Annotated in this window: 39 protein-coding genes and 3 tRNA genes (1 of these 42 only partly in view); 20 read left to right on the top strand and 22 right to left on the bottom strand. The window is 52.3% G+C overall.

Annotated features, from left to right (window positions below):
- The first annotated feature begins 117 nt into the window (after nt 1–117).
- The 3 genes from IPI29_08870 to IPI29_08880 are packed head-to-tail and all read left to right on the top strand — an operon-like array spanning nt 118 to nt 1510.
- Complete coding sequence (locus IPI29_08870) at nt 118–990, top strand: hypothetical protein (protein ID MBK7412651.1); 873 nt, start codon at nt 118–120, stop codon at nt 988–990.
- Complete coding sequence (locus IPI29_08875; protein ID MBK7412652.1) at nt 987–1316, top strand: STAS-like domain-containing protein; 330 nt, start codon at nt 987–989, stop codon at nt 1314–1316. Before IPI29_08870 ends, IPI29_08875 begins: the two co-directional genes overlap by 4 nt.
- Before the next feature lie 14 nt (nt 1317–1330).
- The gene (locus IPI29_08880; protein ID MBK7412653.1) at nt 1331–1510 is read left to right on the top strand and encodes a hypothetical protein; all 180 of its coding nucleotides are present in this window, start codon (nt 1331–1333) and stop codon (nt 1508–1510) included.
- Between the two features lie 611 nt (nt 1511–2121).
- On the opposite strand, the gene IPI29_08885 is transcribed toward IPI29_08880, so the two are convergent.
- Entirely contained in the window at nt 2122–3144 is a 1023-nt protein-coding gene (locus tag IPI29_08885) for a choice-of-anchor D domain-containing protein (GenBank protein ID MBK7412654.1), read from the bottom strand.
- Nucleotides 3145–3201: 57 nt separating this feature from the next.
- Nucleotides 3202–4662: a hypothetical protein gene (locus tag IPI29_08890; protein MBK7412655.1), complete on the bottom strand. Its 1461-nt coding sequence runs from the start codon at nt 4660–4662 to the stop codon at nt 3202–3204.
- Between the two features lie 146 nt (nt 4663–4808).
- On the opposite strand from IPI29_08890, the gene IPI29_08895 reads away from it, so the two are divergent.
- Nucleotides 4809–4881, top strand: a tRNA-Thr gene (locus IPI29_08895).
- Between the two features lie 49 nt (nt 4882–4930).
- On the opposite strand, the gene IPI29_08900 is transcribed toward IPI29_08895, so the two are convergent.
- Nucleotides 4931–7666 (bottom strand): hypothetical protein, encoded by a 2736-nt coding sequence (locus IPI29_08900; protein MBK7412656.1) that lies wholly within the window; start codon nt 7664–7666, stop codon nt 4931–4933.
- Nucleotides 7667–7809: 143 nt separating this feature from the next.
- Entirely contained in the window at nt 7810–8112 is a 303-nt protein-coding gene (locus tag IPI29_08905; GenBank protein ID MBK7412657.1) for a hypothetical protein, read from the bottom strand.
- A 78-nt stretch (nt 8113–8190) separates the two neighbouring features.
- Here IPI29_08905 and IPI29_08910 point away from each other — a divergent pair, with 78 nt between their 5' ends.
- The gene (locus IPI29_08910) at nt 8191–9366 is read left to right on the top strand and encodes a class I SAM-dependent rRNA methyltransferase (protein MBK7412658.1); all 1176 of its coding nucleotides are present in this window, start codon (nt 8191–8193) and stop codon (nt 9364–9366) included.
- Nucleotides 9367–9397: 31 nt separating this feature from the next.
- Here the strand turns inward: IPI29_08910 and IPI29_08915 are convergent, their stop codons facing one another.
- From IPI29_08915 to IPI29_08930, 4 genes are read right to left on the bottom strand one after another with little or no spacing between them, the layout of a single operon-like run.
- Entirely contained in the window at nt 9398–13021 is a 3624-nt protein-coding gene (locus IPI29_08915; GenBank protein MBK7412659.1) for a choice-of-anchor D domain-containing protein, read from the bottom strand.
- Nucleotides 13018–15045, bottom strand: a complete 2028-nt coding sequence (locus IPI29_08920) for an OmpA family protein (GenBank protein MBK7412660.1) — start codon at nt 15043–15045, stop codon at nt 13018–13020. The genes IPI29_08915 and IPI29_08920 overlap by 4 nt, the downstream gene beginning before the upstream one ends.
- Entirely contained in the window at nt 15042–18074 is a 3033-nt protein-coding gene (locus IPI29_08925; protein ID MBK7412661.1) for a choice-of-anchor D domain-containing protein, read from the bottom strand. The genes IPI29_08920 and IPI29_08925 overlap by 4 nt, the downstream gene beginning before the upstream one ends.
- Nucleotides 18074–21505 (bottom strand): T9SS type A sorting domain-containing protein, encoded by a 3432-nt coding sequence (locus IPI29_08930; protein MBK7412662.1) that lies wholly within the window; start codon nt 21503–21505, stop codon nt 18074–18076. The genes IPI29_08925 and IPI29_08930 overlap by 1 nt, the downstream gene beginning before the upstream one ends.
- Nucleotides 21506–21665: 160 nt before the next feature.
- Here IPI29_08930 and IPI29_08935 point away from each other — a divergent pair, with 160 nt between their 5' ends.
- The 3 genes from IPI29_08935 (at nt 21666) to IPI29_08945 (ending at nt 25089) form a co-directional block, all read left to right on the top strand.
- Complete coding sequence (locus IPI29_08935; protein ID MBK7412663.1) at nt 21666–23105, top strand: hypothetical protein; 1440 nt, start codon at nt 21666–21668, stop codon at nt 23103–23105.
- Nucleotides 23106–23221: 116 nt separating this feature from the next.
- Entirely contained in the window at nt 23222–24658 is a 1437-nt protein-coding gene (locus IPI29_08940) for a tetratricopeptide repeat protein (GenBank protein MBK7412664.1), read from the top strand.
- Nucleotides 24655–25089 carry a BrxA/BrxB family bacilliredoxin gene (locus IPI29_08945; GenBank protein MBK7412665.1) on the top strand — a complete coding sequence of 145 codons (435 nt, stop codon included), beginning with the start codon at nt 24655–24657 and terminating at the stop codon, nt 25087–25089. The genes IPI29_08940 and IPI29_08945 overlap by 4 nt, the downstream gene beginning before the upstream one ends.
- Here the strand turns inward: IPI29_08945 and IPI29_08950 are convergent.
- Complete coding sequence (locus IPI29_08950) at nt 25005–25694, bottom strand: M48 family metallopeptidase (protein MBK7412666.1); 690 nt, start codon at nt 25692–25694, stop codon at nt 25005–25007. The two genes, IPI29_08945 and IPI29_08950, sit on opposite strands and share 85 nt — an antisense overlap.
- Before the next feature lie 84 nt (nt 25695–25778).
- On the opposite strand from IPI29_08950, the gene IPI29_08955 reads away from it, so the two are divergent.
- The 4 genes from IPI29_08955 to IPI29_08970 all read left to right on the top strand — a co-directional run bounded on the left by IPI29_08955 (nt 25779) and on the right by IPI29_08970 (nt 30553).
- Nucleotides 25779–26342 carry an RNA polymerase sigma factor gene (locus IPI29_08955; GenBank protein MBK7412667.1) on the top strand — a complete coding sequence of 188 codons (564 nt, stop codon included), beginning with the start codon at nt 25779–25781 and terminating at the stop codon, nt 26340–26342.
- A gap of 3 nt (nt 26343–26345) precedes the next feature.
- Nucleotides 26346–27560 carry a hypothetical protein gene (locus tag IPI29_08960; protein MBK7412668.1) on the top strand — a complete coding sequence of 405 codons (1215 nt, stop codon included), beginning with the start codon at nt 26346–26348 and terminating at the stop codon, nt 27558–27560.
- An 8-nt stretch (nt 27561–27568) separates the two neighbouring features.
- Nucleotides 27569–28153, top strand: coding sequence for a hypothetical protein (locus IPI29_08965; GenBank protein ID MBK7412669.1), 585 nt, complete (start codon nt 27569–27571; stop codon nt 28151–28153).
- 81 nt (nt 28154–28234) lie between these two features.
- Nucleotides 28235–30553 carry a T9SS type A sorting domain-containing protein gene (locus IPI29_08970; GenBank protein MBK7412670.1) on the top strand — a complete coding sequence of 773 codons (2319 nt, stop codon included), beginning with the start codon at nt 28235–28237 and terminating at the stop codon, nt 30551–30553.
- 428 nt (nt 30554–30981) lie between these two features.
- Here IPI29_08970 and IPI29_08975 read toward each other — a convergent pair whose 3' ends face one another.
- Both IPI29_08975 and IPI29_08980 read right to left on the bottom strand, forming a co-directional pair.
- Nucleotides 30982–31359, bottom strand: coding sequence for an endonuclease domain-containing protein (locus IPI29_08975; protein MBK7412671.1), 378 nt, complete (start codon nt 31357–31359; stop codon nt 30982–30984).
- A 310-nt stretch (nt 31360–31669) separates the two neighbouring features.
- The gene (locus IPI29_08980; GenBank protein ID MBK7412672.1) at nt 31670–32698 is read right to left on the bottom strand and encodes an IS110 family transposase; all 1029 of its coding nucleotides are present in this window, start codon (nt 32696–32698) and stop codon (nt 31670–31672) included.
- A gap of 338 nt (nt 32699–33036) precedes the next feature.
- Between IPI29_08980 and IPI29_08985 the strand changes: the two genes are divergently transcribed.
- On the top strand, nt 33037–34968 hold the full coding sequence (locus IPI29_08985; protein ID MBK7412673.1) for a hypothetical protein: 1932 nt from the start codon (nt 33037–33039) through the stop codon (nt 34966–34968).
- On the opposite strand, the gene IPI29_08990 is transcribed toward IPI29_08985, so the two are convergent.
- Nucleotides 34952–36268 (bottom strand): ABC transporter permease, encoded by a 1317-nt coding sequence (locus IPI29_08990; GenBank protein MBK7412674.1) that lies wholly within the window; start codon nt 36266–36268, stop codon nt 34952–34954. The two genes, IPI29_08985 and IPI29_08990, sit on opposite strands and share 17 nt — an antisense overlap.
- 95 nt (nt 36269–36363) lie before the next feature.
- Here IPI29_08990 and IPI29_08995 point away from each other — a divergent pair, with 95 nt between their 5' ends.
- On the top strand, nt 36364–37629 hold the full coding sequence (locus IPI29_08995; protein ID MBK7412675.1) for a citrate (Si)-synthase: 1266 nt from the start codon (nt 36364–36366) through the stop codon (nt 37627–37629).
- Between the two features lie 560 nt (nt 37630–38189).
- On the opposite strand, the gene IPI29_09000 is transcribed toward IPI29_08995, so the two are convergent.
- Together IPI29_09000 and IPI29_09005 are read right to left on the bottom strand one after the other, a co-directional pair.
- Nucleotides 38190–38648, bottom strand: a complete 459-nt coding sequence (locus tag IPI29_09000; GenBank protein MBK7412676.1) for a DUF1569 domain-containing protein — start codon at nt 38646–38648, stop codon at nt 38190–38192.
- Between the two features lie 74 nt (nt 38649–38722).
- A tRNA-Val gene (locus tag IPI29_09005) sits at nt 38723–38796 on the bottom strand.
- A gap of 62 nt (nt 38797–38858) precedes the next feature.
- Between IPI29_09005 and IPI29_09010 the strand changes: the two genes are divergently transcribed.
- Together IPI29_09010 and IPI29_09015 are read left to right on the top strand one after the other, a co-directional pair.
- On the top strand, nt 38859–40991 hold the full coding sequence (locus tag IPI29_09010; GenBank protein ID MBK7412677.1) for a V-type H(+)-translocating pyrophosphatase: 2133 nt from the start codon (nt 38859–38861) through the stop codon (nt 40989–40991).
- 130 nt (nt 40992–41121) lie between these two features.
- Nucleotides 41122–41198, top strand: a tRNA-Lys gene (locus IPI29_09015).
- Between the two features lie 466 nt (nt 41199–41664).
- On the opposite strand, the gene IPI29_09020 is transcribed toward IPI29_09015, so the two are convergent.
- The 3 genes from IPI29_09020 to IPI29_09030 are packed head-to-tail and all read right to left on the bottom strand — an operon-like array spanning nt 41665 to nt 44992.
- A complete protein-coding gene (locus tag IPI29_09020; protein MBK7412678.1) occupies nt 41665–43770 on the bottom strand; it encodes a T9SS type A sorting domain-containing protein in 2106 nt (701 codons plus the stop codon).
- The gene (locus IPI29_09025) at nt 43770–44846 is read right to left on the bottom strand and encodes a hypothetical protein (GenBank protein ID MBK7412679.1); all 1077 of its coding nucleotides are present in this window, start codon (nt 44844–44846) and stop codon (nt 43770–43772) included. The genes IPI29_09020 and IPI29_09025 overlap by 1 nt, the downstream gene beginning before the upstream one ends.
- A 2-nt stretch (nt 44847–44848) precedes the next feature.
- The gene (locus IPI29_09030) at nt 44849–44992 is read right to left on the bottom strand and encodes a hypothetical protein (protein MBK7412680.1); all 144 of its coding nucleotides are present in this window, start codon (nt 44990–44992) and stop codon (nt 44849–44851) included.
- 962 nt (nt 44993–45954) lie between these two features.
- Here IPI29_09030 and IPI29_09035 point away from each other — a divergent pair.
- Both IPI29_09035 and IPI29_09040 read left to right on the top strand, forming a co-directional pair.
- On the top strand, nt 45955–46362 hold the full coding sequence (locus IPI29_09035; protein MBK7412681.1) for a GNAT family N-acetyltransferase: 408 nt from the start codon (nt 45955–45957) through the stop codon (nt 46360–46362).
- 495 nt (nt 46363–46857) lie between these two features.
- On the top strand, nt 46858–48420 hold the full coding sequence (locus IPI29_09040; protein MBK7412682.1) for a M28 family peptidase: 1563 nt from the start codon (nt 46858–46860) through the stop codon (nt 48418–48420).
- 114 nt (nt 48421–48534) lie between these two features.
- On the opposite strand, the gene IPI29_09045 is transcribed toward IPI29_09040, so the two are convergent.
- On the bottom strand, nt 48535–48906 hold the full coding sequence (locus tag IPI29_09045) for a hypothetical protein (GenBank protein MBK7412683.1): 372 nt from the start codon (nt 48904–48906) through the stop codon (nt 48535–48537).
- A 194-nt stretch (nt 48907–49100) separates the two neighbouring features.
- On the opposite strand from IPI29_09045, the gene IPI29_09050 reads away from it, so the two are divergent.
- Both IPI29_09050 and IPI29_09055 read left to right on the top strand, forming a co-directional pair.
- Entirely contained in the window at nt 49101–51179 is a 2079-nt protein-coding gene (locus IPI29_09050) for a hypothetical protein (protein ID MBK7412684.1), read from the top strand.
- Between the two features lie 417 nt (nt 51180–51596).
- Complete coding sequence (locus IPI29_09055; GenBank protein ID MBK7412685.1) at nt 51597–52940, top strand: hypothetical protein; 1344 nt, start codon at nt 51597–51599, stop codon at nt 52938–52940.
- Nucleotides 52941–53046: 106 nt separating this feature from the next.
- Here IPI29_09055 and IPI29_09060 read toward each other — a convergent pair whose 3' ends face one another.
- The 4 genes from IPI29_09060 to IPI29_09075 all read right to left on the bottom strand — a co-directional run.
- Nucleotides 53047–53724 (bottom strand): hypothetical protein, encoded by a 678-nt coding sequence (locus IPI29_09060; GenBank protein MBK7412686.1) that lies wholly within the window; start codon nt 53722–53724, stop codon nt 53047–53049.
- Nucleotides 53725–53834: 110 nt separating this feature from the next.
- Entirely contained in the window at nt 53835–54533 is a 699-nt protein-coding gene (locus IPI29_09065; protein MBK7412687.1) for a hypothetical protein, read from the bottom strand.
- Nucleotides 54534–54588: 55 nt separating this feature from the next.
- Nucleotides 54589–55527 carry a hypothetical protein gene (locus IPI29_09070; GenBank protein MBK7412688.1) on the bottom strand — a complete coding sequence of 313 codons (939 nt, stop codon included), beginning with the start codon at nt 55525–55527 and terminating at the stop codon, nt 54589–54591.
- Between the two features lie 5 nt (nt 55528–55532).
- Nucleotides 55533–57671, bottom strand: the 3' portion of a protein-coding gene (locus IPI29_09075; GenBank protein ID MBK7412689.1) for a T9SS type A sorting domain-containing protein. It continues 1365 nt past the right edge of the window; 2139 of the gene's 3504 nt are visible here — the last part of the coding sequence; the start codon falls outside the window, past its right edge — the gene reads right to left on this strand; its stop codon occupies nt 55533–55535.

A 57671-nucleotide genomic window follows, 5' to 3' on the forward strand; every position in this document is an offset into this window, starting at 1 on the left:
AAGAAAACGAGGCACCGCGACAGGCGCCAGCGATTAGCAAAGAGGCGGTTTAATCGAACGAGCAATGCGATTAATACCAAGAGGAGGACTGCGCGCGTTCGCGGTAAGACTCACAAAGTGCGTGTATCAGCTCCTTCAAGTTTCGACATATCAAGACATCCTCAAGAAGTTGCCTCTTTTATCCACGATCTAGCGGCAGCCTACGCCAGGTCCTCAAATGTCGTTGTTGATCTTAAGTCAGTTGAATCACTTACGCCAGAGTCGTTGTTTGTATTACAGTCCTTCCTTCTCAATAGAGACTTCTACCATGGTGCTAATCGGAAAGGAACATTTCCATCAAATCTTGAAGTTAATACTCTGATGAAAGAGAGTGGCTTTGTCGGCATGCTTACAGATGATACTGACGCCTATACTTCATCAGATCAATCAAGTCGCATCATTTTCACACAAGACACAAAGGCAGATGGCGAGCTAGTTGCCAAGATTATACGTGATGCTCACAGCAGACTTCAGATAGGTGAGATAGACGAATTGGACTATGAATCATCATATGCGATCCTGATGGAACTAATTGGCAATGTCACTGAGCATGCGGGCGGTGAGGAACGTCTAAGCCAGAAGTGGTATTTGTTTAGTCATTCAAATCCTAAAACACGTTCTGTTTCTTTCACATTTCTTGATCACGGAATTGGCGTGTTTGCCAGTTTGAAGCCGAAGGTTTCTCGACAATTGTGGCATTTACTGATCAAGAAAAATCGAGTGACTCTACTGAGGCGAATGTTTGAAGGGACTGCCAAAGAAACTCATTCCGGTCTTGCTTTTCGCGGTAAGGGTCTGCCGAAGATCTACAATAAGTATCGAAAGGCTGACAATGTGACGAACTTGATGGTTCTTACCCAGGATGTTTTTATCGACTTCAAAGTGAGCAATTCACTACATTTGAAAACGTCTTTTCCGGGAACTGCGATTTTCTGGAGTCAAAGCTGGTGAAACATCAAATAGTTAAAGTTGCCGACTGGTCTATTAATCCTGGTTTGAGGTACCGCTGGCAAAGCACATACTCTGGTCAAGAGTTTTTTGAGGATGTTCTTCGTCAGATTGCAGATGAATGCAAGTCGATTGGTGATCGCTTGATCGTTGATCTGGCTGGAACACGCGGCTATTCATCATCATTCATCGATGAAATCTTTGGGCAGCTTGTCGTTGAGTTTGGCTATGAATGGGTCATTGGCAATGTCGAGACATTGACACAATCCAGACCATGGCTTGCTGAAGAGGCAGTGGCCGCCATGAAAGATCGTCGGGTAAGCAAGTAGGCCGAACTAAGTGGATGCGCCAACTGGGGGATATCATTCAGGCGGCAACAACAATTGCTGTTGCTGCAATTTTTGGCCATCTCATTGTTCGCCGCCTTCAACAACAGGATGCGTTTCATTCAAAACTAGAAAACGAGCTATCTAGAATTGTGGAATCTGCGCGTGATACTGAGACAAGAGTAGCTGAACTCTAGACGAATTATGAACGACACATTGTTTTTTCTGAGAACCAGGATATTATCTATACAGCAGACAACCTAAAGCGTACGTATGAGATAGTTAGAAACGTCATGACCCCAAAAATGGACGATTTACAGCTCACTCAGTTTACTGAGTTCGACCAGGCATTCAATCGATACTTTTCAGTGGTTCGCAGTCTGGACACCTACTTCGACAAAAATGGATTGATTCCTTCATTAAACGCAACTTTGGACCTAAGAGAGCCAACGCACAGGATGTTTGAATCTCTGACTCGAATAATTGTAAAAGTCTAGGATAGGTAGCACGAACCATAACTTTGATTTCGACGTATCTCGACATACATGATACGACCAAACGTGATTTGATTATCTAACGCTACTGGCAGGCCTCTGTTAGTGGGGACTCGGCACCGCAAAGTTGTTTCTAGCTTCCGTACCTCGGTCTATAGGCGTATCGTGGGATTCGACTAGCTCGTAAAGATCGTTGCCGATACGCCCCCATGATTTACTGACATGGGTGGCACCGACCAACACGCACCACCCTGACAGGCATGTTCATTGACACAAAGCAACGATAGATCTTGAATCAAAAGCCGTTGTCAATGTCAATATATAAGTCCTTCTGAGACTCTTGCACCATCTGCTGCATCGCCGTTCCATTGCGTAAGGGATGCCCCCTGAAGATCTTGAACCACTGCACCCAGCATTGTTCGAACAACGATGCGGATAACGGGTTGTTGTGCACGGATGTTGACAGAGCCTGACGTTGGGTTCGGATAAACAAGTATGGAGGTTGAGCCTGCGTTTTCTGAAACGGGCGAAACATTGTCGCCTGTACCGCGGACGATGAAACGACCGAGCACTCCTTCAAACGACTGAACAACAACACCGATACTCTGTTCTGTTGCCGTTGTTGGTTGAAACCTCACACACACATCGAATGAACTGCCTGGTTCAAGCGTGATCGGCATGGAGGCAGTTACGCTGATGTCGGACGGACGGCTGCCGGTCACTGCTTGTACGGCGATCGGGAACGGCGACGTGTTGGTGATGGACAGGCATGAGTCGCGAACCTCATTCAGTGGCACGGTTCCGAGCTCTACTGTCTCCGGATGATCAATAGCTGATGCAACAGTTCCAACGAACGAGATACGCGCTGTATCAGTGATGCCGGTGTTGACGAAGGAGACAACGCTGTGATAGGCGCCGAGCTCCGATGGAACGAGTCGCGCCACCACGTCACCCTCAGCTTGCGGTTGAAGCACTCTTGGGAAGGAGCTTGGAGATTGAATGCGAAGATCGGATGTGGCGGTTACCGACGTGATGCTCAACGGGGCATTACCAACGTTCTTCAACAGTCCGATGAGGTTTTCTTCGTGACTAACTCCAAGGTAGACCGTACCAAGATCGATCCGTGGAGTAGCGAATTCAAGGTTGCCGAACATTGGGGCGGTGGACGATACAAGTACACGCACGTTGCGTGACACGATCGATCCGCAGGAGTTTGTTACCACCACTGAGTAGGAGCCGCTGTGAGCAATGGTTGCATTGTCAACACGGTACTCTGCGGACGTAGCACCATTGATCGGCTGCGAATTTTTTGTGCCATTGATATGACGCTTGTCCATCCGCCACAACATTGAGTGTGAATGGTTGACCCTCTACGGAGGACGTTTCTCGGCTGCTCAATGATGACTGGTTTCTTTACAACCGAGCGTGACTTCTTGGCCTTGAGCGACAAGTCCGCAGAGTCCGCGTACATGTACAGAATACCGTCCGGCATCGGAGGCTGAAACGTTCTTTACTGTAAGGACGTTCGATGCCGTGCGTGCGATCACTGCTCCGTCCTTGTACCATGTGCAGCCATTCACAGCGCCCGTTGCCTCTACAATGAGGTCTACAGAAGCCCCTTCACAGATCTCACGTCCGGTGATATCACGAATGATCAATGGTGCGCCATACATGCTCACAACGGCATCACGCGAGTATTGTTCGCGAACACACTCTTCGGGACGTCCGTCATCAGTTAAGACAATCGCGCTGTAGCGTCCGATCGTTTGAGTATTCAGGGATTCGATCGACAGAGTAGCAGCAGTTTCACCGGGCATCAGGACGTTATTGTGATACCATTGCACACGGAACGGTGCATAGTCTGCATTGATCGATAGCTCAACCGACTCACCTTCGCAGGCAACGGTATCGCGCGGTTGTTGTGTTATACGTGCGATCGGCAGTACGCGAACGGTAGACGGACGAGATACTGCTACTACGCCACACATATTCGTCACCGATACGTGGTAGCGTCCGGCACGAGCCAACGTTGCGGGTTCAAGGACCAGTTGCGGCAGGGTTGCATCGACGATCGGTTCATCATTGAAGTACCATTGGTACATCAATCCGTCACCCTCAGCTTGCGCTTCCAAAACCGCTGAACGCATTTCACAGATCGTGAGCTCTTCCGTTGGTTCAGTTACAAACTGCGGCTCTCGTGCACGTCTGATCGATGCTTGTTCCGAGAACGATTCCAATCCGCACTTCTTGCGGACTACAACCACATAGTCACCAAACAGTTCGCGCGTGAGTTCCGGGATCTCCAGCGTTGGCACATCCGTTTCGGCGATCACATTGTTGTTGACCATCCACATGTACGTCACGTATTTCGCCGTTGTCTCTACAGAAAGAGTAAGGGGCTGACCAATACACATTGTTTGTGAGGTGAGCTCTGAGATAAACGTGGTCTTCATGCAGCCTTCGAAGACCTCGAATCGACCGCTGAGTGCCGGTGATTGGATCTGTCCCGCGCCATTATCCATTTCGCTGAGTCGGAGTCGGTATTGTTCCGACGGTTTTGACGAAAGATCGATCGGCAGCACGAATTCCTGCACATCCGTCGTTATATCCGTGCGCAGTGTGATCCAATGTTGCCCGTCATCCGGTGAGATCTCTATGACCAATAGTGTCCGGCGCGCCTGCAGATCTCGCAGGTCCGAAGACTCCCAATGTACCAGGATATCGGTTCCGGATTCGATCACCGCCCCTTGAGACGGCGAAAGGATCGACAGTTGACCTTGTGCAAAGGCCATTGTTGAGGAGAGAACAGAGAAGAAGAGCAGGAGGAAAACCGCCCGTATGGTATAGTGTCGCATAGAAACCTCATATAGGTGATGGATGTGAATGGCTGCTTGAACGCCCACACCCTACCCGGTTGCGACAACATTTCGGCTATTCTCCCACGTCAGACTTGCCTGAAATCTCCCTTTTTGTATCTTTGTGGCCCTGTCAGCGACGATACGCCAACTTAGCTCAGCTGGTAGAGCAGCTGATTTGTAATCAGCAGGTCGCCGGTTCAAGTCCGGCAGTTGGCTCAGAAAACAAGAAGCCCCTTACCGATCTGGTAGGGGCTTTTTTGTTTGTTCAATGATGTCTGCTCATCCCCACAAACGAACGTATTCCGTTCGCTGTCCGCAACTGCACAACATACACACCTTGGGCTAGCTCGTTCGTTCGTAGATGGACCTGACCGGACGTTGGCGATTGGACAGTGCGGGTCCAGAACTCCGACGAAACAAGTGTGCCTTCCGACGTGTAGATCTCGATGCTGTGTAGCCCTACAGACGCACTGCTCCAGGACACCGTAGCTCCATTGGCTCGTGAACTACTCCACGTGCACTGCTCGCTGAATGGCATTGGCGTTACGTTGATCATGAAGGGGGCTTGTTGACCGATCTGCACCGTGCGCATTACTCCGGCACATTGACCGAGATCGAGAACGATGTTCATAGATCCGTCACTGGCACATCCCAAGGGCGATGCAGAACATGTTACAACGCGGTCGGTGCTTGCACTGAGAAAGACCGAAAGAGAAAGTGTGCATAGTTCAGGCGGACTATTGATCGTGTTGATCTCGTATTCAACGATCTGATCGTCACCAACATTGGTTCGCGTGCGTTCGCTGAGTCCTGCTTGCGGAACGACATCGATCGTTGCTAATGAACGCGGAGCACGCATGGTGAAGAGCAGCGCACTAACACCGGTAAGATCGGATGTAGCAATGATGGGGATGGTGGCGGTCTCACCCGGTGTGGCAACAACGGTCTCCGATTGCAGGGTAATGGCAAGACGTTGTTGGACGTTTACGACGACCGACGCCGTAGAGACACATCCCGCATTGTTCGCCGTTGCCGTATAGGTGGTGGTGACCGATGGCCAGACTCGTGTTGTTGGGCGATCGGTGTGCTCAATGTTCGTTGCCGGACTCCACGAAACGTTCGCAGATCCCGTAACACCGATGGTTGCAGTATCACCGATACAGATCGTTGTATCAGAACTGATGTCAAGGGGCGGTCCTGCAGTAACATTCACACGAATACTATCACGTCCGGTGCAGCCCCCTACCACAACATCAACAACGTACCATGTTGTGGTGATGGGTCGAACCGTGAGAGTAGTACCGACCGTTGTTGCCCCCGTTGAACGATCCGTCCACGTTACAACACCCGTGTTGCTGCACGTGAGCTGTACGGATGTGCCTGCACAGACAGTGGTGTCTGAAGAAAGGACCACCGTAACGCTGTCTGCAACGGTAACAGTGATCTTCGAGGAATCAACACATCCGGCGGCCGACGTTACATGCACTGTGTATGTTGTGGTTGTCATCGGACGCACAACAACAGACGAGGTAGTGGGATCCGTGATCCCTGCTGATGGCGTCCAGCGATAGGCAACACCGCCACTCGCATACAATGTTGTTTCAACACCCGCACACACCGTTACATCCTTGGAGACAATGATCTCCAACGGATCTGCAACGGTAACTGTAACGTAGGCCGTGTCCACACACGATGCTGTTCTGCCGATCACACGGTATCGAGTTGTTGTGTCTGGTCGAGCAAGGGGCTCTGCACTGCGCACATCACTCAACCCAATTGCCGGTGACCATTCATAGGTTTGCGCACCTGATGCGCGAAGTTGTGCGATGCTCCCTTCGCAGATGGTTGTATCCGGGCTGACGGAAACCGAACCGACCAGGACGTTCACAACAACGGTATCGTAGGACTCACAGCCTTCAGGCCCGCGACCAGTAAGGATGAACGTTGTAGTCTCTGTTACCGTCGCACGAGGTCGAGCAATGGTGGAATCATTGAGCAGCGCTCCGGGCGACCACGAGAACTGTGCCGCTCCCAATGCCTGAAGAACAACGGTAGCCCCCTTACAGACAGACTGGTCGGCACCGGCACTGATCAACGGTCGAGTGCCGATAACCACAGTAACAAATCTCTCTTGATCAAAGCCGGACCGAGTGCGATACGTAACCCGAACTTCATACGTGCCTGCTGTGCGATAGACATGCGACGCCGGGTTTCCACTTGCTCTATCGTTTGAGCCACTGCTCGGATCGTCAAATGTCCAGCGAAGATTGAGAACAGAATCCTTTGGTTCTAGGACAAAGCCGATTGTGTCTCCCACACAACCGTTGCTCGTCACGATCTCATACTGCGTCTCATTGGAAAACACGGCCGGGAACATATTCGGAAGGCCCAGCCGCGATTGACGTCCACCAAGGTCGATCACTCGATCACGATACTGACAACCGTTCCCTCGAATATTGGGCTGTGCTATTTCACTGATGATGTCAGAAAACTCATGGGCTACATAGATCTTACCGTTGGGCGCGATCTGCAATGCCCCGTTCGTGATAGCGCCAGTCCGACCTATCGACATACGAGAGGTTGCAACGTTTGCATCGGGAAGTGAAAGGTCGTACTGGTAGATCGCAGAATCTATGTACGACGTTGAGTAGAGCAGCTGACCGTTCGGGGAGAACTCTACACCATACGCGAGCTGATTCGAGATACGTGTTGGAGCAGAGATCACGCCAGTACTGCGATCAAATCGAAACATGTTCAATTGAGGCGGTACCGTTGTGGCCATTGCGAGGCGAGTGCCTATCGAAGTTGCCTTGAGATAGCCGATATCACCCGTCATCACGGCAGGGCCTACAGCTTGACGTAGAGGAACCGGATTCACTCCATTACGTGTAATGAGGTAGACGAGAAATTGATTGTTCCCGATGTCGTGTGCAATGAGCCATACGTCTACACCATTTGCATGTCGTACCGCAGTAAGCTTTTCTGCTGTGCCCGACTGCAAGGGATTGATTGCGTGTTGTCACATCCCCAAGTCCGCCATTTGACGCCATATTCACAACGGAATAGTTCAGTCCCTAGCATAGAGATTCTCAAGAGCATCAACAGTGAAGATGAAATACTGGGACGGTCGCGTAGGCCATGGGATCACAATACCGGACTGCGTTGAAGACGGATCTCCTGAAAGTGCACTTCCGTTCGGCATCGTTTGGTGCGTGCGCGTCCATACTTTGTTCCGTCTGAATAGAACATCAAACGTCCGGCAGTATCTGACACGGCCAAACACCCCTCACGAGTCTGCATCGCCCCATCCAGTAGCACCGTGGGGTTCCCAGACGCAAAGTTCAATCCGGCAAACTCACCGAAATACCAATTCTCCGCCTGCCGCTGCGCATGCAGATCACTCGCAAGAGTGCAGAGGATCAAGATGAGTATCAAACGTTCCCACATAGATATAAGCTACGAAATGCACTCTGTAACTCTGTAACTCTGTAACCCCGTAACCTCGTAACCCCGTAACTTGCAGGTATGCAGATCATAACAATGCGGCCGCGCGAAGAAAAGCGCATCAAAGAAGGTCACCTCTGGGTGAACAAAGACGATCTCTCCCACGACCTCGATGTGCCGCCCGGCACGCTCGTTCGCGTAAGCACCTTTGACGGGGCGTCGATGGGAACGGGGTTCTATAACCCGTTGTCCAAGATCGCTGTCAGGCTCCTTGCCTGTGAGGAAGAAGAGGCCGGAACGGCCTTCTTCGTCAAACGGATCGGTCAGGCACAGGCCCTGCGACAGCTCGTTCTGCCGAACGAAGAGGGTTATCGCGTGGTCTATGGTGAGGCAGACCTTCTTTCCGGTCTCATCATTGACAGATATGGCGACTACCTTGTAATGCAGATGCTCTCTGCAGGCATGGATGTGCGCAAGCAAAACATCATCGAGGCATTGCTCACGGTCTTCCCTACATGTAAGGGCATCGTCGAGAAGAACATGTCGCAGACCCGCACACGCGAGGGCCTGGAACTTGTTGACGGAGTGGTCTGGGGTACCGTGCCCGAACGCATCCAGTTCATGGAGAACGGACTTCGTTTGGAGATCGACCTCACAACCGGACAAAAGACGGGCTACTTCCTCGACCAAAAGGTGAACCGTGCCATGGTGGCCAAACTCGCCAAGGGCAGGACCGTCCTTGATTGTTTCTGCAATGTAGGGGGCTTTGCACTCAACGCAGCGGCAGCCGGCGCATCCTTGGCTGTTGGCATCGACAGCTCAGCGCTTGCCGTTGAGGCAGCCACACGAAATGCAGAGCTCAATGGCCTCACAAACTGCTCGTTTGAAAAGGCCAACGTCTTTGACCTCCTACGTGATCATCTGGCTGAGGAGCGTGCGTGGGACATGATCGTCCTCGATCCCCCATCATTTGCAAAACATCGCGGCGCATTACGCGGAGCGTTAGCAGGCTATGCAGAGCTCAATCGCACGGCGCTGAAGCTGCTCAAGCCCGGCGGCATCCTTGTTACGTCATCATGCACACAACCCGTTACCGAGCACGACCTCATGGATATCCTCTACCGTGAGTCCGCTCGTGTCCGACGTCGCCTGCGCCTCATCTACCGCGGCGCACAAGCCCCAGACCATCCCGTCCTCCTTGCAATACCCGAAACCCAATATTTAAAATTTTTGGTGTTCGAGGTGGCGGACGCGTAGGGGCTGGTTACGGAGTTACGGAGTTACGGGGTTACGGAGTTACAAATCGTAGGGTTGTTGTTCCGCGTGGTGTGGTTACAACCGCATAGTACGTCCCGGATGATTCATGCGGAACGGCTATGCGAACTGTTTCGCCTGAATTGATCGAGGATCCTTGATCATACACGGATCTACCATCCAGGGTATGGATAGAGATGTGATAGATGCTCGACTCACGAGCATAAACAACAATGTTCTCTTGTTCGGCCCATACAAGCGGTGCAGTACCTACCTGTACGAGTCGTTCGTCCTTGGCGCAGTATGATGCGAGGAGCAGACCTGATTCAACACGCAGGTCGTGATATCCATCTACGAGGTCTGTTACCGACAGATCAATGATGCTTCTCGATGTAGAACTCAACATCACATCCGCCGGAACTGCAGCGAGTACGGGGCTTTGCACCATCGCCCCCTGCTGATCGATGAGTACTGCTCCACTCGATGGTGCTGCTGTTGCACCCGAGAGCGCACCAGTGACGGTATTGCCGAAGAGCAACAATGTCCTGTCTGCACGTAAGGTAAGCGTACGTCTGCCACCATAAGCATTGATGAGATCTAGCAACGCGGCTTCAGTCTGTGTTGTGCGCCCATCAGGTTGTAGGCGCACGTTCACATTCGGACGTGTTCCCACATCGGCATAGATGGTGTCTACGTACATCGTGCCGCACACGAGTCCGGCCGTTGAAAGCTGAATGAGTGTGTCCGATGGTGTGAGCCAATCTCCGTCCATGGTGATGGTACACGTTGCTTGGTTTGGGCCAACAAGGGGTGCATCAACACGCACGGGCATGGACATGGTAGCACCGCTATCCAACGTAAATGGGAGCGTGACACCAATTGACGTAGCCCACGGTGCAGACCACTGAACATTGGTGACGTTGAGCGGAGCATTTCCAACATTCCGCATGACGATCACAGTGTCATACGGGGCTCCTACACAACGCCTGCCCCCTATCACCTCGCGCGTTACAACATCGAGGAGTGGTTGAATTCCCCGAGTTGAGAGTGCAATTGGCTGAAGAGTAACGCAGAGTGGTTGTTCTGTTGTTACGCTCAACGTTGCGCGACGGGATTCTATGTCTGTTGGAGTTGACGTTACATCAAGGTCCAACGATGCCCCGGGAGCAAGTGTGAGTGGAAGGGGGCCACCCACAACAACAAACGTATACTCTACCGACTGTGCACCGGTGATCGCTACTGCACGCACTGTTACAGGTCCTGTGCCGGAGTTGAGAATAGAGACGCGGTTTGTGAGTGACGTTCCAACACGAACGTCTCCGAATGAGATCGTCGGTGGAGCCGACATCGATCTGGTTGCTGCAATTCCGCGAACAACCACAGTCCTGTCACCGGCAACAGTCGATCGAATTCGAATGGTTGAAAGGAAGGGGCCATCCACACGCGGGAATGCAGAGAGTCCAAGACTTACACGACCACGCGCTGAAATCGTAAAGCCGTTGACTGGTGAACATGTGAGGCTGTCCGGACCAAGTGTCTCAATACTGTCGATCGTAACGGCACATGCCGTGGCATTGGTCACCTGCAGCGCAGACGCAATATCAACGCCCGGACAGATGGTATCGAGGTCGATCGTATCCACTGTTGTTGCATATGCCGGCACATCAACACGGAGCTTCACAGGCACGAGCATTATACCAGGCAGTGCCGGTGTGCGGAGTTCCAGAACGCCAATTGCAACACCAACACGAAGCCCCCTACCATTGATGAGGACTCGTCCGCGCTGTGCTCGTTGAATGGTTTGAGGGATCACAGCTCCCGTATCAAGTGCGAATGTGCCAAGAGCATCATTAATAAACGTTGCGCTGATGATGTCTGCCGAACAGCCTCCAACATTTTGAACGAAGACATCATCGATGGCTGTGTCTCCGATACATACCGTACCAAGATCCAGCGTGTCTGAAGGCAATACGGGTTCTACCTCGGCTAGCTTGCCATTGACGGTTACGGTGAGGGTGTCTATGAGACTCACCCATGTAGTATCGCCGGGAAGAAGAGACTCTTCATCGCGCACAACAATGCGCACATCTACAGGGAACGATCCTTGTGCTGTTGGAGCGATCTCGCAGAGCAGCACACCGCTACCATCTGCAGGTAAGACGGGATACGGCTGAAGAATGCGCACAAGTCCGCCCGCAGTTAGGACAAATGCAGAGTCGAGCTTCCTACACCGAATCCCCTTGAGATTGATCGGTATGGCAACCGTATCAAGCGTTGTTGGGCAGATCGGGGGCGTTACCAGATCACGTACGGTGATGCTCGCAAGAAGGCCAGGCACTGTAAGACAAACCGTTTGTTTGATGATCGTATCGTTGATGCCACTCACAAATGCGATCGGCACTTGATACGTTGTTGTTGCAAGACGTGGGGCTGCTGCAAATGACAATGTTGCAACACCTGTTGCTGCGCGCAAAAGTGTGGATGGAATAACACTTGATGGCGCAGTAACAACAGTAAGTCCGGGTGGTACAGCACCAACTTCAACACGTACGTTTGCGAGGTCCGTGTTGCCTGTGTTGGTTACGAGATAGAGAGCCTGAAGAGTATCAGGATCGTAGGGACGGTATCCTGCCCTGCCACACGTGTCTTCCTTGACCGCTTCGATCGTGAGGCATGACCCGGCACCGGCAACGCCAAGTCCGCCACCGCCACCTCCTCCGCCACCACCACCGCCCGTGCCGTTGGTGACAACGAGTGAATCAACGATGCCGATCTCTGTAGCTGCAAGAAGTTTGCGCTGGCCTCTCAGCAACGGATTCTGATCCCAGATGAGAAGAATGGCGCTATCGGTATACGTCAGTCCCGACGCGATACGTTCCTTCCATTGCACACGATAAAGTCCGGGGATGCCGTTGGTTGGATCGTCGACCCAGTTTCCAAACAAGAACACATCGGGCTCGATGAGATCGCTTGCACGAAGATTGCCGCGAGCAGCTAGTCCGGGTGCCGTGGGTGTGCCTTCAAGCGCAAGCCAGAACTCCGGCATTCCGGGAGAAGTTCGCTTTTCATACGAAGTCTCAACACCGCTGAATCCGAAGGCCGTTGCGATCGGTGCTTGGTCGTTGTCGCCGATCTTGGTGTCGATCAACATCAACACACCAACATCATGGTTCGATGCGCCTCGGTTGAGCGCGCTCACAGACAAACGGATGAACCCGCCACTTGGACGTTTCACCGGCTCCATGGTAAAGGTCACGCGTACGGAATCGCCCGACCCCGGCATGATAGCAGCCATCTCGTAGTTGATGCGCGGACGTCTCTCAACCGTATCACGAAACATCCTCATCAAACGCAAAGGATTGGGTGGAGGCGGAGCATCAGTAGTGAGATCGGATTCAAACGGAAGCTGGAAGAGGACGTTGTCAACCCGGACGTGAATGTGCGAGGTATAATTCACCGGACGGTTCCCTGTTCCATCTTCTCGATAGATAATGGTCTTGGGTGTTCCGGTATACCCGGTTGACACAGCAAAGTGTCCGTTGTTCAGCAGCACCGCGCTTAGCAAGTACGGAGGCAGCTGATCTGTAAGCGTGAGTGATGTCTGCGCTACAAGATTCGCAGCACCGTAAACCATCATGATGATGATCGAGCGGATCATTCTGCACCTACCGGCGTTGCTACTTCGATAAGGACCGTGCGGTTATACCAGCGTCCCTCAGGGAGATCATTGTTGTAGATGAGCTCTGGTCCTGCCCCCTTTACCGTGACACGTTCCGGTACGATCCGTTGCTTGATAGCGGCATCGATCGACTGTGCACGTGCAAGAGACAGCTGGGTGTTATGCTCCGCAGGTCCGATACGATCCGTAAGACCGGTGATGCGAAGTGAAGAGGTAGTACGGATGCGACTGCGAATGAGATCGACCATTGAGGTGTTGAAGGCACTCACGGTTGGGGCATCGTAGTCAAAGAAGATCAGGCGGAATCGCTCGATGATGGAATCATTGACCACTTCGTTCGAATACCGTGTAGAGCGGATCTCGCGTCGTACGTTGATCGGTGCCTGTGCTGTACGTGTTGTGCCATCTGCTGCGGTGATCGTAACCTGCGCCGAAGAGCGGGCGCTACGTCGGTCACCAAGAAGTTTCTGCAGTGATTGTTCATTCGGTTGCCATGTGATACCACGCGCACCCTCATCGATGGATGCAAGGGGCGATCCATTGTCGCCAACCACAGATCCATTGAATGCCGTTACTCTATCACGCTCAGTAACAGTCGTCACGAGCAACACAGACCTCGGCTCAATAGTACTGATGCGTTCAACACGATTGACAGGCGCAAGGATTCGGGGATCGGTCGAAGAGAGTTCTGCTCTACGGTTCTCCATCCGACCGTCAGCAACACCACGATTGGAGTAGATCGCAGGAAGGACACCCGTCTTGACGTCGATCCTCGAGCCATCAATGCCCCATTGTGCAACGAGATAGCTCTTCACTGCTTCTGCACGTGCAGATGAGAGAGAACCATTATTCTCACCATCGGCGGGTTCCCTATAGCCCCCTACCGTTAGACGTGCATCGGGATACTTGATCAATCGTGCACCCACGATGTTCAGAAGTTGATGGTAGATGCCGAGAACACTATCGCGGAGAGTGGTTTCACTGAAGTCAGAGGATCTGCCCTTTGCATATCTGTCGGGGATGACCGAACTCTCTGTGTCGAAGAAGACAAACGGAAGAAGGGGCACAACATCACTTGATCGTTGCTCTGTGATCAGTACGTCACCACCCGGCATGGTGCTTCCGTCCGTCATCGTGCTTTCAAGATCGAGTTGAACGGTTGGAGAAGCACGAGGAGCTTCGATCACCGCCGGTACAGCTGGTGAAGGGGCGGTTGTTGGCGCCGGCTCAACGATAGGGTCAGGAATACCAAAGGCATAGGCAACGTGTACGCCGCCACGAATGGCATTCACGTTCCACGAAGAACCCGAGAGGACATTGGTGAAGGCGTAGGCATAACTCACTTCAGGTGAGATCACAAAACGATCCGACACATAAACGTCTGCACCGATGGCGGCTACAGCGGCGATACGAATGTTGGCAGACGTTGTGCTGTTGGTGAAATCAGCCGCATAGATCGTGCGCTCCGTACCGCCGTTGACGAATTCCATGAACGCCGGTTGAACGATACGCTCACTCTGTTCAAAGGCTGTTCTCATTGCCAGACCGATCTGTGGCCCGATTCCAACGTAGAAGTTTTTGATCGGATACCACTGGGCAAGAAGGTCGAGGGTGAGATAGTCAAGTGCCGTTGCAAGGTCATACTCCGTTACGAGTGGCACCGTTGTACCATCCGGCAGCGCTACGAGAGGTTGAACCGGATTCGTTGACGTGAAATCACCATCGCCATTCCAGTATTGAAGTCGAGCGCTTGCGGCAACGTCAGGTGTGAGTTTGTACCACACCATGTTTCCGGCAGTCCATCCCAAGGTATTGGTCGACTCAAACGTTCCGCACTCAGCCAACCCATCATAGGTGGTGAGGGGGCCATCATGCATGTTCAAGGTTGCCGATCCTGTAAGACCAAAGCGCCAGAGCTCTGAACCGCCGAGCTGTGCCGATACAGACGTTACGCCAAGAAGAATGAGAGCGAAAAGGTATAGTAAAGGCTTCATACGATTCACGGTGCGATGATAACAGGGATCGAATGGAACAGTTCAACATCAGACACAAGTCGAGCAACAACAACACCAGCGGGCAACCCATCAACCGTCACCCCGAGCGTGGTCGAGGGGCCCAGCAACACACTCTTCAGCACAACACCATTGAGGTCCACAAGCTCTACGCGCATACCAGGCTGCGGTAGGTGGACGAGTACCTGCATTGACTGGCGAACGGGTTGAGGGAAGATCGACATTGAAGGTTGGGCTGAGAGCTTCACGCCCGACCGTTCACCACCACATCCAGTGTCCACCCGCACGAGCACGGTGTCGCTCAACAGGCAGTCCGTTGTATCGTTGAGACGTGTGGCATACATGCGTGCAACTGCTTCATCGCCGCGTAGAACGTCGATGTCAAGATCGATGTCTGCTACGCCCCCTACCGGAATGCCAGACCATACGATGGTAAGGACAGTGCCGTTGGAGACGGACACGGTTGTGGTTGTTGGAGCAACAGGTGTAGAGCCTGCAACGCTGAGGGCATTGCGAACAGAGAACATGCGAGGAGGATGTCTGAGCAGGACGGAGGTAGACGTGGTTGAGACGCCTTCAAAGGTCAGTCGGGTTGTTCTGCGATCGCCCGGAACGGCATCAATGGCCGTGGGACGAACAGTGATCGACGGCAGGACATCGCCATTGATCGGAACGATAGAGGACCCTAAGGCACTTGTCAAATTGATGCGACCATTGAGAGGCCCTGCTGTGCCTGCATTGATCGTTACACTGACCTCAACAGACGAACGAGGTGCAACAACAAAAGGCGCAACGATCGAGAGTGTCCCAACTACATTCTCAAGATCTGCAGCCGTCACAACGATGGTATCGATGGCCGAGGCATTGGTGTAGGTAAACCGTTTGGTTATTGAGTCGCCAACACATAACAGCCCTACTTCTAACGCACCAACGGATGGGATCAACGTCCGCGATCTGGTAACAACACATGTAGCATTCGTCATCGCACTATCACTATTCGATGTGCATCGAATGGTGTATTGTTCACGACCTTCTCGCTGGACAACAACCTCTACGTCAACCGGAATTGCAACACCAGGTTGGATGGTTAACGGAAGGATGGACGGGTTGAGCAACCACGCCGAGTTGGCAACGGCTGCGTCGATAGCTATCGCCGTGATTGTCACCGGACGGTCAGCAATGTTCTCGAGGGTGATCGTGAACACTGCCGAATCTCCACGAACAGCCGAGATCGTATCGCAGGTGGCACTCACACGAACGACACCCGTTGTACGAATGCCCCTCCCGATGATACCAAACGGATAGGATCGGTTTCCAATCGAGATCGAGCCGGATGTTGAGAGCGTTGATCGCGAGGATGGCGTGTAGACAACACAGACGATCAAGGAATCTCCGGGGGCAACCTTGGTTCGACCCTGCGGTGACTCGATAACAACTCCACGTCCGGCTGGTACTACGATGGAATCAACGATCGCCGTATCACTTCCATTATTAACGAGAAGGGGCAGGCAGATCCGAGATGGTGTGCCTACGTTCACATCGCCGTGGTCAACAACACCGGCCAGAAGCTCGATCGTAGATGCCAGTCCATTGCCTCGCAGGATGATCGTGTCAGCCACCGGACCCATATCGAGCGCCAAGCGAGCGACGCGCGGACCCTGCGCTGTTGGTCTGAACCATGCAAGGATCGTGCGAGACGCGCCAGGTGCGAGGATGATCGTATTTGTGTCAGATGCAACGAGGAAATCCGGATCACCAACAAGTCGGAGCTGATTGATCGTAACAGGCAACACCCATGTATTTGTGATGGTCACTGGCACACTATCACTGCGCGCACCCACTTCTGTGTTGGGGAAGTTTACATCCGGTGCGTCAAGCGGTTGCAGGACTTCTACGAGATCGCTCGGTCCGCCTCCGATCACGAATGGCAGATTAACACCCGACATTGCAACACCGCGGAACGATGCTGCTTGTTGTGTTGTATGGAACGTCTCGAATGAACCTGTTGTAGCCGTTGCTGATGGCATCGCAAACAACTCTGTTGTTGCCAACACACCAGATGTCCCTGTACCTCCTACTACGAGGTAGGCAGGTGCTGTATCGCGAGGTCCGGCAACAAGTGTTACCCCCATTCGCGATCGAGCCTCATTCATACGTGGCGCTTGACGCCATCCGCTCTTCGGATCGTACCACTCAGTTGTTGCTTGAGGGATACCGGCATCTTCACCACCGAAGGCGCGAGCAGTTCCGGAGATATCACTTACGTCGGCAAGAAATTTTCTATACACACGCGGTGGGTTTGCTCGTCCGTCCCAGGTTGTACCGGCTAGCAGTTCTGCCGACGATGGAAGCTGTGCATCGCCCCCTGCTACAATAACGCGCCAGAGGTTCGTTGGGTCGAGAAATCGATATGCTCCATGCGCTGACCGTGCAGCTACATGATCGCCGAGTTGGCGAATGGCTCCGTTGGAAACCGTGATCGCGGAGCTAACAACGCTGGACGTGCCTGAGTTCATTGCACCGGTTACTTGTTGAGTGCCGCCTGAGACGATGATCGATGATGTGCCGTCGAATACGGCACGTACGTCACCAACTGCCGACGGAAGCGTACCGCTACGAGAACAACGCCAGTTATTCTGTCCGGCATCATATCGAATGACGTCGACAACGTTCGACGATGCGTAGGCTCCGGACGAACCTGTATAGCCCCCTATCACATAGACGATAGACTCCGTACCAAGCTGCACCGTAACAAGAGCGAATCGTGCACGGGGAACAGAAAGTCCACTCAGGGCCTGCACTCGCTGACCTGTTGCGCCGCGAACAACCCAAACATCCGAAACCGTTGCACCGGTTGCATCACTACCTCCAACAACCAGCACATCGCCCGTATGAACCATTGTGACGCCATGTCCGGTAAGGGGGCGAGCCAATCGTTGAACGGTTCTCCACCCGGGCACACCTGCGAGAAGTGCGCCCGAGGAGAACAGAAGGAGCAAGGCAACAAGAATGCGGCTCATCAATGCATCACAAGGAAGGATCGCGTAACGATCGCCGATGAAGAAACAAGAACGACCGTGTAGACACCGGAGGCCAAGCCAACCGTTGGTACATCGATCGAGGAGGCGCTTGAACGATCAAGCAGAGCCGAGGTTGCAAAAACTTCATTGCCGCGCATGTCTACCACACGTATAGTGATCGACTCGGAGAGTTGACCCGTAACGTAGACTCGCGCACGGTCTGTGGCTGGTTGTGGTGCAATCCCGATTGTGTACCCGTGATCGCCGGCGAACACGACATCTTCGTCGATGTCCGTTGTGATCGAGATCGGCGCTGATGCACATGAGCGATGTCCACGTTCATCATACGTTACCAGACGAAGCATTGCTGTCTGATGCGACGGGACACGTACCGTGGCACTGTTTTCAAAGCGATATGCTGCCGCGATGAGTGTGTCTGCGGTTGCGTCAAGGACGCCCACAGTAGCAACACGTGCATCGTTGATTGGTGCCCATGAGATCGTCGTATTGCCGTTGGCATCAGATACTGCCGTTGCATTGGATGGGACGGGCATTGTTGCCATCGGGTTCGAATGCTCTGATGTTGAGTACGTGGCCGTTCCAATGGTTCTTCCGTTAACGATTGCGTACACCTTGAATGTACATGGGATTGTAGAATCCTGCAGCGGGATCGTCAGTGTCCCGGCACCTGTGGTTGTAGAGCCAACATTAGTGCCATCAAATCCCCGGTCATTGTCGTCTACAAATATTTGGACACTTGCATCTGCGGTGAGAGCGGTTCCCGTCCACGCGGCAACAAGATTGTTACCCGATATTGTTGACGTAAGTGTGAATGTTGGAGGAGGAACAACGCCCATGACAGAGATCGTATCCGTTGGCGAGACATTCGGGCTTGATATCACCCAATCACCAACTACTGGATTCTTGACAACCCACAATGTTCCCTTACCGTCTGGCGTAAGAACCTTGTGAATGCCTTTTGCTGGGTCAGCACTTGCAATGGTTGTTCCGTCTGGCGTGCGCAGTGAGCTCGTAAGCCCCGAATTGGCTGCATCGATGATCACCACAAGACACTCCTGCCCTGCAGGCACAGCCACTATCCGTTCGGCAGCCTGTACGCGGTCTTCGTTTTTGCCTGATTGCTGAACTGACCCGAACACACCGGCGGCAAACAGCTGCGTAAATCCGGCATCAAGGTCCCAAGCTGCCGGTGAAGGAAGAAGGTTGAAGTCAACTGCCAAAGTACCTCGGCCCATTGCACGCAAAGCTGCGGTCACGTCGTCAGCCGCCGGCGAAGGTGAGATGAGATTTGTCATATCATAGGACAGGGTAGCCTTTTTCTCGCCAGATGCGAGGAATGATAGCGTTCCCGATACTGTTCCCAGCGGGAACGGTGCCCATTGGTTGATAAATCTTCCGATGCGTCCTGCTTTCGGAAGGAGTTCAACGGCAACAGAAGGGAACTTCATTGTGCCCGTGAAACTCCCAGCCACTCCAATTGGATTCAACTGAAGTGATTCGCTAATCTTTCCCGTGAGGAAATAGTCTGCACCGAGGTGAAGTATTGACGCACTTGACTCGAGTGTTGCTTTTACCAACGCTGGCTCTACGGTTCCTGTTCCAGACACTTCGATCTGCCAAGGCTTCTTTGAGCTGACGGCTTCCATCTTTAGCATGTTACCGGTGATCTTTCCATAGATCTTCGTGGGAGGGTCTTCAAAGCCTCCTTCAATCGTAAGAAGGTACATGTCTTTCAGTGGGTCATACGGCCCAAACTTTGCATTTACGCTACCCTTGAGTGGGTTGCCCAAGAAGAGATTCTCAACAGCAAAGCCACCACCACGCCAGCAGATGTTTGGTAGATCTGGAATAGGTATGCATCTGTCTAGTTCGAAATCTATCTTGGCTGCGTTGAGCGTACCGCTCTTAAAAGTTACGCTCCCAGAAGCATCGGAGAACATCGGGTTCTTGATCTTCGCAGAAATGCGGAACAACGACGAATCACCGCGGTATTCAACCTTTGCTTCCTTCACACACCATGACGCAACGGGTGTAAAGTTTTTTACTGTGCCCGTAGCAAGGAAGTCCCAACGTGGTCCTGTCTTGAGAATTCCAACTTCCAGATCAACCTCAGATTTCTTGTTTGGCGACCATACTGTACCAAACGGTAGATCATCGTTGCAGCCTTCGTATGAGTTCTTTCCTAATTCCATGCCGGCACCAATCTTGAGTCCAGTTGCCTGTACGCCATTGCCGAGAATCTCGAATCGTGGGTTGATGATCTTGCCACCAGATATCTCGGCAGCAAGCTCTTTTAATGCAAAGTCAAGTACCTCAGTACACTCTGGTGCGATAAAGGTAAACGCAGCGGTACTCATCACGAAGTCTTGTTCACTCTCATCGAAGTACATGTTCTTCATCATCACGCCAGCGCTGAGGAAGACTTTTGCCTTACCACCCGCCGTATCAATTCGAACCTTGCCTGGAAGCGTGATCATCCCGGCCATGAGTACTTCTGAACCGGTGCTAATGATGTATGGGGCTCCATCATCTTCCCACTTGTTATCGGCGCCTGCATCGAATTCGAGGAAGGGAGAGCCCTTGCACCGTGAATAGTAGTACCGATTTGTGGTGTCTACTTTGAATTTTACCGTTCGCTCCTTGCTGTCGACAAAGTCCTTCTTCGTGGCTTTGACCTTGAACGTGTAGTCACCACCAACAAGCTCCTTTCGTGCATCGAGCACGAACGTTGCAGCACCTTCCGAATTCGTTACAGCGGTTAGCTTGGTTGCATTCTTGAACACGGTCGCATCGTGCGTGAGTGTTACTGTTGCACCCTCGATCATACTCTTCGGGTTGATCGCCTTGTTTACATAGATCGTTACATTGTGAGGTTTGTCTTGCTTTATCTTGGCCCCATCAGCAGGATGGGCAAGCGTCCCTAGTTCCGGTCTGATTTTCAATGTGAATGCGCCCTCAGAAATTCGAACATTGAGCTCGATTCCGTTTTGGAGCTTCACATATCCAAACCAGTTGAAAACTCCCGTAACGGTATTCGTCGCATCATCTACTGAAGTGATGGTTGCTGTACCACCCGTACACTTATACTTCATATCAGCACGAGCACCGTATTGATAAACGGAGACGTCATCAAGAACGAATAGACCTTTGACGCCTACAAACTTCTTGAGGACAAGCTTCATGAAAAGAAAGTTGGAGGCATCTGTCGAGTCAATGATCCCCCAAACAGTTAAGGCTGCTGTATCGATATCATATCGAACTCGTTGTGCCGCCTTATCGACAACGGGCCCACTGCCTACTCCGTTTGATACAGTCTGCTGCTTCCATGTAAAGCTTTCTTGCGCCGTACTGAACGTCACAGCCAGAGCCATGAACATTGCGCTGAGTAAAAAAACGAATCGTTGCTGCATGATCCCGCTCCTCTAATTGAATGTCGTTCTTCGTTTCGGCTGGCAACCTGCAGAATCAGATCGTACGACCATGTAGGTCGATGTACTGAATTACTACTGAAGCAAGTTGCAACACGGCATTGAACGGTACTATGGAGATTTTTTGGCCATTTTAGCGCCCATGGCTGTAAAACGCGAACCCAAGCTTATACAACTACTTAGGCCACTTTCGCCGGTCCAGATCGAGCGGCTTTTGGCCTTCGTTCGCTCGCCGTACTACAACACTTCTGAGCCCTTGGTTCAACTCCTTGAAGTATTGGCCCCCTACCATCCCTTTCCCCAGATACCAGCAGATGAGGAGATATGGGGCTCCTTGCACCCCAATGAGCCATTTCGGTATGCCACACTGCGAAATCGCTACTCAGATCTTGTAGCACTTGCAATGAGGTTCCTGGCCGTGGACCAGTTTCAAGCGAAGCCGGATCTTATGCTGGAGTACCAGGTAGCGGCGCTGCGAAACATGCGGCTGTTCTCGCAGTTTGAAAAGACGGTCGATGATGCCTTTGACGATATCGAACGTCGCATTGTGCGAGATGATGCAACGTTGGATCTTCATTGGCGGATGCTGGAAGAACGATCACTGTATCAAACATTCAATCGTCCGGGAACGGGCAGAGACATCCTGCAGGATGAGCTCAATGTGCTGGTGGAGCTGAGCATCGCGCGAATGTTGCGTCAGATCACGCTGATGATCCACGAGCAGTATCAACACGGTGTAGACTTCGACCTGCACTTCTCGGCCGATATCATGGAGTTCCTTCATCGGAATCCGGCGTTCCGAAAGAATGCCTGCATCGATGTCTATGCTGCCGTTGTTGAGCTCTCGGCCACACCAAGCCCGGATGCCTTTGTGAGTCTTCGAACTCTCATACGGCAGCGGATTCACGAACTCCCGTTCGTGGACGGATATATGGCGTTCACCCACCTGGCTGACCACTGTATGTATCAGATCAATGTGGTCGGAGATGATCGGTACTACAAGCAAGCATTGCTCAATATTCAAGCACAGATCGAGCTGAAGTACCTCGGGAAACCGAATCTTCTCTACCCCGACTACATCTTTCTGGTTCGTATGGCCGTTGGAGCCGGAGAACTCAACTATGCACGAGAGTTTATGGCGGAATTCGCTGATGCTCTTATGCCAAATGTTCGTGAGGACGTGCAGATACTCTGTGAAGCGGTGATCGCTCAATACGAAGGTCGCGCGGACGATGCGGTAGCTCTTCTTCAAAAGGTCACACTCTCTCAACCGTTGTTCAAACTCATGGTTCGGATCTACACCATTGAGAACCTCATGGTTCTTGGACGATGGGACGATGTTCGAACGGCCGTAGATGCTCTCCGGCATCTTGGATTTCCGGAGGGGGCTATCTCTGTTCGGCACTACGCCCTGGTGGATGACGTGGTGAAGATCGTCCCCCGAATTGCAACGATCATTGAATCCGAACCCGGACCTCGCAGGGCCACTCGTGTGTCCGCTGTGAACGAAGCGATCAACGGCATGGCCACGAACATCTTCGGCGTCAGGAACTGGCTTCGGTCGTTTCTGGCGCGTGGGTAGGGGCACGGCCGGGTTATCGTGGGTAGGGGCACGGCATGCCGTGCCCCTACCCACGAATCGTCCACGCCGTGCGTCCTAACCCTCCTTTGCCCGATTGATGCGTAAACTTGCACATGATGGAATTCGATTACGACGATGAACACGAAGAACCGAACCGCCAGGAGCTCGATGAGACCCTGAAGCGGTTCCGTGAGTCCGTTCGCAGTGGTAATTGGCAGAATGGCGCACCAACAGCAGAATCGCTGGAGACCATCGTTCACTATTGCCTCGAAACACAGGCATTTGACGATGCATTGATCTTTGCGAAGATGTGGGCCGAAAAAGCCCCCTACTCTACCGATGCATGGCACAAGTTGGGCATCGCCCACGGAAGCCTTGGACATTGGGAAGAGGCACTTGAGGCCTATGCACAAGCTTCCCGACTGGACCCGGTGGATATCGAGATCACGGTGAACCGCGGAATTGCTCTCGAACAGCTGGGAAGGCTCGAAGAAGCCAACCGCCTTATCGAAGACGCATTATCGGCCGACCCGAACAACCTTGACGCGCTCTTCACAAAGGCACTCATCCTTGAAAAGCGCGAGCGGTACGATGAGGCCATGCGGCTCTTTGTCTACCTAGCAAAACAGGAGCAATTCCAACGCGACGCGTTGTTTGAGATCGCTATCTGTCACGAAGCCCTGGAGCAGTTCAACGAGGCCATTGCTATCTATGACACCCTCGTCGACATGGAGCCCTATGAACCCAATGCGTGGTTCAATAAGGGTGTGATCCATGGAAAGAAGGGGGCTAATCGGATGGCGTTGCAGTGTTACGACATGGCAACGATCATCAAGCCCGACTTCGTGAACGCGTGGTACAACATGGGCAACACCTACGCCACGCTTGGTCGCGTCGATGAATCCGTGAACGCCTACCGCGAAGCGCATCGTGTGGATCCAACGGATATCCCGGTAATGCACAACCTTGCCTCTTCCCTGGAAGAAGGCGGGAAGTTCCAAGAAGCGGCAGAGATGTTTAGCAAGGTCATCGAGCTTGAACCCCAACACTCACAGGCCCTGTATGGAAGGGGCACCTGCTACGACGCGTTGGAACAGTTCGACAAAGCGGTGGCAGATTATGACGCTGCCTTAAAGATCGAGCCGGAGTATGCTGATCTCTGGTATGCAAAGGCAGACGCACTTTTCAATCTTCAGCGCGTGAACGAATCGCTTACTGCGTATCGGAAGGCGTTGGAGCTTCAGCCCGAAGACGTAGAGTGCTGGTATGATTACAGCACTAGCGTGCTGGAAACAGGTGATGTTCTCGAAGCACTTCGGGGTTTCAATGAGTGTACTCGCCTAATGCCCGAATGGGCTGAAGGGTATTACGCAACAGCCAAAACTCTGTGTGCGGCAGGCCAGCCCCTTTCCGCCGTCCCCTTTCTAAACAAGGCTTTTGCCCTTGATCCGTCAAAGCGTGACGACTACGAAGCGGAGTTTCCGCTCATCGCTGGTCCGCTCGGTATGGAATACCTCAATAATGTCCTCAAAGAACACCAAAACGGAGAATGATCATGGCCTATGACCCAATGCTCGTGCAGCCTATGCGCGAAGAACTCACATCGCTCGGGATCACTGAATTGCGCACTGCTGCTGACGTTGATGCAGCAATGGCAAAGCCGGGCACAACCATGGTCGTTGTGAATTCCGTATGCGGATGTGCAGCCGGCGGAGCACGGCCGGGCGTTGCTATGGCATTGAAGCACGCAACCTTGCCTGACAACATCGTAACGGTCTTTGCCGGCCAAGACACAGACGCCACTGAACGTGCGCGCTCATTCTTCACCGGTGTACCGCCGTCATCCCCTTCTGTTGCCATCATGCGTGATGGAGAGCTCGTGGCCTTCATGCCGCGACATCATATCGAAGGTCGTTCACCGGAGATGATCGCTGCATCGCTCACATCGGCATTCGATGAGCTTTGCACAAAAGCATCTGCGTGAGCATGCAGGACGGACGTCCACGCATCTAACAACGTATCACTGAGTCGATGGTCCGGAAACACATCCGCCACGAGATGGTGGAAGGCAGCGCCGTGGTGCAAATGCACCAGGTGGCAGAGTTCGTGCACCACAACGCCTCGGATACAGCCGTCGGGCACGCGGATAAGGTGTTCGTTCAGGGTGATATATCCCGTGGAGGAGCAGGAGCCCCATCTCCGTTTCATTTTGCGGAGTTTGAGACCCTGATATCGCAGTCCCGGCACACCTATTGCCGGCAAGTGTTCCGTGATCATCTTTGAAAAGAGGGTCTCGGCTTCTGATCGTTGCCAGCGTTCTACATATCGCAACGCAGCCTGTGTGGTTGTAACATGTTGCGGAACAATGACATCCGCGTTTTTCCAGCCCCATTCCAGCACCTCTCCCCGATGGTAGATGTGGTTGGGTTGTGTACGTTGCGGCAGTACGGACCGTTTGGCTTCTACGTCCTGCAGCCTTTCACTGATCCACGTTTCCCGCATTTTCAGGAACCGCTCGATCTCGTAAAGGGGCATGCGGTTCGGAGAACGCACAATGACCGATCCGGTGGGGTGGACCTCAACCGTCATCGTTCTTCGTGAGCTTCGCACGAGCTCATACGGCAATCCGTCTATCACAGTAACCTTTTGACCCGTCTATTGTTAGTAGGATTCATGAGGAGACACCTCACTGAATATAGCGACACTGAACTCTATGCGATGCTTCGCACGGATCAACGCGAAGCAGCGTTCAGCGAACTGTATTCGAGACTGTCTCCAAATGTGTTCTCGTACTGTATGCGTGTGCTTGGAAGCAGAGACCGAGCATATGACGTGTTCCAAGAGACGTTCATGCGATTTTTCCAGAGCGCAGAACGGATCGAATTCTTGGAAAATGTGCGCGCCTATGCCCTAACGATCTGTCGCAACCTCTGTCTCAATGAGAAGAAACGTGCACAGACGCAGATGGTGGAATTCGACGATTCGATGTACAACCCTGGGGTATCCCGCGAGGCGGATCGTTCGGAAATGATGAAGCTCATCACGATGGCAATGGAGCTTCTCCCCACGGACATGCGCGAGGCCTTTGTCCTGCGTGAGTATGACGGCCTCTCCTACAACGAGATCAGCGAAATGTTGAACATCAAACTCGATACGGCCAAGGTACGTGTGTTTCGCGCGCGCCAGAAGATCAAGGAGATCCTTGAGCCCTACCTGAACGAACTTTCGAAAGACTGAAGAATGTCAACGCATCAAGAATGGATCCATAACCTGCTCGACGGAGAGCTCGACTCAATGAATGAGTCGGCGCTGTTCGGCGAACTGGCCGTGAATTCCGACCTCCGAACGGACTTCAAGCAACAGCTTGCGATCCGCTCAGCAGTTCATGAAGACCGCGTAGGCCTCGTTCCGCCTGTGGCCCTTACCAGCTCTGTGTTCAGCGGCCTGGGCTTTGCCGCTCCTCTTGCAGGGGCTGCAGCAGGCGCAGCGGGCGGCGGACTTCTTCTTCAGTGGCTTACACGCCTTGGACTGCCGATCCTATCGTCGATAGCGGCGGTGGGGATCACATGGGGACTCGCGAATAGCGAGCAGCGAATAGCGAATAGCGAATCACCTGTTGTGAACAGCGAGCAGCGAACATCTTCCAATAGCGAGCAGCGAATAGCGAATAGCGAATCGTCTGTTGTGAATAGCGAGCAGCGAATAGCGAATAGCGAATCGACGAACAACAGACTTCGCAGGGAGATCGCGTCTTTACGGGCTGAGCAAGATCGACTAAAGATGATGTTGGCAGAGCGGTCGTCTGTTGCGAGTGAAGCACCGGTTCAATCTGACGAGCCGCGGTTTGTGAGTTCTCCTGAGGTAATGACCACAAACGTGGCGATGACGAACACGATTCAGCTCACGCACTCCAATGAGCCGCGCATGCTGCAGGCAACGGCGCTCACCCCCATCAATCTTCGACCGGTGAAGTATCCGTCGTTATTGGTGCAGGTACGCGGAATGAATGGATCTTCCATGACAGACGTGAGTGTACCGGCACAAACGGCGTGGTACGACAACATGAGTATCGGACTTCTCTATCAACTTTCTGACAGAAACACCGTTGGGTTAGAATTCGGTAACGAGTCGTTCGCAATGGCATTTGAAGGCGAGCGAAACGGACAAGTGATCCGTTATGAACAGCAGCCTCTTTCTGCCTGGGCCGGCATCACCTACCGACATACACTCCCAACAATCGGCTCAACAGCCTTTGCGCCATTTGGTCAGGTTCTTCTTGGCGGCAGCAAATACGGTCCGCTTGGACGTCTCACCGCCGGCATCACCTACGCACCATCCGGCCCCCTCTCCTTCATCTTTGGGCTTGAGGGCTCAACCATGGCGTATCAGTTCCAAGATTCTTGGTTCGGTACATCCAAGATCGGCCTCACCTACGGCGTTGCCGTACGATTCTAACTCCGCATATGAAACACCACATCCTTCGTTCTCCCCTTTACACGTTGCTTCTGGCACTGTGTGTCAGTTTTCTCGTTTCGTCCTGCGCTTCTCCGCTTGATTCCGATGCACCACGGACGGAAACACCCCTGACCCCCGCGATCAAGGTAACCCCATCCTCGTATGACGTTACGTTCACCTCTGTGACCGGGTCATACGTGATGAAGGGGCTCCCCACCATCAAGATCGATACTACCGTAACACCAATGCGGTTTTGGCTCGATATCTCCATGGAAAAGGACCCCGGCTCTACCACAAGCCCTCAGATGCAAGGATTCCGCCTGCGGAGAGATTCTGCCGCCAGCAATGGCTATAACGATGCCATGGTGAACGGCGAGGTGCAGTTTGTTGTGGATCTCGGAACCGGAACGGACCAGACGTTTGGGTCGGAGGCAAGTGCCTTCAAGGCCAATATGATCATCGCCGAGGCCGAAAGAGTGCCTGGTCAGCCCCGAAAGGTTACCATGACGCTCTATTTCAACATCACCCCGGACCCGATCAACCCAACGTTGAAGCCGGAGACCCATTTCGCTACCATTGAAGTGGTGATCTGATCCTGTAACGGTTTCGTAGATGGGGGTATCTTGCCCTCAGTTCCCACTACGAACATTTTCCGTTTTTTTGGAGGATCTCCCATGCCTACAACGCAGACTCTGTCTCGTTTCCTGATGACCCTGCTGGTCGTCGCTACGGGCTTCATTGGTCTCTCGGCGCAACAGCGCCCGGTACCAGCAGATTTTAAGGCCAAGGTCATTGCCGAGCCGAATGCAAGCGCCTATGTGGTGCTTCAATGGCTGGGTATCAAGTCCGATGAGCCCCCTACCGCCTATCACGTCTATCAGGCTGTTGGACAGACCGAAGACGAGACCAAATTTGACAAGATCGCCCGCATCGTGGTCGACCCTGCAAAACCACCCCGCGAGAATGTCTACACACATCTCGTCAAGGAGCTCAAGCCCGGTGTATACACCTTCTTTGTTCGTGCTGTATGGGGCGATAATGAAGGCCCACGCACACCGATCAAGATTGTCGTGATCGAGCAAAAGGCCGAGAACAAGATCTGGTTCGTTTCTTCCCCTGTGAAGAGCGGCAAGGTTGGTCAGGCATATGAGTACAAGGCAAAGGCAGAAGCCAGTGTTGACGGAGCTATCCGTTACAGCATCGTGTCTGGTCCGGAAGGAATGACGATCAACGCAGAGACCGGTGTGATCACATGGCTCGAGCCACGCGCTGGTCGTTACGAGATTACGATCAAGGCATCGATCGAAGGTGGCGGCACGGTGATCTTCACCAAGCAGTCATTCGTACTTGAGATCGGCAAGGGCGAAGACAAGCCAGAGGGTTGCGCAGCGATCTTTGGTGAAGTTGACTTTGAGAACCCAGCAAATGCTATGGTCAACGGTTGGGTAACAGCATGGCGTCTTGATGTTGTCAAGAAGGACAACGGAGACTCAACAACTGTGTATCGTCCGGTCTACAAGGCCAAGATCGAAAACGGCGCCTACGTCCTCAACCTCCCGAACGGCACGTACAAGCTTCGTGTTGAAGGTGAGAACTTCATGGCAGAATGGCACGAGAATGCCGCAGAACTTGCTGATGCAGAAGACGTTGTTGTTGTGTGTGACACGCGTACGAATGTAAACTTCGTTGTTGCCGGACGTCCGGAGCCAACACTCGTTGTTGTTACGGGTCGCGTATTCGATGCAGAAACACAAGCCGGACTCAAGGGTCTTGTGATCTTTGAAGCACGTTCCAAGGAAGACAACGGCGTAGATGGTCGCTACCGTCGCGTTGTTGCTGAAACGAACGCTGATGGCGTGTATGAAGTCAAGCTCCAAGCTGGCGTGAACTACATCGCTTACGCTAAGATCCTTGGTCGTGATAACAAGGAAGGCGACTACCTCGCCGAGTTCTGGGAGAACACCCATGACGGTTCAGAAGCAACATTGCTGAATCTCACCGAGAACAAAGAAGGCGTAGACTTCTCGATGGACAAACGTCCGGTCTTCAACAACGGTTTCGGTGGTATGATGAAGAACAACTACACCAATGCCGGCGTTAAGGGCAAGGTTGTTGCTTATCAGATCCTTCGCAAGGCAAAGGATAATGGCGACACGATCATCGAGAAGCGTGATGTACAGACCGTAGAGACGGATGACAACTTCGGTTATGAATTCACGAACCTCGCACCGGGCACCTACATCGTCTTCGGCGTTCCATCTGAGCGTCCGCACGTACCGGGCTGGATGGTCCTTGGTGGCAAGGCTGCAACAGAGTGGCGCGAAGCAACACGTGTAGAAGTTGGCGAAGTGTTGATCACCGTTCGCTATGACATCAACCTCGACACAGCAAAGGGCGAGCGCGGCAAGGGTCGTGTACGCGGCTGGGTCTATGACAAGCGCGGCGGCATCATCAACAACGGCAAGGTTGAAGATCGTGCACAGAACGCAGCAGCGATCACTGGCTCACTCATCGTGGCACGTGACGAAGCAGGCGACATCATCGACTTTGCTCTCTCCGAGAACGAAGGTGCCTTTGAACTCACAGAACTCTCCATCGGAGAAGTAACGATCACAGCCGACCGTGTTGACTTTGAGCCAACATCAGAAGTTGTGACCATTGACGGCCTGAACACAGATCAGCAGATCTCCCTCGGCCTCATCCAAAGCACAACAAGTGTTGAAGTCCCTGTTGATGCCGTTGGCGGTTCCGTGAACCTCTGGCCTAATCCAACATCGACAACAGCTTCTATCCGCTTCACATCAACGAACGGCACAGCAGACATCCGCATCCTCTCGATGGCTGGTGAAGTGCTTGCAACGCAGAATGTGAACGTTAACACCGGTGAAACAACGGTGGTCCTCAACACCGCCACAATGCCTATCGGCATGGTGATGGTCCAGGTCACCAACGGCGCTTCAACGTTCGCCCTGCCATTGCAGATCGTTCGGTAAGCATCCGTCACCCCGAGCGGAGTCGTAGGGGCACGACTTGTCGTGCCCCAAAGCGAAGTCGAGGGGCCCCGTCACCCCGAGCGTAGTCGAGGGGGCAGTAAAATCAAAAGTGCGCCACACGAGAGTGTGGCGCTCTTTTTTTGTGGGAGCCCTGTCACTCCGTCACTCCGTCACTCCGTCATTGGAATACCAAGAACTCACCCCCCTGCCCCCTCTCTCACGCTTCGCTAGGAATACCAAGAACTCACCCCCCTGCCCCCTCTCTCACGCTTCGCTAGAGAGGGGGTGCCGGAGCGTCACCTGTCATTAGTCATTAGAGTTTCAAGAACTCACCCCCCTGCCCCCTCTCTCACGCTTCGCTAGAGAGGGGGTGCCGGAGCGTCACCTGTCATTAGTCCTTTGTCATTAGTCATTGAGACACAGCGTCATTAGAGTAGATGATCGATCTCGGTGTATACGAGGTCGAGGAGTCTTTTACATACAGCATCGAGATCAGTTAACACTTCTGCATTGCTGACTCTAACGGTGCAATAGCCGTAGGCAGCCAACTGAAAGTCGCGTTCGTCATCGCGCTCTTGTTGAATGGGAGAATGATGGGCTTCGCCATCAACTTCGATGATCAGACGCAGCTCATGGCAATAAAAGTCGGCGATCGAATCGCGGACGACGTGCTGGCGTAGAAATTTAAAGCCACCAAGTCTCCGACCTCGAAGCCTCTCCCATAGCTTCCTTTCAGCTGGCGTCATCTTCTTACGCATCTGCCGTGCGATCTTGATCATGTCGATCTGTTCGTAGGGGTTCCTCATACCCACTACGTGCTTCCCAGCGCCCACAACGTGACATCAATTGCCCTACAACGGCGCTCTAGAAGCACTCACATTACGGACCGGCACCCCCTTCTATGTAAATGACCAAATGGTCCATCCGTATTTGGGGTGGACAAAGATTCAGTACAATGCTGCTCAACCTTCTATTAGCGGTCTGTATCGATGATCAGCCGCAAGTTCTTATTAGTAAGTGGGGGCGCACTCTCTCGAAAGCGGTCACTGCAAGCAGGCCGCAAGGGGCGACAAGCATACCCCCACTTTAGACAGCAATGTTGACTGGTGGTTGTTCTCAGTTTGTGCCGGACTCCATGAAAGGTTGTGACTTTTTCAGCACGGCATAGATTGTGTTCAACAGTCTGCGTGCAACAGCAATGATTGCAACTTGTGATGTCTTGTTCTTCCGTTTATGCTCATAGACCATATTGAAGTGGTTGCTTCCTTTTATAGCCATCCATGAGCACTGCACCAGGAGTGTGCGCAGTTCCTGATGCGCCCGACGCTGAATCGGCATATTCCGATCGGAGGAGCCGCTTTGATGCTGCATCGGTATCAAGCCAACATAGCTTGCTAGCTGATCGGCTTTTGCAAAACGAGCGATCGGACCCAGTTCTGTCAGAATCGTTATTGCCGTTAGGCGCCCTATGCCGGGAATCGTGTACAAGAGATCGACATTGTGACTATAGCGTTGAGTCAGGGCAAGCTCATTGATGCGCCGTAGATGCTTCTTGTACACCTGGTCTGCATGCTGAAGTTCTTCCAGCATAAGCATGAGTGTCGTTTGGCTTGAGGCAGTGGTCATCGTCTGTTCTTTGAGCCATGCTTGGAATGCCTTAGTCCAGTGTGAGCTTTCTAGCTCTGGTGGGATCTGCACGCCTTGCTTGTAGAGAAACATCTTGATACGCGTCTTGGTCTTGGCCAGATGCTGACGCAGGACCAGTCGATAACGCACTAGGTCTCGATCACCTGACAGTTCATCTGGCGGTACCCAGATCTTGCGCAGCTGACCACACTTCAATGCGTGGCAGATCTTCAGACTATCTGCGCGGTCGCTCTTTGTTGTTCTCTCTTTGTCCGTCGTCGGCACATCGGCTGCATTGACTACGATTGTCTCTATTCCGAGCGATTCGAGTTGATGATAGAGAGCAAAACCACTAAAGCCTGCTTCATACGCTGCGCGCAGTCTTCTGTCCGGATACTTCTTCTTCAACCTCACCATGTAGGCGTCGACATCACGTATCTCAACGTGATTCTGACCGAGTACAACATGTTCTGACATTACTGCCACATTGATGTGCCGCTTATGGACATCGATGCCCATGTAAATCATATTCTCCTGATTCGTCAGCTGTGTATCTTGAGCTCCGTTCCGCATGGTTCCTCCGTTTTGGTTTGTTTGTTGCAACTACAACCTACTACGGTCGGACCATGCGGTCGTTTAACATAGGGTCTCTCTAGCGAAGCGTGAGAGAGGGGGCGGGGGGTGAGTTCTTGACGTTCCAATGACAGATACCATTACGCACCGGCACCCCCTCTCTAGCGAAGCGTGAGAGAGGGGGCGGGGGGTGAGTTCTTGGGGCGTCACCGTCCCTCGACTCCGCTCGGGATGACGAACGTCCCTCGGCTCCGCTCGGGTTGACGAAATGCATATCTTCCCCAATGCTCTTCCTCCTCCTCTTCTTCGCTTGCTGCACGGCATCCGCGCAGGTTTCCGGCCCTACGGAGTATCGTCCGCAGATCTTTGATGTGCAGGGATATGAAGCTACGATCGAGTTCCCGGATCCGGCACAACGGACGATCGTTGCGGATGTGACGATGATCGTAAAGTGGACGGCGGGAGCCCCTTCTCCAACCTTTCCGTTTCATCTGCGCGGACTAACGATCGATTCTGTGTTTGTGAATGCGGTGCGGTCCGATGTTTCAACAATTGGCGTTGAATCGTCCGACACAATGCATCATCGTGTTTCGGTCACGCACGATGTTGTTGATGGGATGATGGACACCATCCGCGTGTTCTATCATGGCACGATGACAAATGAAGAGGGCGCATCACCGTGGGGTGGCGTGCACTACCAAGACAGCGTGTTGTATGCTCTGGGTGTTGGGTTCTCTAACAACTACGTGAGCACCACACAACATTGGCTTGCGTGTTATGATCATCCTTCCGACAAAGCAACGTTTTTTGCGCGCTTCATCGTACCGTTCTCTCCGTGGAAGGTTGCTTCCAATGGGATGGAGATCTTCACACGTCCACCATGGCCGGAAGGCAAGGCGGTGTACACTTGGAGTGAGAGTCACCCTACCTCTACATATCTGTTGACGTTCGCAGTAGCCCCCTATCGATTGATCGAAATGGATGGCGTGGTTCCGCATGTGTTCTACACGCTCTCACGCGACAGTGCACGAAGCGCTCGTTCATATTCGCTGGTGCCGAGGATGACGCAGACCTTTGCCAATATCTACGGTGAGTTTCCGTTCGATAAGGTGGGATACTGCAACACGGCGAAGGGGGCGATGGAACATCAAACAATGATCTCCTTCCCGGTTGCGATCGCTCAACGAAACGATACGATCAATGCAACAGCAGCCCATGAACTTGCGCACCAGTGGTTCGGCGACTGTGTGAGTCCGCTTGATTTTCGGTATGCGTGGCTTACGGAGAGTTTCGCAACCTACAGTGAATGTGCATGGCTGGAAGAACTCCGCGGCGACTCCGTCTATCGCAAGGCCGTACAAGAAAAGGCAACGAACTACATTCGAAACATCTCTTCGATGGAGGGTGTGTTCGCTCTGGAGAACTTCCCGCGCACAGCCCCCTCATCGAACTATCCGCAGACGATCTATCAGAAGGGGGCGGTTGTTGTTGCAATGATGAGAGCGATCGCCGGTGATGAACCATTCATCTCGGCGATGAAATTTTACCAGACATCGCGCAAGTACAATACAGCAACAACTGAGGATATGAAGCAAGCACTGAGTCTTGCTATGGGCACAAAGACCAATGCGTTCTTTGATGAGTGGGTTACGGGTATCGGTTGGCCGCAACTCAATGTGGATACGGACATCACGGGATCTGATCACGTTGTGACCATAACACAAGAACAACAGAAGCTTCATCCAACATGGCCGATCTTTACAACGTTACCGTTGAACGTGGTCTATGCTCGCAACGGGTTTGCGGGTATCGATACGATAGATACCATCATGTATCCCGACTCCACCGGACGTATCACTTTTACGTGCACACAACTCCTTAGCGTGAATGCCGGGAAGAAGTGTCGGTCACTGGTCGAAGTGCTGCGCACAACATCCTCATTCTATGAGCGAGGATCAACTGCACATGAAGCACGATACACTCTTGCCCCTAATCCGGCCAACGATTCCGTGCAGTTGTTGCGAGTAAACACAGCGCGACCTATCACGCTTCGCATCGTGAATGCTGCTGGGAAGACCGTTCTCACACGCGGATGCGCCGAGGGAATACCGCAGTGTTTGCTCGACGTGTCACACCTGGCATCCGGGAGTTACCGTGTTGTGATCGATGGTGAAGAGTCCATCAGTCTACCGCTCGTGATCACACGCGGAGAGTGATCCACCGTGCGATCTCCTTCAGCGTTGGCTTCTTCCCGTAGGAGAGGATGCCGATGCGGTAGATGCGTGAGGCAAGCCAGATAGCGCCGAAGAATCCGCCGATGCTCAGGGCGATCGATGTGAGCAACTGCCACGCCGGAACATCTGTTGCAGCCACGCGAACCGTCATAAGGATCGGTGAGAAGAGCGGTATCATGGACGCGATCACCGCAAACGTTCCATTTGGTGCGGCGATCACATTGCCGATAAAGAGCATCGTAAGGATCACCGGGAAGGTGATCGGGAAGGTCAACGAATTCGCATCAGACTCCTGATCCACTGCCGAACCAACCGCCGCGAACAATGATGCATAGAGGAAATAGCCGGCAAAAAAATTGAAGATGAACATCAGGATCGAAACCATCGAGATATTCGGGAGGACGATGCCACTAGCTGCTAACGCACCACCAAGCCCCATACCCTGCGATGGATTATTGGCCTGCATCTGCTGGACCTGGTTCATCGTTTCCGGCGAGACAGACGGAGCGATCAGCGCGCCAACACCCATCGTTACCAGCGAGCCAAGCGCAACCCATAACACCAGCTGCGTCAGGCCAACAAGACCGATCCCCACAACCTTGCCCATCATGATCTCAAACGGTCTGGCCGACGAAGCGATCACCTCAATGATCCGATTGGCTTTTTCTTCTACCACTCCACGCATCACCATCGTCCCATAGAGGAAGATGAGCATGTAGATCATAAACCCAGCGGCATACCCAACCATAGCAGATGCCTGCGAGGAATCCGCCTCAATCCCCTTATCCGTTACCTTGAGCGAGACTACTTCGATCCCCCGCTCTACCAGACCGATCACTGCTGTATCTGTCCCCACTTTTTGGAGTCGGGCCTTGACGATAAGGGGCTCAATAGACCCCTGCACCGAAGACTCAAACGCGATCCCCGATCCGCCGCGCGAGAACATCGTGATCCGTCCGCTATCAAGCACATTGGACGGGATCACCACATAGGCTTGGATCTCTTCTGATTTTACGGCTTCGGAAAGCTGCGTTTCTGTGCGGTTTCCCGCCAATTCGAACGTTGCCGTATCCGCCTGAACCACGGCGGCAGCAAGCATGCCCGTTCTGTCCAGCACGGCCACCTTGCCTTCGGCTCCGTCACCGGCCAGGATGGCTGCTAGGACAGGCACGGCTATAAGCAACGCAAGCCCGAACGGGGCTAGCAGGGTGGAGACAATGAACCATTTTGCCCGTACACGTGTACGGTATTCATGCGAGATGATAACGGCGATCTTACTCATGGGGCTCAGGAACGATTGCGAAGTCCGAAAGTTACGTTCCTCCGTATTCACTTCCGTTCGTAGTTTTGCATGCTATACCCACGGAGACAACCTTTATGAGCATCCTTCACGACAAGCTGACCGTCCAGGCAGAAGCTCTGCGTGCCCAACGTACTGCCCTTCTCAAAGAACACGGCGAGACCGTCCTTGGCAGCGTAACCATCGAGCAAGTGCTCGGCGGCATGCGTGGCGTACCGGCCCTCGTCTGCGATACGTCCAGCGTGTCTGCCGATGAAGGTTTGCGCATTCGCAACATTCCGATCCTCGAGCTCACAGACATCTCTCCTGAAGAGACGTTCTGGTTGCTCGTTACCGGTGAGCGCGCAACGGCAACGGAGCTCGATGAGCTTCGCAAGGTTTTCGCGAAGTATTACGCCGTGCCGCAATACGTGGTGGACACCCTCAAGGCAATGCCGAAGGATTCCCATCCGATGGCCATGCTGAGTGTTGGACTTCTTGCGATGGAACGCGAGAGCGAATTCCGAGCAGCGTATGACAAGGGTGCAGGCAAGGATGCTCTGTGGCAGTCGATGGTGAACGACTCCGTTCGTCTCATTGCTTCTATTCCGGGTATCGCCGCAGCGATCTATCGCATTCGCTTCAACAAGGGCGAAGTGATCGCACCTCTTGCCGATGACAACGATCTATCGAACAACTTCGCACACATGCTTGGTGTGAGTGACGATGCGTCGTGGAAAGAACTTATCCGACTCTACCTCGTGCTTCACTCCGATCACGAAGGCGGTAACGTGAGCGCTATGACGTCGTATGTTGTCAGCTCAGCACTCAGCGATCCGTACTACAGCGTCAGCGCTGCAATGAGCGGACTGGCCGGCCCCCTTCACGGACTTGCCAATCAAGAATGTTTGCGCTTCATCATCGACGTACGCGAGCAATTCGGTGGTGTTCCAACAGATGAGCAGCTCACCGAATACACATGGAACCGACTCAAGAACGGTCAAGTGATCCCAGGATATGGTCACGCCGTTCTCCGCGTCACCGACCCACGCTTCACGGCCTTCTATCAGTTTGGTGAAAAGCACGACCTACAGGACGACAACGTTCAGATCGTCCACAAGATCTTTAAGCTCGTACCAGGCATCCTCAAGGAACACGGCAAGGCAAAGAACCCGTGGCCAAATGTTGATGCTGCTTCCGGCTCCCTGCTCTATGCGTATGGCATGACGGAGTTCGACTTCTACACCGTGATGTTCGGCGTTTCGCGCGCTATCGGCCTCTGCTCACAGATGGTTGTGAACCGCATGATGAACTCACCGATCGTACGTCCGAAGTCGCTTACGCTGGCCGAGTTAAGCAAGTAACGCGAGGTCCCTCGTCGCTCCGCTCCTCGGGATGACGCTGCTCGACCGGTCAATGGAGGTCCCTCGTCGCTGCGCTCCTCGGGATGACGCAGCTCGCATGGGAATTAGAGGTCCCTCGTCGCTCCGCTCCTCGGGATGACGCTGCTCGACCGGTCAATGGAGGTCCCTCGTCGCTGCGCTCCTCGGGATGACGCAGCTCGACCGGTCAATAGAAAAAGAAAAGCGATCACCATCAGGGATGGTGATCGCTTTTCTCATTTACTACATTCAAAGCACATAGCGTCATCCCGAGGAGCGTAGCGACGAGGGACCTAGGTGATCGCTTTTCTCATTTACTACATTCAAAGCACGTAGCGTCATCCCGAGGAGCGAAGCGACGAGGGACCTAGGTGATCGCTTTTCTCTTTACAACATTGCCGGTCGTAGCGTCATCCCGAGAAGCGTAGCGACGAGGGACCTAGGTGATCGCTTTTCTCATTTACAACATTGCCGATCGTAGCGTCATCCCGAGGAGCGTAGGGGCGAGGCCCTGCCTCGCCCGGAGCGACGAGGGACCTAGGCTACGCCCCGAATTGCCGCAAATGGTGGTCGAGGTGTTTCCAATACAGCGTACTCCATTCCTTGGACGTTAACACGCCCAGGGTTACCTGTTTGCGTCCGTCCCATGCGGCTTCGCCCTCGTCGTAGATGCGCTGCATGTAGGTTTTGAGTCGCTTCATTTCTGCGTCAAAATCCTTGGCTTCCTTCATCACCATGGAGGGGGCTGTACGGGTATTCTTGGCGTATTGCTTATCCCCTACCAAGAGCGGTCGGAGAAAGATCTTCAAGAGCGCGCGCATGAACCATGGCGGCGTATCCGTGCGTTCACCGAACGTGTATTCGTACGATACGTTCACGTGGGCCAGCATCTGTGCGGGGGTCATGGAGCCCCATACACGAGGTGTTGTAGGGGTGAGGGTATCGAGCCGGGCCAGCATTGCAGCGTGGGTTTCGGGCAGGAAGATCGATGGATATGCCATGGCGTTTTCCTCGTATGAAAAAGCCCATCACACAGTGACGGGCTTTGTATCTTTGCCCATTCTGGGGGCAGACGTGGACGCTACTGGATTCGAACCAGTGACCTTTACGATGTCAACGTAACGCTCTAACCAACTGAGCTAAGCGTCCAGAGGGGCCACAAAGTTAGAAAAAATTGATCATTACTCGATGTTTCACGGGAAAGGGACTGCATGTCAATCATTACGTTGATCTTGGGCCTGGGCGTCTTGGCCCTGATCGTAGCCGTATTCTTCCGTCAGCGTGTCTTGGCCGTCAAGGTCGAAGACGGCGCTGCCTCAGCTGAAGAACTTAGCCGTCTTACGGAGATCTCCACAGCTATTGCCGAAGGCGCGATGGCCTTCCTCAAACGCGAGTATCGCGTGTTGGGTCTGTTCATGGCCTTGTTCGCAGTGGTCATCTTTGCTGCGGTCGACCACGGTATGCACACAGCCGCGGCCTTTGTGATCGGAGCCGCCACGAGTGTTGCTGCCGGATACATCGGCATGCGTATCGCCACGAAGGGAAATGTCCGCACGGCATCTGCTGCACGTGTCTCCCTTCAAAAGTCGTTTGCGGTTGCATTTGAAACAGGCTCTGTGATGGGCTTTGGCCTCACCGGTCTTGCCGTAGTGGGTCTGATCCTCGTATGGTTGGGGATCGACTTCCTCCTGCCGGTTGCGGGTGAAATGACACGCGAGATCCAGATGGAGATCCTTTCCGGATTTGGTCTAGGGGGCTCTGCTGTTGCCTTGTTTGCACGTGTTGGTGGTGGTATCTATACCAAGGCCGCTGATGTTGGTGCCGACCTTGTGGGTAAGGTTGAAGCGGGTATTCCTGAAGATGATCCTCGCAATCCGGCGGTGATCGCGGACAACGTGGGTGACAACGTGGGTGACATTGCCGGCATGGGAGCCGACCTCTTTGGTTCTGTTGCTGAGTCAACCTGCGCAGCCCTCGTGATCGGCGCAGCCAGCTATGCCGTGATGCCAGCCGAAAACCAGAACATGAACGTTGTGCTCTTCCCAATGCTCGTTAACGGCGTTGGTATCGTAGCATCCATTCTCGCCCTTCCGTTCGTTCGTGCGAAGTCGGAAGAAAAGGTAGAAGGGGCTTTGAAGAGCGCCCTGATCATCTCCACCCTTCTCATGCTTGCCGCCCTCTATCCTGTAACGATGTGGGCCTTTGGCAGCACCACCTTTATGGTTGGTACGGTGAGTGTGAATGCGATGGGTGTGTATACGGCGTTGGCTGTTGGACTTGTTGCCGGACTCCTCATTGGTCTGGTTACAGAGTTCTACACATCGCACCGTTTCAAGCCCGTGCGTGAGGTTGCTGATGCTTCCAAGACCGGTGCTGCAACAGGCATCATCTACGGTTTGGCACTTGGCTACAATTCCGCTGTGATCCCGATGCTTCTCATTGCCATCAGCGTTGTGATCGGCTACGTCAGTGCCGGCATGTATGGCATCGCGCTTACCGCCATTGGTATGCTTGGAACCATCGCCGTTGGTCTTACCATTGACGCCTACGGTCCAACCTCCGACAATGCCGGCGGTATCGCCGAGATGGCCCACATGGGCAAGGACATCCGCAAGCGCACGGATGCATTGGACGCAGCCGGCAACACCACTGCTGCTATCGGCAAAGGTTTTGCGATCGGTTCTGCAGCACTCACGTCTCTCGCACTTACCAGTGCCTTCTTGACCCGCGCTCAAGGCGTGTTGGCCAAGGAAGGAAAGGTCCTGGACCTTACCATCACAGACCCGCATGTTCTTGCCGGACTCCTTGTTGGTGGTGCGTTACCATTTGCCTTCAGTGCCATGACCATGAAGAGTGTCGGCAAGGCCGCCTTTGACATGATCGAAGAAGTGCGCCGTCAGTTCCGCACCATTCCAGGTCTCATGGAAGGCACCGGCAGAGCCGACTATGCAAAGTGTGTTGACATTTCCACCAAGGCCTCGATTCGCGAGATGATCGCACCGGGACTCCTTGTGATCTTGACGCCCCTTATCGTCGGATTCTTATTCGGTCCACAAATGCTTGCCGGCCTCCTCATCGGCGCCCTCGTTGTGGGCGTGATGTTGGCCGTTAGCATGGCCAATTCCGGCGGTGCATGGGACAACGCCAAGAAGTACATCGAGACCGGCGTCCACGGCGGCAAGGGCAGCGACACCCACAAGGCGGCCGTTGTAGGTGACACCGTTGGCGATCCTTTCAAGGACACCTCCGGTCCGTCCCTCAACATCCTCATCAAGCTCATGGCCATCATCTCCCTCGTCTTCGCAGCAGCGTTTGCGACGAATGGGGGGATCCTCCTGCGTTAATGTGCTAGTGTGCTAGTGTGCTAATGTGCTAGTGTGCTAGTATGCTAGTATGCTAGAGTCAGATTTGAAGAGCGTTCCGAGAGGGGCGCTCTTTTTTTTGTAGAATCCACAAAGCCCCGTATCTTTGCGGGCTTCCTTAGCTCAGCTGGTTAGAGCATCTGACTCTTAATCAGAGGGCCCGGGGTTCGAGTCCCCGAGGGAGCACCAGACTTTCAACGCCGTGTCACTCCCTAACCAGGTGACACGGCGTCTGTGTTTTTGAGAAGATCTGAAATGACGAAGTGACGTAGTGACGGAATGGCGTAGTGACCGTGTTATCCGAACGGAAGACATAGTGTCATTTCGTCGTTATGTCACTACGTCGTTACTTCTTGGTCCCTCGTCGCTCCGGGCGAGGCATGGCCTCGCCCCTACGCTCCTCGGGATGACGCGTCTTCGGTTGTTGTTACTCAAAAAGAAAGGCGAGCACCATCCCTGATGGTGCTCGCCTTTCTACTACATACACTTTGCGAAGGCAGCGTCATCCCGAGGAGCGCAGCGACGAGGGACCTTGACATGAAATGACGTAACGACATAATGACGCAGTGACAGCGTGACGTTGTGACGTTGTGACCAAGATGTACAACATCACACCCTCACCTGTCATCGGTCATTAGTCATTTGTAATTAGACACTACCTCCTCACCACCCCCACCGTCCTCACCTCCATTGGCGTCGACACTACCACCCTATAGGTCCCCGCCGGAATGTTCTGCATGTCGATCACGTGCGTATCGATGCTACGTGATGTTGATGTCCGGGTTGTTGTGCTCGACATCACCTTTTGACCCAGCGCGTCAATGAGATCGATGGTGATGGTGCCGATCATTCCAACGTCTACGGCAACAGTGAGGTTGTCGGATGTTGGGTTGGGGTAGGCCTTAACGGACAATGCCGAGCCAACACGCAGACCGCTCATGTATCCCCTACCGCAACCGGTGATGGTCAACAAGCCCCCTTTAGAAGAGCTGTCTGTGCATGCGCCGAGCCCGGCAATGGAAAGGATCTGCACGTCCACGTCCGATGTGCTGTCATCATCGATGAGGGGTAGACCTTCGATGTTGAGAAGGGGCTCTGTGGTGCTGGTTAAAGTTGTTGTTGGAACCGTGACTTCGAACTGACTTCTGTCACCAAGGCTGCCCTGCATGGACGGCGGAAGTGTTGCGCCTGTGCGAGCATCAATGAACCTGTCGATCTTGATCGAGCGGGTTTGGTGTGTTACACGCAAAACCACCTGACCAAGCGTTGTGCCGACGAACTGCTGTGGGGCGATGATGTTTACATGCAGCGTTGTTGCACCGTTGCCGATGTCGACCGTGGTATCGCGCAGGGAGGCGGTGATGGCGTCGGGGGTGATACCACGGATCCACGACTCCATTGTTGTCGCACATCCTACGGAGTCTTCTTCGGTGATTGCGATGCGGGACGAACCGGGCTGGGACGGTACGGTGATCACCTTGCCGGTTGAAGAGACAACCACGACGGTGTCACCGGCGCATACAGTGGTGTCCGTTGGCGTGACGGTGAACTGTGGCCTTGTTCCGACCTTGATCTCGTGTACGACGGTGTCCGTGCATTCACCTGCGCCCGGGAGAGTTGCTCGGTAGACGGTGCGCCGTGTAGGAAGAACAGTGATGGACTTCCCCGTTGCAAACGTTGCCCCTGTTTCATCGAGCCACATGATGTCGGATTCATTCACGCCTGACGGAGCAGAACACACAAGCGTGATCGGTTGTCCGTCGCATGAGATGTTGTCACCTGCAACTGTCAGATCAATGTCCGGACGCAGCGTAACGGTCACGGTGTCGGTATTCGTGCACCCATTACTGTCAACACCCACCACCACATACTTCGTTGTTTGTTGAGGCGTGACTGTGAGTGATGCACCAATACCTACAGAGCCCCCTCCTTCATCAAGCCATGTATAGGAACGGGCGCCCGTTGCTGAGAGGCTCACTGGACTTGGTCGACAGATCGTAGTATCACCGCGTGCAACAACCGTGGGAAGGGGCAAAACAGTCACCCTGATCGTCTTGCTGCGAATGCATCCGTTCACTCCGCTGGCGTTGATCGTGTAGGAGCCGTTTGCGCGCGCGGTGAATGTGGCAGACGGACCATTGTTTGTGAGGGATGGATCGACGGGATTGCTTGACCAAGAGTAGCTCGTTGCGCCGGTGACCACTGCCTTGAGGGTCGTGATGGAACCCGCACAAACCGAGGTGTCGGACACAAGCGAAACAGTTGGTGCTGGTTTGACCCTCACAGTAACTGAGGTAGTATCTAAGCAGCCGAACGCTGACTCAACAATCACGGTCAGGGTCGTTGTTGAGTCGGGACGATAGACGATTCTTTTACCTGTACCCACGAGTGAATCACCATCATACCACTTAACACCTGTTCCGCCACTACCAACAAGTTGAACCGTGTCACCCGGGCAAATGGAATCGCGAGCTGCCGACGCAACCGCGACTGGATTTGGGTGAACGTAGACCCATGCCGTTACAGGCTTTTCCGGTTGAGACCCCACATACATCGTGGCTGTAACGAAGTAGGCTCCCGGAGCGGAATAGAAGTGCGTACCTGTCCGCCCATATCCAACGTTTGTTGGTGACGTCGAGTCCCCGAAGTCCCACACAACAGAATCAGTGATAAAGGCTCCTGCAAGTGGGATATGAGCCGTATCACCCACACACACATCTTGCGACACCGCGCGTAGTTGTGGACCGAGGGTAGAGGCCATCACGAATGGGAAGCCAAAACCACACGCTGTGGAGTCGAGCAGTTTACAGCCTCACGCTCAAACCCACACGCCGACCCCGCAGCATTCGGATTGTTGATTCGCGAAACAAACTGATGTCCGCGTTGGGCGATGTAGATGCGACCGTCGGGGCCGAGTTGGAGGCCAGCGAGGCGGTTCTCCTTCGACATGGGAACGATTACTCGCTTTGACAGACGAACTGCTGTCTCGTCTCCAGCAGTCAAGTCGTATTGAAGCAATTCTCCCTGCGTAGAATCATTAACGGTATGATGGCTATCATGGACTGTACTCTTCAGCATCATCCCATTGTACGTACACCGTGTAGTGTACAGGTACCTTTCATCAGCTGAGAACTCTATTCCGTATGGAGCGAACAGAAGACCGACATCACTCAATATTCCAGGGTTGCCGTCATTGAAGTAAGACGTATCCGCCAGCTGTTGCATATTGAAGATGCGTCCAGTTCCCGGGTCAAACTCACTTAAGATAATCCTTCCTCTTAGGCCAGCGCTAAAGGCAATCTTACTGCTAGACGGCGAAGCCTTAATCTCTCCAAGTGCAATCAAGTCGACGTCGGCATTGGGACTATTTGTGTGCCATGATCTCATGTGATTGAGAGGATAGAACGTGGGACTTTTTGAGATTCCCGATGAATCTATTGCCCAGACACCAATTGCATTTGGATAGAAGAGCGGTGCAATCAACCAAAGGTCGCGCCCATTCCTGTTTGGGACAATAGTGAATGAGACCGCTGCTTGGCGTGAGTTAACGATGTCATTCTTATCGTTTTTACACAGGGTGTCGACCAAAGGGATCAGGACAGACAACCCTGATTTGCTATCTACTTTGATTCTATGGGCATACAAAGCTCCAGCGCTAAGAAGCTCGCTGTTTCCAGGAGGATTGTTCCATGAAAGATCATTTTGTAAGACGATGATTGCATCTTGTCGTCCTGGCTGTCTAACAAGTAAGGCCTCAGGTATACCACCTTCAACGGTACGAACGACACTTATCGTATCTTCAGGAGTGACAATTGTATGTTTCTGTGTGACATACACAACTACAGTGCCGTCACTTCTGTGAAGCGATCCTGGCGCTGAACGAACTGAGTCTTTCCATCTCCCAACTGTTTGAACACCAGCTGCATCAATGGATAGACGAGCCCTATTGCCAAACCACCACTCTCTAGGCTGGCCGCAAGCATCAGTATAGGCTTGGATACAAGTCACGATGATTAGCAAATGGACAATATTGCAGACTGAACACTTCATTCGCTTGATCTTAAGATTTTCTCTAGATCTGCGGGGCCATCACCTGGTACATAGATGAACCTTGTATTGATTCTCATGCTTGAGTCCGCAGCAGAGCAGGGAACGCATAGCCAACACATGTCAATCAATCCGAAAGCAGTGATATCAAGTGGATGCTCATCTGTCCCTTTGAAGTAGCTTACACAACTCTTCCCAAAACCAAGCCACGGTTGCTGGGGCTTAGACAGCTGTATTGAGTCCCTTCGTGAGACAAACATACAGCCTGAATACCGCTTGGCGACCTGATACCAATCCGATTGCTCCGGCCAAAGCTTGCATTTTATACATCGGGCCATCATTGGTTCCAACAACACGTAGTAGTCGCCGATACTATTAGGGAAGCATTCCATTCGCGGGGCAATATTTCTACCTGCGACAATTCTAAATGTGTCTCGATAACTGTATACGAGGAACTTCTTATTTATGAGGATTCTTGTTGTAGACCGATTAGCAAATCGAATCACAATGCTATCACTTCCGCTTTCTCCTTGTGTTGCACTTATCTCTAAGTCCTGGTTCTCTATCAAAACGTTGGTTTGTTCTCTTTGAGACGTTGAGCTACAACCCATTTGGAAGAAAGCGATAGTAATCACAATACAAAGTTTGATGTGAGAGGACATAATTCATTTCTTGTGTTGTTCGTAAAATTCGTTTACGGGCCAGGCATGGATATCCCGCACTATGTGACCACCACATTCCGCGTTAAAGTGACCACCATATATTTCGCTCCAACGCAGAGGCAAATGCAATCTAGCATTGCGCTTAGAAGAACGGTAAACTACATAGTCCGATGGTCAGTACGGGCGGATTTAGGTGGTCATTGCGTGCGGATTTTCTAAGGAGGATATCTCGTTTCATGGAAATTATCATTCGAAGAGAAAAACCAACCGGGACGGAGTTATGCGCGTTGTATGACGCAGTTGGTTGGGAAGGCAACCAACCAGAATCGCTCGGCATATCGATAGCTGCCTATCCATGTACTCTTACAGTTCGAAATGAAGACGGCACGTTGATTGGCTATCTGTCTGCATTCAGTGACGAAGTCTCGACCACCATGATTGGCGAACTCATCGTCCACCCAATGCATCAGCGAACGGGTATTGGCTCCGCCCTTCTCCGTTGTCTACGAGAGCAGTATCCATATCCCTCCATCTACGCCAACGTTCTTCCGGCTGCCAAGGCATTCTTTCATGCAAGCGGCTTTTTCGAACCATCAATCGGATTAGCAGTAATGGTAGCCAAGCAACATCCGCCTTCGAAGTGATGCGGCAGTGCCCCAAGAAGCACAGAACATTGAACACCGTACGACAACCTAGCCAGGTGACACGGCGTTTGTGCTTTTGAAAAGACCGAATTGACGCCTTGACGGAATGACCTTAACAGCAGTCATTGCGTCATTTGTTATTATCCATACCGTCATTTCATCCAAGGTCCCTCGTCGCTCCGCTCCTCGGGATGACGCGTCTTCGATTGTTTTACTCGAAAAGAAAGGCGAGCACCATCCCTGATGGTGCTCGCCTTTCTAATACATACACTTTGCGAGGACAGCGTCATCCCGAGGAGCGGAGCGACGAGGGACCTATACATTCTGAAGGCCCGCTGACACCACAACAACGAGACCAAGCGACGTGTCGATGATAGTGGGGGTAGATCACTACTGACTGGAACCTAGGAACCCATCGTAAAACTCAACAATGTCTACTTTTGCCTACAAGTACTCGGCTGTTCGTTTTCTAATTTAGCATACACAAATTGACCTATGAAAACATCTCTTCTCACGGCAGTGCTGTTGTGTGCGTTAGCAGTGGTAGGATCGGCAAGTGTTCGTCCAACAATTACGAATGCCCGAATTACAACCTCGTTCCCAGCCATAAGTGTTATGGTTTCGTACGACGTATCGGATCCGGACGACTCAGAGGTTACAGTCGACCTACAGGTATCAACAGATGGAGGCTATACTTTTCGTTCCATATCTGAACTTGCCGTTGGTGATGTGGGGAAAGTTTCTGTGGGAACAGACAAGCAGATTACCATTGAAAGTGCAACGCTGTTTACGAAGGACCCTGCACGTGTTCGTTTAGTTGTGCGCGACGAACACGAGGTTGATATACATCAGCTATTAGCAACTATAGAGGAGGGAGCCGTTCGCTCTATTGTTGCAGAACTATCCATACCACGGAATACGTTAGTCGATGCTGGCAACCACACAAATATTCGTAACCGTATTCGCAGCGCCTTTGATCAGGCTGGACTTAGCATTCACAACCATGAATATCCGTACCAGGGTACCACAGGAGTGAACATTGTTGGGCGTAAGGCAGGAGTTGGTAGTACTGGAACTACGTTTGTACTCGACGCACATTATGATGCCGTGCCAGGTACCAGCGGTGCAGACGACAATGCGAGCAGTGTAACAGCGCTGCTCATCGCTGCTGATCTGTTATCGCAACTCGAAGTGGACAATAATGTTTCTATCATCGCGTTCGACCACGAAGAGGATGGCTTGATTGGTAGTAGTGCCTACGTTAACACCGGCATTGCCGCTGGTGATACCATCGCAGCGGTTATCAACCTCGAAATGATAGGGTATGCATCCGAGAAAGTGAACAGCCAACAACTTCCATTTGGGTTTGGTTTTTTGTTTCCAGAACAACAAGCAGAGATCGAAGCAAACGGCAATCGAGGCAACTTTATCGCAAACATTGGGAACACGAACTCGGCAGAGCTAGGAGTTGTCTTCGATCAATTTGCTCAATCGTATGTCCCAGACTTAAAAGTTGTTTCGTTGAATGTTCCCGGAGACGGATCCATAGCTCCCGATTTCCGTCGTAGCGATCACGCAACCTTTTGGGATGAGAACATCCCTGCTCTCTTGATTACCGATGGGGGTAATTTCCGCAACCCAAACTACCATTTGCCTACGGATGTAGTAGACTCACTCAACATCCCGTTTATGACAAAGGTTATCAAGGCTTCAATTGCCGCAATTCTGGAACTTGGAGGTGCTGTTAATGGCCACTCGGTTGAACTGGAGGTACCTACCTCTGTTCAATACCATGATCACGAGAACGACGATTGCTCCCTGCGCGCCGTCCCTGTACCTGCTGCTGAGTTCATTACCGTGAGCTTCCAGGGTTGTTCGCGTTCCTTGGTATTGCGCCTGTTTAGTATCGACGGTGTGAAAGTGTTCGAGAAAATTGTTGCCGACCCTGAGTCGGCGCAAGTTACTATTCCTGTTTCCGCATTAGCGTCTAACCGGTACATGCTCGTGGCTAGCTCTGGTGAACAGTCATACTCAGTTGATGTGCTGATTACGAGGTAGCAGATCCCAATCAATTCGGCATTACGTACCTGCTGGTTTGGGTCTCTATATTCCATTAGTGGAAATTGCGCGCGGATTTGGATGGTCAAGGGGCGCGGAATCTCCAGCGCATGCCTACCAGGTAGCCCTTACTTCCCTAACCAAGGGTGTAATTCTAAAGACATCCTCTATTTCAGTTTCAACAGCCCAATACTCTATCAAATCACTAAATAGTTGCTTTTCTGATTTTAACATCCTTTCAATTTCATACCACCTATAATCTCTATCTATTTCAGTGTCATCTAGAAGATAATCATACGAAGCAAGAATAATGGACATAGCTGCATACTTCATGTCATTAGACAAATCGTTGTCATTGTAAAAGGAGATAAACTCATCAACCCTGTTTTTGTCTGCCAATTCAATATCCCAATCCTGCTCATTACCTTTATAAGGCAATGACATCTCCCTACTTAGCTGCTTTACAGTTTCTTTTCTTACAAACATAAAGGTTGTGAATTTCCACAGAATGCGACCACCTAATATTGCGCTCCAACGCTGAGGCAACGGCAATCTAGCAATGCGCTTAGAAGATCGGCAAACTGCGAAGTACTCTTCAGAAACTTTCTTCTCCTTCCTAAGTTACTGAAGAAGATATGTGCTAGTAGTATTCTGAGGGGTGAATTGTGATGCGAATTTTGATGTCAGCTGCAGCGATCATTCTATCCGTTTGCAGCACCGCTGCGCAGTGGACGCAGTATCCGTTTCATCCTAAGCAACAGGTAACGATTGGAATGTTAGCGCTCGCAGCAACTAGTAGCACCATCGTTGCGGCTACCACGGATGGGGTGGTTGCCGCATCGCTTAACGATCTTGTTTTCAAACGCGCCACTCCATTTGTTGGTGATCTTGCCGCCCTCCTTGTTTCACAAGACACGGTATGGCTTGTTACGCCAAAGGGCGAAGTTTTGCAGTCGATTGATAAGGGGCTTTCCTTTCAGTCACTATCTAGTATCGTTACCGAGAGTGGCATTACGTGCGGAATTCTGCATCCGTCGGGAACACTTTATCTAGCTGACGCTAATCGGGTCTATCGTAGCATTGACCAAGGAAGAAGTTGGCAGTCCGACACCCTTGCATATCGGAACGGAAAGCTTGCGAACTACGGGCCTGACATTTGTTGCATGCAGGAAGGGTTCTCCGTCTCAACTGATGAAGGACGCACGTGGAATGAACGCTCAAAGAGCGGCTTAACGGGATCTCCGAATAGTATTGCTATCAAAGATTCACTGGTGGTTACTGCATATAGCACCCTGATCTTCGTCTCTCGGGATGCAGGAACAACATGGACGAGATATGATCCAGCGAATTCATTCAATCGATCGTATTCAACTGTCTCCATTATTGACACAACGATCTACCTCTGTTCTAGCACCGGTTTGTTTGTTTCAGTTGACAAAGGGGCTACGTGGGATCAGTATGGATCTCATGTTGATTCGATTTTTGTTACAAACGTTGTCCCTACTCAGCGCGGCTTGATGTGCATCGGCACGTCTGGTGTGTATCATCAACCGGAACAAGGAGCCCCCTGGGAGCTACTAGAGATACCGGCTCATGCATTCCGCATAACATCGGATGTTACTGCGTCCGGAAGCGACGTCATTACTATGTCAAGCCCGGGCGTCAAGGTGCGTGCAGATCTGACGATTGGTGGTGTGTCTGCAGAAACTCTTGATTCTACGTTTAGTCGAAAGTCTCTAAGAGCTGATGGTTCCGTGGTTGTTGCATGGCCATACCAGCCAAGGAGCAATGCAGGAAGTGAGTTCTACTTCTCAACCGACTATGGGCGTACTTTCGAAAAACACTACCTCCCAGCTGGCACCATTTCGCCCATCAGTCAAGCATTCGCTTCGCAATATCGAGCCATCCTCATCAGTGGCAATCAAGTGGTTCTCTACGATAACACCACTCGAACAATCTCAAACTATGAAAGAGATAACATTCCGTTCTCCGCGATCTATACAGCCAACGAGAATTCAATCATCTATGCATTCGCTGATGTATTGGCTGGAGACGTTAAGGTGCAGTCAATAGACAGAACTAGTGGGCGGGTTACCCTGCTCAGTCAACTCCCAATCGATCATCCGATCTATCAGCTATCATGCGAGGGTCCAATCTGGTATGCGAGAACAAAACATTCCGTCATTGCCAGCACCGACCAAGGGTATACATGGAGTACAGTGCTGACATCAAACTCATTGGCTGATCTCCGAAGGTCACCTGATGGCAACTTCACCTTCGTTGCGGCATCATCTACTGGGAAACTGATGCTCATTAGGAACGGTCGATTAGTTGCTGAGACGATAGACAGCCTTACTGATGACAATACCATCACGGCAATCGCTGTTGGCAAGTACAATGATATTTCCACGGTTTTCGCTGGTACGGTTGGGAGGGGGCTCTGGACTCGCCCACTTACGGATTTTGTCTCGTCTGCTAGCGATGATAGTGATGCGACAACGTCCATGATCAAGATTCAATGTTCACCTCAGCCCGCTACCGATATCTTGAACATCATCATTGATGCACCAGGATTCAAGACTGTACATGTGTCCATTCAAAATGTGCTTGGCATGGTTATGTGGTCGTCGAATCAATCGAAGCATGGTGATTCCACGAACTTCACAGTGCCTACATCCCATCTAGGCAGTGGATTCTATTGCTGCACAATAGTGGCAGGCGAAGCAGTTGTATCACAGCCAATTCTGCTTTCGAAGTAGTTGATTCCACACGCCTCAACTGTCATTATTCTTTCCGCCATTTCTGCCGCGGTCCCTCGCTACGCTCGGGATGACGCTTCTTTTGCTGTTGTCAAACGAAGAAAGCCAGCGTCATCCCGAGGAGCGGAGCGACGAGGGACCTATTGGTGGAGACTCCGCCTGCCCCCTTACCATCACAACGCGAATCATCGCAGTCACTTGACAACGTCCTCCACCGACTCGGCAACTGGAATCTAGCATTGGGTTTAGCACGTCAGCGTACCATCAGATTCGGTGGTCAGTTAGGGGCGGGAGGAGGAGGCCAACGCCCGCGGAACTCCAGCATCTTCACGGGTGCATTAAACTGCGCTACATTCGTATTATGCGGGATATCTCATTTTTGAGTTTCAATCACCTACCAATTTATAGGAGGAGTGAATGGTCAAGAAGCGCCACATAATCAAAGCACTTGCCCTCGTTTTTTTGACTGTTGCTGCAGCAACATCTATGCGTGCGCAGTTCGTTGAAGAGAGAACGTTTGTTGGTCCAACGATCGGACTGGGCATCGGAGGCGGGCTCGCTTACGGTCTAAATGGCGAATACGCCATGACGGAAAATTTTGGCCTTATCGCTGGCCTCGGCTTGTCGGGGTTTACTGAAGACTTCGGCGGTCTTGGCCTTACCGGCTCGGTCCCAACCATTGACTATTCGTTGTTTATGGGCTACGTTGGTGCTTCGTACCACTTTATGCCAAAAAAGAAGTTTGATCCGTACTTCTCTCTCGGCATAGCTTATTTCAGCTGGGACGTAACGTATCGTACGTCTGATGGAGAAGAAACAGATCCGTTTCAAGGCTTTTCTTCTGCCTACACGAGCGGCATTGGATTTACCGGTCAAATTGGGGCACGGTATCACTTTAGCGATGTTGTTTCTGCACGCGTAACTCTTGGCTATCCGATGTGGGTAGGTCTCGGAGTAGACGTGGCGTTTGGCGGAATCACTTCTGCTGCTGCTGCTGAATCTACGTCTACCCCTACTCCAGCTTCCTCAGACACTTCTGCCACATTAGCGACAAAGCAGAAGTACAAGCTTTACATCGGGCCATACATTGCCGGAAAGGCTTCGATCAAGACGGATGTTGGAGAGGGTATGAAGACAGGCGTGGTGTTCAACGTTCCGCCGGACTTCGGTGTGTCGATCACAGCACCATTTGGAGCAGGAAGCAACATCGGTTTTGGCCTCCAAGCTGGCTATGCAACATATGGGTATCAAATGAAGCCTGAGAGCCAGGCCAACGACTCGAATACTGTTAATGAAATGTACTCGTTCATTAACATGTTCCCACACTTCAACATTGGTGGCTTTATCATCGGCGTCAACTTTGGATTCCCAAGCTCTGGTAGCACGAGGACGATAAAGGGTGATACCGTTTCGATGTTCGGCACGTTCTCGGCTGATACGGCATTCAACGGCGACGTTACCTACGACTTCAACAGAGATCCGGTAGGTCCTACCTATGATCCTGCAAAATACCTGTCTACCATGGTGGAATTCCGTATCGGTGGTTCTATTCCGATCGTTTCCAGCGACTTTGGCAAGCTCAAGATCAATATCATGGCCGGCTACACCTTGAATCAGCTCTTCGAGACTGCAGGCAACTACATCGGATCATATGATATCGATGGGACGGATCTTAAAACCCTGCGGCTCGATGAAAGTCTAAACCCACAGATTCCTTCTCTGTCGATTGGTATTCAGTACGATTTCGGGATCGGTCTATAACCCATCTCTGAAGTATGAAAAAAGCCACCTTCCGGTGGCTTTTTTTTTACCAAACATTCAGGGACTCGGAAGGATTGCTGGAATGACGCCACATCCCCCCCATCCATCACTTGAGGTCGTAGGCAACGAGAACTGACAATACCCCTTCCATTTTCTCTCCGGAGACAGGATTCAATTGCCCGTCATTGAACGTTTTTGCAAAGAAGCCGATCGTAGGGGCGAAGTAGCCATCCTGACTCAGGCTTATCGTTTGCGAGACTCCGGATGAGGTAACGACGCTCTCGAGGGTCTGCACCATCTTGACCACGGTAACATCCTTGCCGCCGATCACCATGGTTTCGGTACCAACGTAGATCGTGGTAGCGGTAGCTTTATTCGAAATCGAAATGCCTCCAACGGAGTACGTTGTATCGGCAATGACGTTCTCAGTCTTTGTGTGCGAGGCAACTGGCCATGTTACCCACCCAGATGGGACATTGTTGTATAGGGCAGCAACACTGAAGTCGCCATTCGGATCGTAGTAGATATAGGCATCCGTTACCTCCCCAATTCCTTCCGTCCTCATCTTGCTGACATTGGTCTTTCCTAAGAATGTCAACCCAGTCTGCGTGATCGTGGCCGTATACCTCAACTTCGTACTACTAATCGGCTCACCCGTAGTTGGATCCGTCGAAAAACGTTCAAATGAAAACGTGCTTCCTGTCTTCGGCTGATCACCGGTTGGTTGCGGCGACACCGGATCATTTGAGCTGCAAGAAACAACAACAAGAGCAAGTGCGATCATACGAGAAATACGAAACATCATTTTGGAGCCCCTTAACAATGACGGATGAATGATTTGAGGAAACTACACACATGAGCAGCAACGATACAAACGCTGCCGATCCTGCTGGACTATGGCATCCCAAGTGACTGGGTTTTGAGGATGAGGCCGCTCTCCTCCATCGCAATGTGCTTCTGCATCTCTGTATACGTGGCCAGCCATTCTTCGCGAGTAACCGTTTTGCCTTCGATCGAGAAGGTCACGTCAGGTAGGTTGGCGAGCGCGTTCACGAGTTCTTCCCGCCCTGCGAGAATGGCACTGATACCGGAAGGTCGGAAGAGGATCTTCTTCCTTCGGTCCTGATAGTCGATCACTACGTCGGTTTGATCTACATTTACTTCGAATCGAAGCAGTTTCTGCCACCATGTTCGCTTCTTCTTGCGGAGTCGGTCAGGTACCTTTACGATCTTCAATCTTCGGAGAGTCGATACCGGTATCGACTCTACATCCACCCCATACGTCCATAGCGATCGATCAATGTGAATATGACCGTCATCGATCCCGATGGCAAGGGGCGTCATACTTCGCTCAGCGGTCAGATTGATCACCGTCATCACCCCAGCGATGATCACACCACCAACGATCAACCCGAGCAACACCAGTATTGCAGTGGGCCTCTCCAAGGCAACGAAACTCGATGCGAACACTATTGGAGACGCTCTTACACCTACGGTGAGCAAGATGCCGGCGAACACTCGCAGCGAATCGCTCCTGCCCCAGGGCACTCGATACCAGATGATGGAGCTCTGCATTGATTCTGACTGCATCATATTGCCTTTTGTCCCTCGGCTCCGCTCGGTCCCTCGGCTTCGCTCAGGATGACGATTATAAGAAGACATTCACTCCAAATGAGATGTTGACCATTTTGCCACTCGCATTAACTCCGCCGATCGTTTGATCGGGTGGCGCGATGATCTGGCGGTATTCGAACGTTGCCCAGTCTCCGCTATACCCGATGCCCCATGACCAACACGTAATCGAGCCTGACACGTACTTCTTGTTCTCCATGTCGTATTTGTCTGCTACTCCGGCAACGCTCCCTCTGCCATACGTGCCACGAGCAAACAGCCCGGTGTGTGGCTCTCGGATCAAGAGTCCGATTCCGTTGAAACTCACCGAAGCATCATCTATATCACCAACTCCTACATAACTAGCCATGGTGTAGTCGTAGGAAATCTCGAAGAAGTGTAGGGGGCGAATACCTACCGTTGCCTGAAGGGCACTAGGGAAAAAGACGGCCTCCGTTACTGGCCCAACTGCTCCTATACGTGCAGACGCAACAACGAGCCACGTACGCCGCGTAGCATCAAACACACTCGACGGGCCGCAGATACCTGCCTGAGACTCATATTTCTTATCAAGGTCTGCGATGACAGATGAATCTGCGTTCCGCGTTGCAATGGAATATCGGTCTATGATCTGCGGAGTAGCAATTGCACCTGTGAGTTGGTCCACTACAAAGCCGACCCCATAGTTGAGGAAGTTCAACATGGCAAGTCCATGGAATTCGGGCTTCCATACCTTCCACGTGATGTTTGTGTCGGTGGAGATGCGCAGGACAGTTACACGATAGGCATCGACTGGAACACGCAGGGCCCCCAGCGTATCGCTCGTGTTCACCGCAAGTGTATCTCCACTTCCAACATCTACCACAACTGCATTGACCGGCACGCGTATCCCAATCCGTTCGTACGAGGACGGAGAACGGAAGATGGTACCACAACCAACAATTGGCAATGTTAAAAGGAGGAGGAGGACACGCATGCCCCTTACTTCACCACCACAATTGGTACAATGGCCTGACCATTTGAATGCTCGATCCTCACATAGTAGGTGCCTGCGTTCACACCGCGAGCATCCCACTCTACTTGATTCCATCCTGTTGATGGATCGGCTACAATGAGTGTTGCAATCTTCTGACCAACAACAGTGATGATATCGATGGTTGCACTGGCCCGCACGTCAGCACCACATGTGAAGCGGATAGTAGTGTGACCGTTCGTTGGATTCGGAACAATACTTGCATCGATCTGCGAGTTCTCCCCCGTTACAACGTATTGCTCTTCCTCGATACCGGTAGTGATAGGAAGTGCCTGCGTTGCACAACCACGACTTCCATTCTTATCAAAGGCAATGATCACGATCTGTTTTGCTGCATGGTTGACAATGTCGATCATCACAAGCCTGTCTTCTGCAAATGCCGTGGCGTAGAGTGAATCAACACCCTCGCTGTCACGCACGTAGATGAGGAAGCCGTTCACGAGACTGCCCGGAGACATGCGCCATGAGACTGACGTGCGTCCTGACTGGTTGGAGACTGCGCGAACTTCGATCGGTGATGCTACTCCGGTTCCTGCCGTAGTGATCGGTGTTGTTGCATAGGCACTGGTAAGGGGCTGACCAGCCACATTACGCGTTGCGTGGAAATAGTAGGTGCACTCGGTCATCTCGTCCGGAACGGTAAAGGTATAGGTACCGGCATTCTCCGCCACCTGACCAACAAACACGCCATTGTAACCACTCATGTCTGTGTCGAGGAAGATCCGTACTTCGTCGCTTGATGATGTATGCGTTGTTGGCTCCCATGTGACCGTAGCTGTACGGTCGGCGGCAGTTGATGAGATCGCAAATGCTGTGGACTTGCGATTCGATGTTACTTCTACTTCATCTCCCTCTTGCGGCGACGTGAGCGTGAGTATCCAGTTCCCCTCTACTGGGTTAACAATTGTCCATGCCGTCATCTCATTACCAGGCGTTGAGAATCGTTGTACCGTGGAATCCGGTGAGGTGGCATCGTAGTTCGTTCCATCAGGCGACGTGAGGCGTGATACTGGTGCCGTTGTCTTCCCGCTGATCATCACGAACACCCGCTCAATGGTGTTGTCTACGATGATCGTGTCCACGGGCTGCGCTGCACCTTGTGCTAGGTCTTCGAGCTTACGAGAAACGCGCATCGCACCAAGCGTGTCTCTACGTGTGGTGAAGCTGAGGGTGTCCTTGAATTTGAAGTCCATGCTCATTCTCCCAAATGAGCGGACGAAATCAATAGGGTGTTGCGTTACATCAACGCTTGCCGTGATGCGGAAGCCATTGTCTTCATTCACAAGCACTGAAGCACTGGCAGTGCCCAGCGTTTGAGGAATCAGTCCAGAAAGCGACATGAATCTGAGAATTGTTCCGCCAACAGGTATATCGAGAACCTCAGGCCCTGGTGCCGGTATGCGGATGAGCCCTGTAACCGTTGCCGATGCTCCGATCGTTGGATTCCAGAAGAACGTCATTGCTCCGTTCGCCGAGAGGAAATAGTCGTCGAGTCCGAGGTGTCCGATCCGATACGACCCGGAAATACCAATGCTGTTGTTGAAGTCTACATAGGCCGTATGAAGCCCCTCCATCTGCCATGGCTTGGACGCAGAGATCTTCTTAAGCTTGAAGAACTTGGCTCCGATGGAACCGGTAAAGATCAATGGGTGACGGTATTCAACAGTGCCTTCGAGTTCACAGATCGTTGGTTCACCAAAGAGTGTTTCGATCCACCGTGCACGATCAAGGATAACCTGTTCGATAGAGTTCAACGTTACAGCAGCGCGTACGGCTCTACCATTAGCATTGGGATTGGACCAACCGCTTGTGGAGAGGGAAAGTGCCTTGAAGCAAAGGGGCGTCTGCGGGATAGGTTTGCACTCACCTAGCTCAAGAGTTGCAACTAGACTATCGAAGTGAAGTTTTTTATCGGGATTGGACGGATTGTTCTTGAACAACACACCGCCCCCTAACGAGATCTCACTCCCCTTTACCGGAAATGTGAACTTCCCTGCAAGTGAATAGATCTCATTCACGAAATCGGCGTTCACTGCGAATTGATTCATGCACACCGAATGCGTCAAAGCAATAGCCTCAGCCTCGAA

It is taken from the genome of Ignavibacteria bacterium, from assembly GCA_016707005.1.
GTDB lineage: Bacteria > Bacteroidota > Ignavibacteria > Kapaibacteriales > Kapaibacteriaceae > UBA10438.

Bases quoted from the DNA above. Each gene is read 5' to 3' on its own strand.
- IPI29_08980 (MBK7412672.1), bottom strand. From the start codon at position 32,698: ATGGGCATCGATGTCCATAAGCGGCACATCAATGTGGCAGTAATGTCA.
- IPI29_08885 (MBK7412654.1), bottom strand. From the start codon at position 3,144: ATGGACAAGCGTCATATCAATGGCACAAAAAATTCGCAGCCGATCAAT.
- IPI29_09050 (MBK7412684.1), top strand. From the start codon at position 49,101: ATGTCAGCTGCAGCGATCATTCTATCCGTTTGCAGCACCGCTGCGCAG.
- IPI29_09035 (MBK7412681.1), top strand. From the start codon at position 45,955: ATGGAAATTATCATTCGAAGAGAAAAACCAACCGGGACGGAGTTATGC.
- IPI29_08890 (MBK7412655.1), bottom strand. From the start codon at position 4,662: ATGCGACACTATACCATACGGGCGGTTTTCCTCCTGCTCTTCTTCTCT.
- IPI29_09040 (MBK7412682.1), top strand. From the start codon at position 46,858: ATGAAAACATCTCTTCTCACGGCAGTGCTGTTGTGTGCGTTAGCAGTG.
- IPI29_08975 (MBK7412671.1), bottom strand. From the start codon at position 31,359: ATGAGGAACCCCTACGAACAGATCGACATGATCAAGATCGCACGGCAG.
- IPI29_09070 (MBK7412688.1), bottom strand. From the start codon at position 55,527: ATGCGTGTCCTCCTCCTCCTTTTAACATTGCCAATTGTTGGTTGTGGT.
- IPI29_08945 (MBK7412665.1), top strand. From the start codon at position 24,655: ATGATCATGGCCTATGACCCAATGCTCGTGCAGCCTATGCGCGAAGAA.
- IPI29_08915 (MBK7412659.1), bottom strand. From the start codon at position 13,021: ATGATCCGCTCGATCATCATCATGATGGTTTACGGTGCTGCGAATCTT.
- IPI29_09060 (MBK7412686.1), bottom strand. From the start codon at position 53,724: ATGATCGCACTTGCTCTTGTTGTTGTTTCTTGCAGCTCAAATGATCCG.
- IPI29_08925 (MBK7412661.1), bottom strand. From the start codon at position 18,074: ATGAGCCGCATTCTTGTTGCCTTGCTCCTTCTGTTCTCCTCGGGCGCA.
- IPI29_08965 (MBK7412669.1), top strand. From the start codon at position 27,569: ATGAAACACCACATCCTTCGTTCTCCCCTTTACACGTTGCTTCTGGCA.
- IPI29_09020 (MBK7412678.1), bottom strand. From the start codon at position 43,770: ATGGCCTCTACCCTCGGTCCACAACTACGCGCGGTGTCGCAAGATGTG.
- IPI29_09010 (MBK7412677.1), top strand. From the start codon at position 38,859: ATGTCAATCATTACGTTGATCTTGGGCCTGGGCGTCTTGGCCCTGATC.
- IPI29_08950 (MBK7412666.1), bottom strand. From the start codon at position 25,694: ATGACGGTTGAGGTCCACCCCACCGGATCGGTCATTGTGCGTTCTCCG.
- IPI29_09045 (MBK7412683.1), bottom strand. From the start codon at position 48,906: ATGTTTGTAAGAAAAGAAACTGTAAAGCAGCTAAGTAGGGAGATGTCA.
- IPI29_08995 (MBK7412675.1), top strand. From the start codon at position 36,364: ATGAGCATCCTTCACGACAAGCTGACCGTCCAGGCAGAAGCTCTGCGT.
- IPI29_09065 (MBK7412687.1), bottom strand. From the start codon at position 54,533: ATGATGCAGTCAGAATCAATGCAGAGCTCCATCATCTGGTATCGAGTG.
- IPI29_08990 (MBK7412674.1), bottom strand. From the start codon at position 36,268: ATGAGTAAGATCGCCGTTATCATCTCGCATGAATACCGTACACGTGTA.
- IPI29_09055 (MBK7412685.1), top strand. From the start codon at position 51,597: ATGGTCAAGAAGCGCCACATAATCAAAGCACTTGCCCTCGTTTTTTTG.
- IPI29_08940 (MBK7412664.1), top strand. From the start codon at position 23,222: ATGGAATTCGATTACGACGATGAACACGAAGAACCGAACCGCCAGGAG.
- IPI29_08905 (MBK7412657.1), bottom strand. From the start codon at position 8,112: ATGTGGGAACGTTTGATACTCATCTTGATCCTCTGCACTCTTGCGAGT.
- IPI29_09000 (MBK7412676.1), bottom strand. From the start codon at position 38,648: ATGGCATATCCATCGATCTTCCTGCCCGAAACCCACGCTGCAATGCTG.
- IPI29_08935 (MBK7412663.1), top strand. From the start codon at position 21,666: ATGGCTGTAAAACGCGAACCCAAGCTTATACAACTACTTAGGCCACTT.
- IPI29_08960 (MBK7412668.1), top strand. From the start codon at position 26,346: ATGTCAACGCATCAAGAATGGATCCATAACCTGCTCGACGGAGAGCTC.
- IPI29_08910 (MBK7412658.1), top strand. From the start codon at position 8,191: ATGCAGATCATAACAATGCGGCCGCGCGAAGAAAAGCGCATCAAAGAA.
- IPI29_08955 (MBK7412667.1), top strand. From the start codon at position 25,779: ATGAGGAGACACCTCACTGAATATAGCGACACTGAACTCTATGCGATG.
- IPI29_08880 (MBK7412653.1), top strand. From the start codon at position 1,331: ATGCGCCAACTGGGGGATATCATTCAGGCGGCAACAACAATTGCTGTT.
- IPI29_08985 (MBK7412673.1), top strand. From the start codon at position 33,037: ATGCTCTTCCTCCTCCTCTTCTTCGCTTGCTGCACGGCATCCGCGCAG.
- IPI29_08930 (MBK7412662.1), bottom strand. From the start codon at position 21,505: ATGCAGCAACGATTCGTTTTTTTACTCAGCGCAATGTTCATGGCTCTG.
- IPI29_09030 (MBK7412680.1), bottom strand. From the start codon at position 44,992: ATGCTTGCGGCCAGCCTAGAGAGTGGTGGTTTGGCAATAGGGCTCGTC.
- IPI29_08970 (MBK7412670.1), top strand. From the start codon at position 28,235: ATGCCTACAACGCAGACTCTGTCTCGTTTCCTGATGACCCTGCTGGTC.